We start from the raw sequence: 56,433 nt of genomic DNA, 5'->3' as shown, positions 1-56,433 counted from the left end.
TTCCCATGCCGAACACAGTAGTTAAGCTCTCCAGCGCCGATGGTAGTCGGGTTTACCCCCGTGAGAGTAGGACACCGCTAGGCTGACTCAATTTCATATCGTATAGTTTTACTATACATTACCGCGGGGTAGAGCAGTCTGGTAGCTCGTCGGGCTCATAACCCGGAGGCCGCAGGTTCAAATCCTGCCCCCGCAACCAATTTATTTCAACTAACAACGTCGAATTAACTTATTCGTTAGTTGAAGATGGTAGTGCCTGTGGTGCAACCAATTAATTTCTCTATTACATAAGTTTTGGTCCGGTAGTTCAGTTGGTTAGAATGCCTGCCTGTCACGCAGGAGGTCGCGGGTTCGAGTCCCGTCCGGACCGCCATTTTTCATTTGAATGTTTCAGCCTTAGGAATTTTCCTAAGGCTTTTGTTATGGACTTTTTTAATTTTCATTGCTTATTGATATAATAGGGATATCTATCTTTTTACGGAGGATTCCTCATGGATGAATTTTCTTTTATTAACTCAATCAAGCCATCCACTTATTCACAGTCTTCGTTACTAAAAGGGATCGGGGATGATGCAGCGGTGTTCCGTGCTGATTATCGGGATGTGGTCACCGCCGTGGACACGATGGTGGAGGATGTCCATTTTTCGAAAGCAACAACAGAACCTTATCATATCGGTTACCGTTGTCTTGCGGCTAACATCAGTGATCTTGCTGCGATGGGGGCAACGCCTGCTTACTATATGGTATCCCTAGTCATTCCAGATAGATGGTCTGAAGAAGCGTTACAGCATATTTATAACGGAATGAACCAGTTGGCAAAGTCTTACCGGATGGACTTGATTGGAGGCGATACTGTTTCAGGGGAGCAGTTGATGCTGTCCATTACAGTATTCGGGTATGTCACGCCTGGAAAAAGTCGTATGAGAAGTCATGCGCGACCAGGGGATGTTCTTTTTGCTACTGGGACACTTGGCGATTCACGGGCAGGTCTCGCTTTAATGTTAGAGGAAGCTTCAATAAGTGATCGTGTTGCGTACGACTTTTTTGTCAGACGTCATCAATTGCCTGAGCCTCGTGTAGCTTTTGCCGAGGAGTTGAATGGCCTGGACAGGCTTGCTCTGAATGATATCAGTGATGGAATTGCCAGTGAAGCGAATGAGATTGCAGAGGCTTCACAGTTGAGCTTGCACATAGATATTGAACAGTTACCTGTTCATCCAAGTATGAAGCAATTTAACCATTATCTTGATTGGGTGCTGAATGGTGGAGAAGATTTTGAGCTTCTGGGGGCAGTTGCTGAACAGGACTGGCCTTCTGTAGTCAAAGCTGCAGAAATAACAGGGGTCGATGTAACGAAAGTCGGCCATGTGACGGAACGAATGAAAGAAGCTCAGGTGTTCCTTTATGAGAAGGGAACTCGAAAACGGTTGGATAAGTCAGGATATACACACTTAAAATCGGATCGGTGATCAATGTGAAAATGTATGAAATCATTACAACATCAGCAGAGCAAACGATGCAGCTTGCGTCTGATATAGGGGAAAGGCTTGAACCAGGTGATGTCCTTACATTGGAGGGGGACCTTGGTGCAGGCAAGACCACGTTCACCAAGGGACTTGGCGCAGGACTTGGAGTGAAGCGCACGATCAACAGCCCTACTTTCACGATCATTAAAGAATATTTCGGTCGGATGCCCCTTTATCATATGGACGTCTATCGTCTGGAAGACAGTGATGAAGATATCGGGTTCGATGAGTACTTCTCAGGTGATGGAGTCGTGGTTGTCGAGTGGGCTCAGTTCATTGAGGAATTTTTACCCGAGGAACGGCTTGATATTGAAATTACTTATAAAAATGAAACAGAACGTGTCATCAAATTGACAGCAGGGAACGATCATATGCAAAAGATTTGTGAGGAGCTAGTCAAATGAATGTGTTAGCAATCGATACATCCAATCAAGTACTGGGTGTGGCAGTAACAAAAGAGGGACAACTGGCTGGTGAGCTGGTCACGAATATCAAGAAGAACCATTCAATAAGATTGATGCCGGCAATTGATCAGTTGATGAAAGAAGCAGGAATGAAGCCTGCTGAACTTGACCGGATCGTAGTTGCTAAAGGGCCGGGGTCGTACACTGGTGTGCGCATCGGTTTGACTACGGCGAAAACGATGGCATGGTCACTGGGAATCCCCGTTGTTGGAATTTCCAGTCTTGAGGTTGTTGCACGCCAGGGCCACTTTTTCGATGGATACATCTGTCCTTTTTTTGACGCGCGAAGGGGTTTGGTCTTTACCGGCTTATATGATGCTTCTATGGATATTGTAAAAGAAGAAACCAACATTCCTTTGGATCAGTGGCTGGAGTCATTGAAGGAACTGGATCGAAAGATATTATTCCTAAGTCAGGACATCGATCTGCACAGAGCTTCTATCGAGGAAGCTTTGGGAGAGCAGGCGGTATTCGCAGACCATGCTTCGATGAATTTACCTCGTCCGAGCATGCTCATTGCGGCAGGTGAAGCGAAGCAGCCGGAAGATCTGCACAGCTTTACGCCAAACTACCTGCGTCTGGCTGAAGCAGAAGCGAAATGGATGGAACAGCATGGGAAGAAGTGAAATGGATACCGCTATCGTTCGTAAAATGACTCAAGCTGATTTGGAAGCTGTCATGGAAGTGGAGCATTCATCGTTCACGGTGCCATGGACGAAGGAAACGTTTGTAAACGAAATGGAAATCAATCGATATGCGCATTATTTCGTCATTGAGAAAGACCAGAATGTCGTCGGGTATTGTGGCCTCTGGGTGATCATCGATGAAGCACATATCACAAATATCGCTATTCTCCCTGAATACAGAGGGAAAGAATATGGCTCCTTTCTGCTCGAGCATGTAATTCAGTACGCTCGCGATATGGGTGCGATCCAGATCTCGCTTGAAGTTCGGGTATCCAATATGGCAGCCCAACGGATGTATCGCAGATTCGGGATGGTACCTGGTGGAGTCCGGAAAAATTATTACACGGATGACGGAGAAGATGCTTTAGTTATGTGGGTGAAATTATGATGACAGAAAAACATGAATATATACTGGCAATCGAGACGAGCTGTGATGAAACGGCGGTTGCGATTGTAAAGAATGGCCGTGAAATCGTTACTAATGTTGTGGCTTCACAAATCGAAAGCCATAAGCGTTTTGGTGGCGTGGTGCCGGAGATTGCATCAAGGCACCATATTGAACAAATTACGATCAGCCTTGAGGAAGCACTGGAAGAAGCTTCGTTGTCGATGGAGGATATAGATGCCATTGCTGTTACGGAGGGGCCGGGATTGGTCGGTGCATTGCTGATTGGGGTTAATGCGGCGAAAGCACTTGCTTTTGCACAGGATAAACCGTTGATCGGTGTCCATCATATCGCAGGTCACATTTATGCGAACAGGCTGGAGAAAGAGTTCGAGTTTCCATTGCTGTCGCTAGTCGTTTCAGGTGGGCATACGGAGCTCATTCTGATGGATGAACACGGTTCGTTTGAGGTGATTGGAGAGACCCGTGATGATGCAGCCGGTGAAGCCTATGATAAAGTGGCGAGAACGTTGAAGCTTCCTTATCCAGGTGGACCTCACATCGATCGTCTTGCACATGAAGGGGAAGTCACAATTGATTTTCCACGTGCATGGCTGGAGTCTGGTTCATATGATTTCAGTTTCAGTGGATTGAAGTCGGCAGTTATCAACAAGCTCCACAATGCTAAGCAAAAAAATGAAGAAATTCCGCCTGAGAATGTCGCGGCAAGCTTCCAGGCGAGTGTTGTGGATGTGTTATCCACAAAAACGTACCAGGCTGCAAAAGAATATGGAGTGAAGCAAGTGATCGTCGCAGGAGGCGTAGCTGCAAATAAAGGGTTGCGTGCGTCTTTGGAAGCGAAGTTTGCTGAAGAAGAGATGGATCTGCTCATTCCGCCATTGAAGTTATGCACAGACAATGCAGCAATGATAGCAGCTGCAGGCTCTGTTGCTTATAACCAGGGGCATCGTGCCGGATGGGACTTGAACGCGAACCCATCATTGAGTCTGGAACGTTACGCAGCAAGAAGTAAGAAGTGATGATAAGGCTTTTCCTTTTCTAAAAAGGGGGAGCCTTTTTAATTTTCTGAAGACATGAACAGAAAGGTTATTAACAGGTGCATATTTATTCTGTGGATAATCATTTAATGAAACGTTTACATGGGATTGTTGATGAATCTGTGGATGATGTGGATAAATAAGATTATACATGTGGATATTGTGGGTAAACCTGTGAAAAACCTTAAAAAAGGGAATGGTGTTGTTAATAACTGTGTGGATTGGTGGATAAGGTCTATACAGGACCATGCACAATAAAAATGCGCCCTAAGACAAGGGCGCATCGTTCAGTCGTGCAGGTTCTCCCATTCTTCCATCAATGCTTCCAGTTTGTTATTCAGTGTTTCATTCTCTTCCGTTAATTCTAAAGAGCGTTCGTGGTCCTGATAAATGTCTGGTTCGCATAAGAGCGCATCGTTCTCTTCGATTTTAGCTTCGATTTCCACAATCTCTGCTTCAATCTCTTCGATTCGTCGCTGACGTTTTCGTGCTTCCCGTTTCTCCGCTTTATCTTGCTGGAAGGATGTCTTTGTATCCTGTGGCTTGTCCATTTTCGCCTGCTGATCCGCTTTTTCCAGTTCTGCAAGCTCCTGTTCTTCTTGTTTCTTTTGGACATAATAATCGTAATCGCCAAGGAACATGCGGGATTCGGTCGTATTCATCTCAAACACCTGGGTCGCGATCTTATTAATGAAGTAACGGTCGTGCGATACGAACAGGATCGTTCCCGGGAAGTCGACTAGGGCAGCCTCAAGCACTTCCTTACTGTCGAGATCGAGGTGGTTGGTCGGCTCATCGAGGATGAGCAGGTTCGACTGCTGCATCATCAGCTTAGCAAGGGAGAGTCGCGCTTTTTCCCCACCGCTCAATGATTGGACAGGCTTAAGGACATCTTCGCCGGAAAACAGGAAGTTGCCTAGAACCGTACGGATATCCTTTTCGTTCTTCATCGGGTATTCGTCCCAAAGCTCATTCAGGACGGTTTTGTTGGAAGACAGCTTCGTCTGTTCCTGGTCGTAATAGCCGATTTGTACATTCGTTCCGATTTGGATGGTTCCGCCTGCTTCTTTCAAATCACCGATGATCGTTTTCAAAAGCGTCGTTTTACCAACTCCGTTCGGTCCGACAAGCGCAACACTGCCGCCACGGTTCAGGTCCAGGTTCAGTCCTTGAAAAACAAACGCGTTGCTATCGCCATATTTAAAGGAAAGATCACGTAACCGCAACACGTCATTCCCGCTTTTCCTTGTGATTTGGAAGGAGAATTTGGCGGACTGATCGTCATCCTTTGGTCTATCAATGCGATCGATTTTCTCCAGCTGTTTTCGTCTGCTTTGTGCACGTTTGCTTGTCGTAGCACGGACGATATTTTTCTGGATGAAGTCCTCCATCTTCTTGATCTCGGACTGCTGCTTTTCATAGCGTTTCATTTCAAGTTCATAGTCTTCTTCTTTCTTTTGAAGGTATTTGCTGTAGTTACCGTGATACTTCTTCGAAGATTGGAAGGCGATCTCATAGACGACGTTGACGATTTTATCCAGGAAGTAACGGTCGTGGGATACGATGACGACGGCTCCTTCATATCCTTGGAGGTAACCTTCCAGCCAGCTTAACGTATCGATGTCCAGGTGGTTGGTCGGCTCGTCCAATACAAGGATGTCTGGCTTGGTAAGAAGAAGCTTACCTAGCGCCAGGCGCGTCTTCTGACCACCGCTCAGTGTGTTGATCGGTGTGTTCAAGTCAAATTTTTCAAAGTTTAGCCCGTTCAAGACTGCTTTGATATCGGCTTCATACTGGTAGCCGCCATCAATCTTGAATGCCTGCTGCTTCTTATCATATTCCTGAAGCAATTCCTGATAGCGGGTCTGGTTTTCGATCAGATCGGGATCAGCCATTTGCACTTCCATCTCCCGCAGTTCCTTTTCCATCTGCTGGAGGTGGGAGAAGACGCCTGTCATCTCATCCCAGATCGTTTTATCGGATTCAAGTCCGGTATTCTGGGCAAGGTAACCGAGCGATACGTGCTTCGGTTTGAAAATCTCCCCGCCATCATAGCTCATTTCTCCGGCCATGATTTTGAGCAGGGTGGACTTTCCGGCTCCGTTCCTTCCGACAATCGCGATCCGGTCGTTCGTTTGCACTTCTATTTTTATATTCGATAGAATCAATTCAGCTCCAAAACGCTTTTCCACTTGATTCACTTGCATCAGAATCATGTCTGTTCACCTCAATGCCCTAAGTTTATCCTACTATCAGGAGAGGGGGCAAGGAGCTAGCTGCAAGTTTGTGAAATTGTTAACGACTTCAACCTTAATGTTTGGTAAAATGAAGGAGATGCCGCACAGGAATTCAATGAAGGAGGCATAGCTTATGTCCGAATTCACGCACTTTAACGAACAGGGACGGGCACGCATGGTCGATATTTCTTCCAAAGGGGAGACCGTCCGTACAGCGACGGCGATGACGAGTGTCCGAGTCAATCAGGAGATTTATGAAAAAGTGACGAACCATGAAATAGCAAAAGGGGATGTCCTTTCCGTTGCACAGGTAGCAGGAATCATGGCGGCGAAAAAGACGCCCGACTGGATTCCGATGTGCCACCAGCTGCAGTTGAAGGGAGTCGACATTGGCTTCGAATGGAAGCATGAAGCAGATACGTTCGAACTGCTGATTCAAGCCACTGTCAAAACGAAGGGCAGCACAGGTGTAGAGATGGAAGCACTGACAGCAGCTTCAGCAACCGCATTGACGGTGTATGACATGTGCAAGGCCATTGATAAGGCGATGGTGATTGGCCCGACATACTTAATGGAGAAGACAGGTGGAAAAAGTGGAGACTTCCACCGCACAACGAAGTAGGAGGTCGCACGCATGGAACTGGATAAACACAAAATACCTCAAGCTACAGCAAAACGATTACCATTATATTATAGATTCATCAACAATCTGCACAGCCAGGGAAAACTGCGCGTCTCATCCAAAGAGCTGAGCGAAGCGGTGAAAGTCGATTCCGCAACGATCCGCCGGGACTTTTCCTACTTTGGAGCATTAGGGAAAAAAGGATATGGCTACAATGTCGAATACCTGCTTTCCTTTTTCCGGAAGACGCTCGATCAGGATGAAACGACGAAGGTTGCGCTTATTGGCGTAGGGAACCTCGGAACGGCATTCCTGCATTATAACTTTACGAAAAACAACAATACGAAAATCGAAGTGGCATTCGAAGCGAGTGAAGATAAAGTTGGACAAGAAGTCGGCGGGGTGCCTATCAAGCATATTGACAGCCTTGAAGATGAAATAGACGATATCGCTGTTGCGATTCTAACCGTTCCGTCTTCTGTGGCGCAGGGAATCACGGATCGGCTCGTGGAAGCCGGAATTTCAGGAATCCTGAATTTCACCCCTGCAAGGATTACGGTTCCGGATACCGTCCGTGTCCATCACATCGATCTTGCTGTCGAGCTCCAGGCACTTGTTTATTTCCTGAAGCATTACCCATTGGAAAATGGCGATAATGAAGCGTGAGTCGGTCTTTTGACCGGCTTTTTTGTTTGGATTTAATAACGGGTTGGGAAAAGATAAGAGGAGCATAAGACGATGATTCGACAAAATAGTATGGTATTATGGTGAATAGATGTTTCGGTAGTCGAAATAAAAGGAAGTTCGGAGGCGATGACGATGAGTAGACTTCCTTCAAAATGGCTCGTAGTAGTTTCCGTTCTGTTCGGAACCTTTACGGTCATTTTGAACAATAGTATGTTGAACCCCACCTTACCGAGGTTCATGGAAATATTCGAAGCGGATGCCGTAGCGGTCGGCTGGATGCTCACGATCTTCATGGTGGCGATGGGGATGACGATGCCTGTCACCGGCTACATGGGTGACAGGTTCGGTAAGAAAAAGGTATATGTCACAGGGCTTGCCATCCTGATCATCGGGTCGATCTGCGGGGCGTTATCGCAGACGCTCAGCATGATCATCATCTCACGCGCCATCCAGGGAATTGCCGGCGGGCTGATGATGCCAATAGCGATGGCTTTGATTTTCAACGCTTTCCCAAGGCATGAGCGCGGGATGGCTGTCGGTGTGTATGGTGTTGCGGCGATGGTCGCTCCGGCGATCGGACCAACCGTTGGGGGCGTCATCATCCAGTACTTTGATTGGCAATGGCTATTCTTATTCAATATCCCGTTCGGATTGATCGGACTTATCTTTTCAAGCAAGTACCTGAAGCGGACGGAAACCAATCCGGAAATCAAATTTGATTATATCGGGTTCGCGATTGTCACTTCAGGAATCGGTGCGATATTGTTTGCACTTGGAAGAGGGAACACGCTTGAAGCGCTGACCTCGCCTTCCAACCTAGCGCTGATCATCGGCGGAATAGCCGCACTGGTCGTATTTGTATTCTTTGAGCGGAAGCAGGAGCAGCCGTTATTGGAATTGTCCGTTTTCCGCGTCCCGACGTACACGGTATCAATCCTGGTTACATCGGCGGCTTCAATCGGATTGTTTTCAGGGATTTTTCTATTGCCATTGTTGATTCAGAATGTGTATGGCTTGAGCGAAATCATGACCGGACTGTTGTTTTTACCGGCAGCGGCTGCAAGTGGAATCTTCATGACGATTGGCGGCAGGATCCTTGACCGGAAAGGACCGAAGTACGTGGTGCCGCCGGGTCTTGCCATTATGGGGATCGCGACTCTCGGGTTGAGCTTCCTAAAATTGTCCACACCATACTGGTGGATCATGGTACTGAATACAGTCCGCGGACTTGGCATGGGGATGGGGAACATGCCAGCCACTACCTCCGGGATGAATGCGATTCCGGATGACCTGGTCGCTCAGGGGTCTGCGATGAACAATATCCTTCGTCAGGTGTCATCGTCGTTAGGCATCGTGTTCTTTTCCATCTATTATGAAGTGAGAAGGGCGCAGGTGGCAGCGACGCCGGGAATCGATATGCAGGCAGCTACATTGCAGACGTTGAATGAAGCTTTTCTCGTTTCTGCCGTCATCCTGCTGCTCGTTGTACCGTTTTCTTTCATATTAAAAGGTGTGCCGGATGAAAAGTAAAATGGGTCCGTCCCTAGTGGGGACAGACCCATTTTTTATTTCCACTCATGTTTGAGAAGACCATATAAATGCATGTCATAAGTTTTACCGTCGCGGATGATGAATTCGCGGTGCGCGCCTTCGTGGGTGAAGCCTAACTTTTCATACAGTCGTTTCGCAGGCTCGTTATAATCGAAGACCGTCAGATGGACGCGGTGCAGGTTGCATTCATTGAATGCGAAATCGATCAGTAGGCGCATTGCTTCTGTGCCGTATCCCTGGCTTCGGTAAGCTTCATTTCCGATGGCGATCGATACCCAGCCGTTTCGCTGGCTCCATAGGATTCCATCGAGCTCGACGTAGCCGATTAACTTGTCATTCTGTATGTCTCTAATGGCGAAGGTGAATTGATCAAACGTTTGATCAATTCCTTCCAGCCACTTTTCGAGCTTCGCGATGCTCTTAGGTTGTGATGCCAGTGCATCGAATTTTCTTGAAAAAGTGGTGTCTTCGTACCACTCGGATATGTATGGCAAGTCTTCTTTAGTAATGCTGGAAAGCTTTACACGCTCTCCTCGTAATAAACGCTTCATGAGTATTTCCTCCTTTTAATATGCTTTGTTCCATTACTTTATGAGTGGAGTAGGGGAGGGGAACGACTCGCTTTCCGTGGGCGTACGCTGAGCCTCCTCGGACGTACCGTCCTGTGGGGTCTCACCATGTACTTATCCCCCACTGGAGTCTCGCCGTTTCCCTTCCCCCTCATCTTTAAGAAGTGTTAATGGAACATCAAATTTTAAATGAAATGGTGTACAGTATGTTTTTTAAGTATTTTTACTTTTTGGGCATTGAGGTGCGGGGAATTTACGAGACTCCTGCGGAAAAACGAATGAGTCGAGACCCCGCAGCGAAGCGAGGAGGCTTGACCGTTCGTCCGTGGAAAGCGAGTGAATTCCCGCACATCAATAGAACCGATGCTTTTAAAAAAGAGGCTGACAGCGTGCCAGCCTCTTTTGTTATTTATTGTTGTTCTTCTGGTTTTTGATCCGGAAGTGCAGGTTGAATAGTCGGATCGAGACAGCGAAATCAAAGGTTGCCAGGATCGCCAGGAAAATCGTGATGAAGTTCCAGATGGTCTCCTCGACACTTTGCGCTGCGATATAGGTGAACACGACCCCCATGATGAAATACAGGGAGGCCATGAACAGCGGTGATGCCTTCATAGAAATAAGCCCCCAATGATAGTTTGTAGGTTTTCGTATTGTTGCTGCATCCGTTCGATGTCTTCTTCAGTCAGGTTGTATTGCACGAGCACGACGATTGCGTTCATCGCCATATGTGCGATGATCGGCGTGACGATGCTTTTCGTTTTTACATAAAGGAATGCGAACGTGATTCCCATTGCTGTATAGACGATCATATGTGTGAAATCGATATGGAATGCCGCGAATGCAATGGCGGACACGATGACCGCGATAAAGAAATTCGTCCGTTTGTAGATCTGTCCGAAGATGATCTTACGGAAGATGATCTCTTCCAGAATCGGTGCGAAAAGGACCATTATGGAAATGAAGATCGGTGACATGCGCGCACGTTCCATCAGATCCTGGGTATTTTCAGAGCCTGGTTTGATTCCGAGTAGGAATGTTTCAATCATTCCGGCAATCATTTGTGCGAAGAATGCAATGAAGATACCGAGAAACGACCATAATGCAATTTCGCCGATGGATGAACGGCTCCTCGTTTCCAAAGCCTGACTCATATCTTTCCGTAACATGAATAGGATAATGATGGTTGCGATAAGAAATGCGGTCACAGACCAGTAGGTGATCGCTGTATTTTTTTCAACGCCGAGCACCATCAGAACCGGTACGGCGATGGCAGACGACAGTTGCGCCACTGCTACATAAACCAAGATGATATACCAGTAGTTTTTAGGCAAAACGAACGACTCCTTTAGTTGTCAATAATGCTACTCTCCGTATTTTAACACAGTTTATTTTTAACGAGTAACAATAGCTACGGGAGGAGGAAGAACATCCCAAATTTTTTCGGAAAAATTGACTGTTTCTACTTGCAAAAGATAGGTGAATTGATTATTATAATAACTGTGTTAGCACTCGATGTCGATGAGTGCTAATAAACTGAAACTAACAAATAGGAATCAAATCAAGGAGGGTGTCGGAATTGTTAAAGCCACTAGGTGATCGTATTGTGATCGAGATTGTTGAACAGGAAGAGAAGACTGCAAGCGGAATCGTATTGCCTGATTCTGCGAAAGAAAAGCCGCAGGAAGGTAGAGTCGTTGCAGTTGGTAGTGGTCGTGTGAGTGATAAAGGTGAGAAGATTGCGATGGAAGTATCCCAAGGCGATCATATCATCTACTCTAAATTTGCCGGTACAGAAGTGAAATACGAAGGCAAAGAATACTTAGTGCTTCGCGAAAGCGACGTTTTGGCAGTAGTCCAGTAACCCCTGACATTCCATTTTTGAACGTTTATAAATGAACATTTGATATCACTAAGGAGGGCATTTTTCATGGCTAAAGAAATCAAATTCAGTGAAGACGCTCGTCGCGCTATGCTACGTGGTGTCGATACACTTGCGAATGCTGTAAAAGTGACATTGGGACCAAAAGGACGCAACGTCGTTCTTGAGAAAAAATTCGGTTCTCCACTTATTACAAATGACGGTGTAACGATCGCTAAAGAAATCGAATTGGAAGACCACTTCGAGAACATGGGTGCACAGCTTGTATCTGAAGTTGCATCCAAAACAAACGACGTAGCTGGTGACGGTACAACTACAGCTACAGTCCTTGCACAGGCGATGATCCGTGAAGGTCTGAAAAACGTTGCTTCCGGTGCGAACCCAGTAGGCGTACGCCGCGGAATCGAAAAAGCAGTAGGAGTTGCAATCAACGAATTGAAAGGGATCTCCAAGCCGATCGAAGGCAAAGAGTCCATCGCACAGGTTGCTTCCATCTCTGCAGGTGACAAAGAAGTCGGCCAGCTTATCGCAGAAGCGATGGAGCGAGTTGGTAACGACGGTGTCATCACAATTGAAGAATCCAAAGGCTTCAACACAGAGCTTGAAGTAGTGGAAGGTATGCAGTTCGATCGTGGATATGCATCTCCATACATGGTTACAGATCAGGATAAAATGGAAGCGGTCCTTGAAGATCCTTACATTTTGATCACGGATAAGAAAATCGGTAACATCCAAGAAGTACTTCCTGTACTTGAGCAAGTCGTACAGCAAGGTAAACCACTTCTAATGATCGCTGAAGACGTTGAAGGCGAAGCGCTTGCTACATTAGTAGTAAACAAACTTCGTGGAACTTTCAATGCAGTAGCTGTTAAAGCTCCTGGCTTCGGTGACCGTCGTAAAGCGATGCTTGAAGATATCGCTACATTGACTGGTGCAGAAGTAATCACAGAAGACCTTGGCCTTGACCTGAAGAGCACTGGCATCCAGCAGCTTGGTCGCGCTTCTAAAGTTGTCGTAACGAAAGAAAACACGACAGTCGTTGAAGGTGCTGGAGACGCTGAGCAGATCGCTCACCGCGTATCCCAGATCCGTGCGCAGGCAGAAGAGTCCACTTCTGAATTCGATAAAGAAAAACTACAAGAGCGCCTAGCTAAGCTAGCTGGCGGAGTAGCAGTCATCAAAGTCGGTGCTGCAACTGAAACAGAATTGAAAGAGCGTAAACTACGCATCGAAGACGCATTGAACTCTACTCGAGCAGCGGTAGAAGAAGGAATCGTCGCTGGTGGTGGTACAGCTCTAGTGAACATCTACAACAAAGTAGCTGGTCTTGACCTTACAGGTGACGAAGCGACAGGCGCAAGCATCGTCGTACGTGCACTTGAAGAGCCAGTACGTCAAATCGCTCACAACGCAGGACTTGAAGGATCCATCATCGTCGAGCGCCTTAAAGGCGAAACTGTCGGTGTCGGCTTCAACGCTGCGACTGGCGAGTGGGTAAACATGGTCGAAAGCGGAATCGTCGACCCAACAAAAGTAACACGTTCCGCACTTCAAAACGCAGCTTCCGTAGCAGCTATGTTCCTGACTACAGAAGCAGTAGTCGCTGATCTTCCAGAAGAAGACAATGGCGGCGGCATGCCAGACATGGGTGGCATGGGCGGAATGGGCGGCATGATGTAATATCTGCTCAACCTCTTGATAAATAAGGGTTCATTGCAATTTTGTTAACAAATATAAATTAGGTATATAAAGAGGCTTCTCATTAGTTGAGTACACTATTGAGAAGCCTCTTAATTTATTTCATATGAATTGTTTAATTAGGGAGTCCTTTTACCATTTTATTTATGAATTTATTTGAAAAATCAAATGAAGGAATAATGTATAGCTATTAATATTTTGAAACGCGTATAACTGAATCATTATAAATATAGCTGCATAAAAGAAACGTCATATATTAGCATAACTGTTTAATAAGTTTTCAGAATATATATTCTAATAAGAGAAGAAATATTTCGTTTTTTAAAAATAATGAATTTTGTTATATGAGAAATAAAGGAATTATTGTATTTAATGTAGAATACTGGGGAATGAGATTTACTATTGGGGGGGTACTATGAACACTACAAAATCTTTAAGAGAATTATTTGAGGACAATGAAGTCGGTAAGTTAGTCTTACCAAACTTTCAAAGAGGATACGAATGGAAAGAGTCAGATCAGCAATTACTACTTTCGACAGTATTAGTAAAGTTACCTATTGGTGGACTCTTAGTATTAGAAGGGAGGAAGGGAGATTTTGCTACCAGACAGCTTTGCTATGAAGATGAGGAATTTGATCAGGATGAAAATTGTTTGTATCTTTTAGATGGGCAACAGAGATCGTCTACTTTAAGGGCTGTTTTATCTGATCTTTACGGTACAATTGATCAATGGGAAACAAATTATGATCAACTTTACAAAAAATTACGGTACCGATGGTTTCTTAATGTTACAAAGATTGAAGATGAAGACGTTTTTGGATATGAAAATTTGGCCTTTCATAAACTAGACAATTTAGAGCCAGGGCAAGTAATTGATAATATTGAATATAAAAAAATTATAAAAAGTAATACAAATGAGTGGCATCATCCATCATACAGGGTGAAAAAAGATGGAGCATTGCTTGAAGGGAATGTGTTAAAAAACGAAATAGCAAAACACGCTGCTAACGAGGGAGTTATTCCATTATATGAACTTTATGAGTATTCTGGACATACTAATACTGTGCTTGAATTAACACTAAGTAAGATAGCTAGAGAAAGAGTTGATGAACTAAAGGCACTTGTAAGTGGTGGGGAAAAGTCACTAACGGAACTTCTTGGAACTAAATTGCCTGAGGTGTATGCATATGAACATAAAGAAGAGTACTCAGAAGATGAGGAAAGGGATCTAAATGACGCGTGGTCATCTCTAGCTTCTGATTGGAAAAAAGATATTTTACAGTATTTGGAAGGAGTTATAGATCAAGAGTTACATGTTATTCAATTACCTGCTTCCGAAATTAGTCGAGCAACTTCTATATATGAAAACATTAATAAAGGTGGAAAAGGTTTAGATACTTATGATTTAATCGTGGCTAAAGCAGCTGCTGGTCATAGAACAGAAAGAACGTTAACACAAAGGATTACTTCTATCTTAAATGATGAGATACAAATACCAGATAGCTTAGTTGATCAACTAAGAGGTAGTGTTCAAAGGCAGTGGGCATCCACTCAAATTGGGGTGATGGACGATAAAAAAATCATTAATCCAATTAGAGAACAGTATTTAAATCTCTTGTCAATATTTTCTCATACAGAATATGGGAACTTTGATGATTTTAAAATCGATCTTATTAAGAAAGAAAAACATTTGAAGCTAAATTCTGAACAGATTAACCAAAATACTGAGCTGACTACTCAATCTTTGGTAAGGGCACTTGCGTTTTTGCAATTTAGATGTGGAAAAATAAGTATTAATGATTTAAATTATAAATTAATGATATTACCAATTGCATATATTTTAAGTGATGATGAAAAATGGAATAGTCGTGCTAGTTTAGCAAAAATAGAATATTGGTATTGGTCTTCATTATTTGGAGGTTCCTATAGAGAGAAACAAAACCAAATATGTATTGAAGACATTAGAAAGTTATACGAATGGATAAATGGTGGACAAAATCCTTTTGAATATAGGGGCTCTAAAGTCTTGAAAAGTGAAGGCTACTCTGATCGAACTGTTCTTATGCTAATGTCAGAAGAACGTGAAGGTGTTCCTTTAGCTATTAAGAACGGGGTTTTAGAGTATGTGTTGAGTACTCAACCTAAAGACTTCAACATCTCTAAGGAAGTTCGTTTGAACCCCTGGGATATCTCTAGATCTAAAGAAGTTGAAGTTAGCGATGACGAAGTTCGTCTATTAAGGGTTCATGATCATCATATCTATCCTTTAGGAGCTGATTATTCAATTGAGAGAACTGCAAAAGAATTAAGAGAAGATAAACAGCATATTTTAAACAGTCCTTTAAATCGCACCTATATCTCAGATTATGCAAATGGCCTTATTCGAGATAAGAACCCAAGCAGTTACTTTGAATACCTCTCAGATCTTACTTCTTGGGGGCATTTAATAGGCTTGAGTTGGGATCGGAATGAAGGGGAGGAAAAAGCTGAATTTCATAAAAGGTTGCTAAATGATAGATATGAAAGACTATTGGAAAGTATTACATTAAGGTTAGATAGATTAAAAGACGTACGAGATTTACAACATACTAGATAAATAATATATTAACTTTATTATTAGAAATTTAAATCTCATATATCTTTAACAAACGTTCTTTTAAATGAATTAAATACTTACAAAAATAAAGGAATAAAAAATCACCATTTCCAAGATGATTTTTTATTCTTTTTTTGTTCGTCTGATTTTGCATCAACTATTAAGAGGAGTAACTTTCTTGCTCTTTGATTTACTTAAGTATTACTTCCACTTCAAAATGTAAAAGAAAGAAATTTCATCTATTACTAGTAAAGGAGCACCGAAGATTATATAAGAGTTTCATTTTATATTCTATTGTAGTTAATAAAGTGATCTCGCGACGTGATGTATTACCTGCTAATCCCTTTTGTAATGAGGAGAAGGTAATCTATCACTTTAACCCAGGGGCACCGATATATGGAACAATTTTTGGCTGTTTACACTCTAATAACTTATTGAGTTATCCTACATCAAACTGCATATTTCAAAATATGCTGAATTCAATATTTTTAACTGTGGTTAATATAAATCCATCCTCTTTTTGATAATAATTGACAACTTCACAATCCACATAATCACAGCACTAATATCATAAACGGCTTTAGGTGTTATGTGGTACTACCCTCTCCTTGAAGTATCCCAGTTGCAGCCATACCCCTATGGTTAGGACTTGTTGCCAAGATTCATCTACTCTACCTTCACCAATTGAAGTAATATAATTAACAAGCCTCAATGTCTTCCAAGACTGTAGTAATATTAAATCATGACTTAACAAAACTTTTTTTTCATCCTTTACCTCTATGATTATTCCTTAAGTTTTTTCCATATCAGTCTAATCATCGACTTCTATCATGTACTTTGGAATTCTTTCACCTATTTCCTTGCATTTTTCTCCTTTATTCTTAAGAACAAATTATCGTCCCTCTTCCATTAATATATGATTGGGGAAGGCAAGAAATACTATAAGTAGATTGAATGAGCGGGTTATCATACTTTATCATCCACAGGATATTCCTTGGTTTGTTTTGCGTAAACGAACTCATTAAAATTAGGATGCAAGCGATAGATGACGATTTTTATTATAATAAAAGCTTTTTCAAAAATTCATTATTTCAAGAGAAATATACTTAATTTTCAATATCTCGAACTCTTTAATTTTTTTAAAAAAAGATAACGTAAGGATCGATCCTCGTAGTATTCTATTCATCCCTTAAATGTATATAACATCACTGTTTCTGTATAAAATCACCTTTACACATTCTACATCTGAAAGGTAATTTTAACTATATTGTAAAAATTTCATAATTTACCTTTAATTGATATAATTAAATGGATTTATTTTATTTCTTTGAAAGGGGACGGGTTTATCTTGAGTAAGAAAATCTATAAATACGGAAATGTTTTTATAATTATTAGTTTAGTAGTTATTGGTCTCGGGGCACTTTTAATTGGGCAGATAATTGAAGTGCAATTTTGGCAATCATTTGTGAATAATGTTGGTACAGCTATTCTGATTTCTGGTATTTTTACTGGTATTAATGAATACTATATGAAAGAAAAGCTGGTTAATCTAATTCTCTCAAAGCTGAATTTAAAAGAAGATATAAACCGAACTGGAATTGAGAGTGTGTACCACAACATTGGAGAGATTGACTATGGTTATCATATAAAACAAGCAAAAAGTAGAATAGATATTTTCCATGTATATGGAAGGACTTGGACCAACAATCATTCTGATGAATTAACTGACCGGATTATCAATTCAAATTGTAAAATTAGAGTTGTGTTATTATCTCCAACCTCCCCATATATTACTGCACTAGCTAAAACATATGGTATTACCCCTGATGAATTAAAAGAAAGAGTAACTGAAGTTAGTAAAACATGGGAGAGTATTTATGCTAAGAAGAACAGGAAGGCGAAAAAAGCCACCCAAGGAGACATTGAAGTATTTTATCATGATACAAACCCAGCACACTCTTTATATAGAATAGATAATAGAGTTATAGTGGTTCAAAATAAAATAACACAGGGTAAGTCTAAAAAGTTACCATCTTTCATCTGTAAGGATACTTCTAAGCCACACGATTTATATAACTATTATGTAGCTGAACTTGAGGATCTAGTTAAGAGCTCTAATAAATATGTTTTAAACAAAGGGGAGTAATTATATGTCTGTTACTGTTTATAAAAATGATTTACCACTAGAGGTGAAAAATAAGTTATTAAAGGAAAGAAATATAATCTCAATGGATACTGAAACAAACGGTTTGAATCCAATAGAGAATGATCTCTTAATTATTCAAATTAGGGCGGGCGATAGCTATTACATTATTCAATTCAATAAAGAGTATAGACCAGCAAACTTATTATCAGTTTTAGAGAATGAAAACATAAAAAAAATATTTCATCATGCGGTTTTTGATGTGCGTTTCTTAATGAACCATCTTGTTACAAATAAGGTTAATAATATTATATGTACTAAAATTGCGGCGAAATTATTATTTGGTGAAGAAGGAAAGAATTCTCTAAAAGACTTAATTGAAGAATTTCTCAATATTAAATTAGACAAGGGGGAGAGATTGTCTGATTGGAGTAAAGAAAATTTGTCTGATAAACAAATTGAATATGCAATAAATGACGTGAGGTATTTGAAAGAAATATGGGAGGTCATGGAGGAGAAACTAAAAAAAGAAGATTTATTATTATTGGCAGAAGAATGTTTCAATTTTATTCCTTTTATTTCAAGAGTTGAAAATATGAATATCAAAAATATATTTAAGTACTAACTTCTAATAGGCAATCAACCTGAAAAATGCTTTATAATACATTTGGTTGTCCTAATCCGATTTTATTAAGATAGAAAAACACTTTTGTTTTAAGTGGGGATCTAGCACCTGAAATAAGAGCAATAAATTGTCTTTAGGTGCTGTACTAGGTCCTCAGCACTTACTCTGTAATTATTGGAATAGTAGCTACATTGAAAAAGGTACATAGTCTTTTACAATTTTAGTGTTCTAAAAATGACCGGTACTTTATTGGAGTAAAAAGCTTCCCGCTATAATGTCCTAGCAGGAAGCTCTTTTTGAATTTTTATTGTTGTAATTCATTTGCGGTTACAATCCTATAGCCTTTCTCTGATAAGTGACATTATATCCCTTCATGCGGCTTAACAACTATTTCGCTATCGTCGTACATTGGGGGGGATAGGATGATTGAATCAGCTACTCCCTTAATCTATTGATGGAAGCTTCTGTTTATACATCTACCACATGGATGCGTTTTAACCAAAAGTGTAGTCTTAGGTTCATACGGGAAAAGGAAATAGAAATAGGATAGATAGTAAATTAAGCCGAAGGAGGACGACACACATGGTTGACCACAACTCAGAAAATCAGGAGACCGTCAAGAAAATCAAAGACTTGATTAAAGATGAGAAGGTAGCGATGTTGACTACGATATCTCCGGAGGGCAGGTTGATGTCCCGGCCGATGCAAACGCAGGAAGTGGAAATGGATAATGAAGAGATCTGGTTCATAACCAAAAAAGATACAGAGAAGTATAGGGATATCATACGTAATCCTGCAGTTAATCTTGCATACGCAGGGAGTTCCTATGTCTCGATCAGTGGAAGGGCTGAATTTGTTCAGGATGACGAGAAGAAAAAGCAATACTGGAATAAGATTATCGAAAAAGTGTTGAACGCATCTGCCGACGATCCAGATGTTGTATTGGTCAAAGTGAACCCCGAAATTGCTGAGTTCTGGGAATCCGGTCTTAGCGTCAAGACCGTGAAGGAATTTGTGAAAAAGATGTCCAGCAGTAATTCCATGGAAGAAGGCAATGATTTGAAAGACACTGTGCACTTTGAGGATGGTAAGAAATAAATTTAATCTACCACGCCAAAGATGAAGCCTGAAGAGAAGGCTTCATCTTTTTTTGATAGTGTTCTATGCATTAAATAAAACAATGCTAATACAGTTTAATCATGTATAGTTAAAGTATCTGAAAAGTAAGCGCTTTAATATAACCAAGGGGGAAATCGTATGCGAAGGATTATCTTATCGACCGAGAGCGGTGCCGACTTACCGAGTGATTTGGCTGAAGAGTACGGTGTTCAAGTAGTTCCCATGCACATCATTATGGATGGAAAGGATTATCTGGACGGTTCTTTGCCTGTCGAAGATATTTATGACTATTACGAACGCACGAAGAAAATACCCTCGACTACCGCAACAAATGTTCATGAGTATCAAGAGCTATTTACATCGATAAGAGAAAATGATCCTGATTGCATCATTGTCCATGTTGGTTATACATCTAAGGCGTCCTCATCATTTCAAAATGCAGTTATTGCTGCGGAAGAATTTGAGGACATCTATCTTATTGATGCGTTGAACGTTACTGGTGGATTGGCCGCTATAGTAGTGTATGCTGCTCAAGTACTAAAAAAAGAACCGGACATTGAACCGGAACGCTTAGTTGAAAAAATAGAATCAGTCGTTCCTAAATCAAGGCTGGCTTTCATCCCGGGTAGCCTGGAGTTTCTTAAAGCGGGAGGCCGGGTAAGCAATATGGCTTCACTGATTGGAACGCTGTTGAAGATCAAGCCATGCATCGAGTTGAAGAATGGCAAGCTGATGTCCACGAAGAAGTACCGAGGGAAAATGAGTGGAGCCACTGAAAAGCTCATGAATGATTACTTGAGTGAATTCAACATTGATCGGGAGCAGCTTTATTTCATCTACTCCATCGGACTTGATGAAAGTATCAAGCAACGGATGGATGAGGTAGCTAAGGAAAACGGCTTCGAAAATGTGAGATGGATTCAGGCGGGCGGGATGATATCGACTCATTCAGGTCCTGGTGGTTTCGGGGTAGCGGGGTTGGAGCAATAGTCCTCTTAAGTGTACAGCTTCAGTTTCTCGTATGAAGCTCAAACAGATAATTTTATGTTAGCAACCAGCCGTTTTATAATAACAATTAAACCAATAAGAAAAGGTGGTTTTTTTGTTGAAAACAGAAATGAGACACCAGTTCGATCAGTATATAGAAAAATTCAAAGCATCTGCATCTGAGGATGTTCAAACGAAAATGAAAGATGCAATTGATGAGTTGGAAGCATCTGATGAAGGTAAGGGATTGAAGGAAGGTGCGAAGGCTCCGAACTTCAAGCTGCCGAACGCTAATGGAGAAACAGTTGAGCTATATGAACAGTTAAAGCAAGGCCCTGTTGTACTAACATTTTATCGCGGTGGCTGGTGCCCATATTGCAATATGGAGCTAAGAGCGTATCAGCAAATCGTAGGTGATATCCACAATCAGGGGGCAGAGTTGATCGCAATCAGTCCTGAAACGCCAGACCATTCACTTTCAACCCAGGAAAAAAATAATTTAGAATACATGGTATTAAGTGATGAAGGCAATGAAGTGGCTAACCAATTCAATTTAGTTTATCAACTGCCGGATTATTTAGTAGAGGTATATAAAAATAAAGGCCTTGGTGTAAATAAACATAACGGCGATGAGACTTGGACACTTCCGGTAGCGGCGACGTATATCATAAGCGAAGATGGCACAATCGCTTATGAATATACTAAATCAGATTATAAGGATCGTGCTGAACCATCTGAAGTATTAGAAGAATTAAAGCGCCTCAAGTAATTGAGCTGAGACACAATAGAAGTCTTATTACCCGAATGACTGCCCACGCTTAACAAGGGGGTAGTCATTCGGGTGATTTATCTTTTACAAGGTAAGTAGTAAAGAGAGGGTGGAAAGTGTTTTAAACCATCTTAACTGAGATTTCCTTGGATTCATTCTTGGAACTACGGGAGGCTTTTTAACTTATGACATGAAAAAAGAGAGCACGCAGCTCTCTTTATAAACGACTGAACCCTTCCTGTTCAAGGAAATTGGCCGCTTCTTCATAAGAATTGAATGTTCCTTCCAACTGCTCCTCGGCATACACGTTGTAGCCATCATCTTCCCTCATCAGCACAAGTGCCTGATCATGTTCATTCAGCCATTCTTCCATGATAGGATCCTTCTCAGCAGGGGAGAGGGATAGGGAGTCAATTGCATCTCGAATCAGTTCACGTAATTCATCCGCACTGAAGTCCTTGATGTTTACCATACCTCTATCATCGACAGGGTAGTCCTCGATTTGACCTGCATAGACAAAGCCGTTCCCATTCGGATGCAAGCGATAGACAACGATTTTTTTATCATAAAGGCTTTCTTCATAGTGGAAATTCACTCGTCCAAGAGAAATCTCCTTCTTTTCCAATTCCTCGAACTCTTCAATGATCGCCAGTTTTTCTTCAAACGATAACATAGGATCCTCCTAGTCTTCTTTTCATCGCTTTAGTATATCACAGGTCGGTTTATGTATGAAAAAAATCATTGCTTACAATGTCGCAGATTATTCTTTCATTCCATTACATAGTAAAATGATTTAATAATATTAGCCTGAAAAGAAAGGGGGAGAGCGTATGAACAATCCTGTAGTCATCGTTGGAGCAGGGCTAAGTGGTCTGCGAACGGCATCCCTACTTACTAAACAGGGGATAGCATGCAAGGTTTTAGAAGCCAGAGATAGAATTGGTGGTCGAGTATTGAGCAGCTCTGACCCAAATAAACCTGAACTAGGAAAATTCGATCTCGGTCCGACTTGGTTCTGGCCGCAGTATGAACGCACAATCAGCAATCTTGTAAATGAACTTAATTTAGAAACGTTCGACCAGTACACGGAAGGGGCAATGCTTGCGGAGCGATCCCCCCATACAGCACCTGATCGCTATGTGCTACCTCCGAATTCTGGTGCGAGGTCCATGCGGTTCATCGGAGGTGTGCAGACACTTATTGATGCTGTTGCAGCTAGGATTCCATCAGGGGTAATCGAGTTAAATACTAAAGTAACAGCAATTCGCCAGGAAGAAGCTGGTGTTGTTACGGTGGAAACGCAGTCTCTTGATGGAGAGAAAAAAGAAATTCCAGCACGTGCAGTGATTCTGGCATTGCCGCCTCGAATGGTCGTGCGTCATATTGAATTCAGTCCTTCGCTGCCTTCAGGTTTGATTACTGACCTTGAAAGTAAACCTACTTGGATGGCTGGACATGCTAAGGTGATTGTCGCTTATGATCGTCCGTTCTGGAGGGAAGCGGGGCTCTCTGGATTCGTTACAAGCTGGGCTGGTCCATTGCAGGAAATCCATGATGCTTCGAATGAATCAGGTGCTGGAGCATTATTCGGGTTCTTCGGAATGCCGGCAAAAGAACGCGCAGAGCTTGGTGAAGAAGAACTTATGAAAAAGGTAATGGAGCAACTGGTAAGACTCTTTGGACCAGAGGCTCGAAATGTAAGTGCGGTCCTTTATAAAGATTGGGCCAAAGATGCTAATACTGCAGTTGAGGAGGACAACGATCCTCTGAGAGAATTCCCTCAATATGGTCCATCCCCAAAGGCTGTGGTGTGGGAAAACAAAATTATTTTTGCTGGAACAGAGACAAGTGACCTGTTTGGAGGACATCTTGAAGGAGCGTTACAGTCTGCTGAAAAGGCGGTTTTAGATTTGAAGAAAATAATTGGGTAAGCTTGCTATGCAAAATAAAGGGAGGGGAAAGAGATGAATTTAAAGAGTGCTGCAGAACGATTCTATAACTTTGCTGTTTCGGAATGTAAAGGCTCGAGTGATTTATATAGGGAGCTATCTTTACAGATTTCGGAAGATCGGGATTTATTGCAGCTGAGTTTATCAGCACGAGAAGGACAGCCGATTCCAAATCTGCTTTTAGGGTCCGTCCATTATTTACTGCTCAAGGGCTATGATCACAAGCTCAGGGAATATTACCCAAGCATAACCGACAATGCCCGACAGGATAATCAGCTGTTTGCAGCGTTCAAAAATTTTTGTCAGGAGAATCTAGAGGAACTGACATTTCTTATGAAAAATAAACTAGTACAAACAAATGAAGTCCGGCGCTGTGCGTACTTATATCCTGTATTCTGCTATATCTATAACCAAACCAATAGACCACTCTCACTTGTGGAGATTGGAACCAGCGCAGGGCTCCAGCTGCTGTGGGATCAATATTCTTATTCATATGATAACCAAGACTCATACGGAAATGAAGATTCCTTCGTCCATTTGACGTCCACCGTAAGGGAAGGAAAACTGCCTCACGAATTACTAACGTCAACCCCACCAGTAAATGATCGGCGAGGAATCGATTTACATGTGAGTGACCTTACAAACGAGGAAGAATATTTATGGCTGAAAGCACTCATATGGCCTGAGCATACGGACAGGCTCAACAACCTGGAAGATGCGTCTAAACAACTTAGAGATAATCCTCCCAATCTTATTGAAGGGGATGGTGTGAAGCTCTTATTAAAAGTGATTGAAGGACTCCCTTTACATACTATGCTTTGTATTTTCCATACGCATGTGGCTAATCAATTGCCGGCTGAAGTAAAAGACAACTTAAGGCAACAGATAAGTGATATTAGCAAGAGTAGAGAGGTTTTTCATATTTACAACAATATGGAGGATTGGAAGCTGCATATCGATTACGTTTCAAACGGAAAAGTCGAGCGGAAAACGGTTGGGGAAACTGATGGGCATGGCCGGTGGTTTGATTGGAAGTTATTAGCTGATGTTTTAGTGTAGCTATCGCACGTCGATGTTGGTTATATTTTACATATTAGGGTATTGAATAACAGTTGATGCTTTCGAAAATGGAATATCTTCTGAAAGGGGAGATGTTTATGAAGAAAGTAATATTTTCACTGTTTGGGGACCCTTCTAACGAAAGTAAAGTTTTTCATTATTTTTATTGGGCTACGGTAATATTTTGGGCTTTATTCATCGTTGTGTCATTCATAGAAATTTTTAATACTGGTAAATGGGCTGAGTTGATTGGAGTCCTGATCTTTGCTATTCTAGCTGCTTTATTGTTCAGGGTATTATTAAGTATAATTTCAAAATTGAAGAGAAATGCTTCATAATATCTGAGGGATTTTCTTATGTAATAAAAAGAGAGAAAAGCGCGTTTGGCTTTTCTCTCTTTTCTATAATATTATTTCGAAACAGTAAAACCCTTCTCTTCGTCCACACCACCATACTCTTCCTCGAACTTATCGAGCGCTGCACGAACTTCATCGGTCGAATTGGTGTTCATCAATTCGTTCCTCAACTCACTTGCTCCGCGGAAACCTCGAACATAAATCTTGAAGAAGCGGCGAAGCGGTGGGAACAGGCGTGGTTCGAGCTCTTCCGAATATTTATCGTGAAGATCGAGCTGCAGGCGAAGGAGATCGAGTAGTTCTTCGCTTGTAGGATCTTTCTTCTCTTCGGCAAAGGCGTACGGGTTGTGGAAGATTCCACGTCCGATCATGACGCCATCCACTCCGTATTTTTCAACGAGTTCAAGCCCTTTTTGACGGTCAGGAATATCTCCATTGATCGTCAGAAGTGTGTGTGGTGCCACTTCATCACGAAGCTGCTTGATCTCAGGGATCAGCTCCCAGTGTGCTGGGACTTTACTCATTTCTTTTTTCGTACGAAGGTGGATGGACAGGTTGACGATGTCCTGTTCAAGCAGGTGCTTGAGCCAGTCGCGCCATTCATCAACTTCGGTGTACCCGAGACGGGTCTTCACGCTGACGGGAAGTCCGCCGGCTTTGGCTGCCTGAATGATGTCTGCTGCGACGTCCGGACGGCGGATCAGTCCGCAGCCTTTCCCTTTCGTTGCCACATTCTGTGCAGGACAGCCCATGTTGATATCAATTCCTCGATATCCCATTTCCGCCATCCCGATACTCATTTCGCGGAAGTATTCGGGCTTGTCTCCCCAGATGTGGGCGACGATCGGCTGCTCATCCTCTGTGAACGTCAGGCGTCCACGCAGGCTGTGCTTCCCTTTAGGATGGCAGTAGCTCTCTGTATTCGTAAACTCTGTAAAAAACACGTCAGGTCTTGCTGCTTCACTTACGACATGACGAAACACCACATCCGTCACTGCTTCCATCGGCGCAAGAACAAAAAACGGTCGCGGCAATTCATGCCAGAAGTTATCTTTCATATCTATCTGAACCTTTCCTTAAAGGACGCTGCGGTCCCAAAATTTAAAGTATAAACCTTCTGCTTACTTATCTATATCCACTTAGGATAGATTTCAACCAGTATATACTTTAATGGTATTAGCCGAAAAGTGCAAGGGGGAGGCAGTTGGCATCACTGGAAAAGAGTGGGGAGCCGACTCAGCCTCCGACTTTTTTTTAGGCCTGTTTGACACTAAGGACAGTCACCGTACCCAGAATCACTACCATTCCTAATAGCTGCATCGTTCCCAGTTTATCTCCAAGGAGAAGAACGCCGAATAACGAAGCGGTCACTGGCTCGATCATCGCTACCATCGCAGCGGTCGACGGAGCCGTCCTCCGTATCCCGATCACATACAGGATAAAGGAAATACCGGCACCCAAAATTCCCATCAGTACAAACCAGCCAAGGTCACTGGATGTCACCACACTAGCTACTTCTCCTTTATCAGCAAAGAGAAGCAGGATGATGCTGAACGATAGAAATGCAGTGGTTAAAAGGGTCTGTGGCGTTCCGTTCTCACAGGCATTTTTAAATCCGAAGATGAACAGTGCGTAGGAAAGGGCAGAAGCCAGTCCCGCAGCCATCCCTAAAAAGCTCACGGAAATATCATCGGGATCGTATGCACCAGTAAGCAATGCGATCCCTGCAAGGACACTTGCAATGGCGCCCCATTTAAACCAAGTCGAGCGTTCGATTCCGAATAAAAACGAAAACAACAGGACGAAGATAGGGGCGGTGTACATTAACGTAGCAGCAACCGCAATGCTTGCGGATTGGATGCTTAGAAAATAAAAAGTGAAATTCCCGGCAACACCAATCCCTGCTATCATTGACCAGAAATGTAAACGTGGGGACTTTGTGAAGCTTTTTCTAAAGCTGATTAAAAGCCATATGAAAGCACTTATGAATCCAACACCCCCTCGGTAAAGTGATATCACAATAGGATCCCACCCCTTATCCATCAAAATGTTCGCAATTCCACCGGTAATTCCCCAAAATATCGCAGCCAGTACAACTAAGATAATACCTGTAAATCTCATTGTCTCCCTCCTAAAGAAATTTAACGTTATATACATTCCTGAATCTTAGGTTCGAATTAAAATTACTATTTTAAGATAGGTTTTATCGCAATTCCTGAAATTTCTTTTTCCTAAACGTGAAAAAAGGTTACTTCTGGGAAAAAGTAATAAACTCATTCAAAATAACTAGAAGTTGAACATAAATCGTTCTCCTTGAGTTATAAGCCGCCTTTTTAATAGAATGAGAGGAATTCATACAATAAGGAGAGTTTCCAACATGTCTGAAACATTCAACGCTTTAGTAGTAAATAAAGAGGAGCAGGACTTTCATGTAAATATAGAAAAACTGTCGTTCGACGACTTGCCAGAAGGTGATGTGACGATCCGTGTCCATTACTCAAGTGTGAACTATAAGGATGGACTGGCTTCGATCCCGGATGGGAAAATTGTTCAATCCTATCCGTTCGTACCTGGGATTGACCTTGCAGGTACCATCGTCACTTCCAATGATTCCCGCTATTCTGAAGGAGATCCCGTCATTGTGACCAGCTATGAATTGGGCGTTTCACATTATGGTGGTTACAGTGAATATGCAAGAGTTCCAGGAGACTGGGTCGTCCCATTGCCAGAAGGATTATCCTTCAAAGAAGCGATGGTATTTGGTACTGCTGGATTCACCGCAGCACTTTCTGTACATCAGTTGGAACAAAACGGAACAACCCCGGAGGATGGAGATATTCTAGTTACAGGGGCAACAGGCGGAGTAGGCAGTATGGCGATCGCGATGCTAGCAAAACGAAATTATCGTGTAGTCGCGAGTACAGGAAAAGCATCTGAAGTCGATTACTTGAAGAAATTAGGAGCGGCGGAAGTCATTTCGAGAGAAGAGGTAACCCCAGAGAAACTTCGTCCGCTAGGCAAACAACGTTGGGCAGGTGCCGTCGATCCCGTTGGAGGAAAGACATTAGCAGCCATTCTGAGTAACATCAATTATGGTGGTACAGTGGCTGTCAGTGGATTGACAGGTGGAGTGGAAGTGCCGACTACTGTATTTCCTTTTATTCTTAGAAACGTACATTTAGCTGGTGTGGACTCCGTATATTGCCCGAAAGAGTTAAGAGAGCAGATTTGGAAGCGGCTGGCTGATGGCTTGAAGCCTGACAATCTGGAAGAGATGGAAACCGAGGTAACTCTGCAGGAATTGCCTGAGACATTGCAGGAAATTTTGAAAGGGAAAATAAGAGGGAGAACGGTGGTCAAGATCCTCGACTGAAGGCAATCAGCAATGGTTTAAAACCCTAATGTGACGGACGTAAAAAACTTCATCTTCCATGAAAATAATTGTATCCTTTTTCTGTAAGTCTCGATTATAATTATTCTGTAATTATCAAAACGTAGAGGAAGATGGAAGTTGAAAAAGTTGCTGTTGCTGGGTTTCGCTGTTGTGTTGATGTTAAGTAGTTTTCCAGTTACTAGTTTTGCAGCAATCGATCAAGGAGAATTGGATGCTTATCTTACAGAGCTCCAATGGACAGAGGAAGAGTTGGATACCTATTTATGGGAGAATTACGATTTACAGCTTAATGATTTCGAATCAATGGCCGAGTTGGAAGATTTTCTTGGACCGATCATCACAGATGAGAGTTTGCAAGAATTATTGGATACTTACGGCCTCACCCGTCAGGAGCTGGATGATATTCTAGCTGAATATGGGGAAGCGGTTGAGGATTACACGTTTATAGATGATATTGAATTTTACTTGATTGAAGAGATGGTTGATATTGATTATGAAGATTTGTTCAGTGAGTTCGGACTGACAGAGGAAGAGTTGGAGCGCGTATTCCTTCACCTGGAAAGTCTGGATATCACAGCGATGGAAGCTGAGCTGGATGGCCTTTATGAGCGCCTGATGGCATTCGAGGAATTCGAATCAGCAACAGAGCTGACAGCTGAACAAATTGCTGAATTATTGTCCATCATGCAGCGATTGCTTGCCCTGTTTGAAATGGATGCGGAGTTCTTTTTGGTGAAAGACGGTGGAGAAGAGGCAATCTCCCTTGCGGATCTGCTGAAGATGACAGAGGTGGAAGGCTTCGACCTCAAGGTTGTCCTATACAACCTTCAAGGAGAATTTTTAGCTGATTTCATTTTGACTGGTGAAATGTTCGGCTCGGATTTAATCAAAGAAACAGCCGAGGATCTTCCTGTCGTTGAAAAGGTAGCGGAAACGAAACAAGCTGCAGATAAGCCTGCTGCAGTTGCGAAGACAGTCAAAGGTGGAAAGCTACCGGATACAAATGGAGGATACCTGGCTAACATGCTGCTCGGTTTGGGTGCGATGGGATTCGGTTTCTTGGCGTTCCGTCACTTCCGCAGACAGGGTGCGTAAAAGATGAGGTCAAGGAAACAACGTAAAAGGGGTAAGAAAAGGCTCGTGTTACTATTCGTGAGTATGGGACTGTTGGCTTTCGGGTTATGGTTCACAAGTACGAATGCCTATCCTTTTCTGAAAGGGTACTATCTCTATAAAACCAGTGCGGAACCATCGCTTGAGGCAGAAGAAAAGGAAGTGAGCCTGGCTGTGAAAAAGGCAGCCAGCCGCTCCGAAGATGCTTTGTATACCTCGGCCCCAGAAATAGGAGAGCATATGGGAGAGCTGATCATCCCTAATCTGGATGAAAGTCTACAGATCTACCATGGTACAGATGAAGACGAATTGGAAAAAGGTGTTGGGCATTTCGCAGACAGCGTGATGCCGGGAGAGCAGGATAACACGGTGCTATCCGGCCATCGGGATACTGTGTTCCGGCGGCTTGGTGAGGTCGGAGTAGGGGATGAATTGACCGTCAAAACAGAAGCTGGCAAGTTCACGTACCGGGTAAGGAAAGTGAGGATCGTCGACCAGGATGATCGCACCGTCATTGTTCCTAAACCTAAGGCGACGTTGACGGTGTCTACTTGTTATCCGTTCGATTTCATCGGTTCTGCGCCAGATAGATATATTTTGATAGCGGATTTAATAGAGAGTGAACGTTAAAAACGGCGTGTCCTATGCTGATGCTGGGACCGCCGTTTTTCTGTGGTGATAGATTTGAGAGAATTATTTACTATTACTATATTTAAATAAAGCTTGATTACTTAACAGAAATAAGGTATAAATAAATTATACAAAAGTTATACAATTATTTTAGGGAGACTGATCGAATGTACAGAATCATTAGAGGTTTTAATGACTCAGTCGAAACGCTTAAAGATAGTATTGATCGCAGAGAAAAGATTTTCATGCAATCGAATGACGCTGAACAGGCGGCCGACAAATTAAATAGCATCCTTTTAGAGGGTGAACTTACTTGGAGAGTGGAGAAGTGTGTTTCGTAATCACAATTAACGCTCTCTGATGTACACTGATTAGGATCATCCATTAGGAGTTCGAGCCCGTGCTTGAGTTCTTTTTTTATTTGTTCGATACCTTTTGCACTTAACTTTCTATGTTAAAATGAGTGGTATCTTTACATAGATTCCTGTGATTGATTACCTTAAAGAATTAGCCGTGCTAGCCGCCATCCTGTACATACTCGTAAAGCTGAAAATCGTAAGGCTGAATTCCTTTACCGGGAAGAGTGTGAAGACGACTACGAAACTATCTACTAGTTTTAAAAAAATCAACGGGATCCAATACAATGATTTCCTATTGAAAAAGGACCATAATTACGTGCTGCACTATGACGTGGAGCTTGAAGAAGGTTCACTCGATCTGCTCCTAAGGGGAAAAGGAAAGACGTCATGTTCCAGCAACCGGTGACAGGTCAGATATCGGATTCGTTTTCGTTCACCACCTATAAACGACTGCACCAATTAGAACTTCACGGCGATCATGCCCGGGAAAATGTGAAATCAGATTCGAAAAAATATAATATAAGAAAAAGAGGCATCTCAAATTTTGGGATGCCTCTTTTTCTAGAATTTAAATGATTATATAGCCAACGACAATCAGGTACGTAACCACGGCTACTGCTGAAGGGAGACTATAGGTGAACGTATTCCTCGTCCGGTCTCTTTTCGTAATAAGCATCACTAAGGCAGTCAGGATGAAACCGACAATGGACATATACATTAAGTCGCTGCTGGTGTCCTGCCAAATATCCCCCTTGAGGTAAAACACATCCCCGATGGCAATCACCAATATGTTGAAGACGTTACTTCCAAGAATCGTCCCGATGGCCAGATTGACGTTGGACAGCCTCAACGCTGTATAGACACCCATGGCATCCGGAATGGATGTAGCCAACGCAACCAGTATGCTGCCTACTGTCGACGTACTCATTCCTGTATTTTTCGCGATCGCATCTCCAGTCAGTGAGAGGGCGCTTCCGAACACAAAGATGACGAAAGCAAAAAGAATGAATTTCTTCACAGTCTGCCGAACCGTTGAATCGGTGGTGAGCAATGTGTCAGCCTCTTCTGTAGCCTCTGGTTTCTCTGTTTTGGAAAGGAACCACATACCTCCTATATAAATGAAGGCAATGATAAAACTTATAAGGCCGATGTTCAGTGCAGAAATAGAAAGGTTGGCGGCGAGACCGATTCCCGTGACTGTACAAAGCAGGAGAGCAACCACGCCAGTATAGATGTGCGTATGTGAGACACGAAGAAACAAGCGCTTGTTTCGGAAGTGAAGGTCTAATAGAAATAAAAAGAAGATGTTGAATAATACACTTCCAAGTCCATTACCAACTGCAATGTCGGCGCTCCCGATCAGGCTGGCCGGGATGGTTGCAGTCAGTTCGGGTAAGGACGTGGCTACAGCTAGGAAGATGGTACCGATCAGTACTCCCCCAAGCTTCGTTTGTTTACTGATGGTATCTGCATGCTTGGAAAGTTGAACAGCAGCGAAGGCAGATACAATGGCTGAGACGATAAAAATCATTATATAGATCCAGGTCATATTGGTTATGGACTCCTTAATATGAATTTGCAGATGATAAGTTGAACATATTGAAGAACGTACCCAATACGAGTTGGTTTCACACTTACATAATCCGCCATTAGGAAGAACATTAATGGAAGGGGCTCATAATCTGTAATTTTTTCTGCAACAAAAAAAGCTTTGGCACGCGCCAAAGCTTTTTTATTTTCATCAATTGAATTTATCCGGAAACTGTTTGATCACTCCATCTGCTATAACATCGGACATAAGAATGATATGGGTCATTCCTTCATCAATCGCCGCGATTCTTGCTTCCCAATCTTTCTGCAGGCTTGCAGTCAGGTCATCCGAAACCAATTCAAGATGCATGTATAAAAGTTTTTTCAGTTCGTCTTTTGCCAAATGTGGGTTAGCCTGGCTCAGGAAGACTGCTATGTCATCGGCATTCTTCACCCATTCTTCGTTGAGTTGATCCACCTTGGATTGATCTCCAACTTTAGCTGCATCTACGATTTTGCCGGCAATGACGATATGCTCCTTGAGCAATTCAGTGAGTTCGTTCCCCGCGTCTTCACCGTACACGGGCTTGATTGCATTCCCGATATCCTCCTGATTTTTCAGAAGCCGCTCCAACACCTGCTGTTGATCCTCTGCTCCGGCTGTAGTGGCACTTGTAATATAATTGCTTGTCCACAACACATGGTCGACCCAGAGTCTGCGTAAATCATTGGCAAACTTCACTTCAGCTTCAGTAAGGCTCTGTTTCTCTGTCTCCGCTGCAACATTATTTGGTTCAGTAACCACACCTAGAGAAAGTAATAAAGCTAAACCTAATACAAATACTTTCTTCATAACACCAATCCTTTCCATAGAAATTCCTTCTTATTATGAAAAAGACAGGTCTTTTTATTCCTCTACTATTGAAGGGGAAGGCTCTAGAGGGGTTTCACTGAAGCTCTAAAACTTTTCAACCTGTCGAAAAATCATAAAAAATAGAGAGTCAGCGGTTTACAAAAAAAATTCACCATGGTATATTTAAAACTGTTAAAAACGTTAAATAAAAATTTAACGAAATTAACGAACCGGAAAATAAGTGGCAGATAAGTGTGGTAGCAGCCACTTTCTGGCATTGCTTTTTGTGAGTAAGATCCGGTTTGTTAAGACAATCGTTAGATCAAGTCCTTATTGGAACTAATCATTTTTCATATATCAAATGAATGCTTTTCTAACTTTCATTCATGCATTCAATTCATTACATCATAGGAGGTCATAACATGAGTGAACAATTCGATTATGTCATTATTGGCGGAGGTAGTGCGGGATCCGTAATGGGTGACCGTCTAAGCGCAGATGGGAAGAAGAGTGTCCTTGTATTGGAAGCGGGACGCAGTGACTATGCATGGGATCTATTGATCCAGATGCCGGCAGCATTGCCATTCCCAGCTGGAAAGAGCTTGTACGACTGGAAGTATGAATCTGATCCAGAACCACATATGGGTGGACGTAAAATCAAGCATGCCCGCGGTAAGCTGCTTGGAGGTTCAAGCTCCATCAACGGGATGATCTATCAGCGTGGTAACCCGATGGACTACGAACGTTGGGGAGCAGACGAAGGAATGGAGAACTGGGACTTCGCCCACTGTCTTCCATACTTCAAACGCCTGGAAAATTCATTGGCTGCCGACTCTGATGATGAGTATCGTGGCCATGATGGTCCAATCAAATTGGAACGTGGCCCTGCGAAGAACCCTCTATTCGAAGCGTTCTTCAACTCAGCTGTAGAGGCTGGTTACTCACGTACTCCTGACGTGAACGGTTTTAGACAGGAAGGTTTCGGTCCTTTCGATAAGCACGTGTATAAAGGTAGAAGAATGTCCGCTTCCCGTGCGTACTTGCACCCGGCTATGAAGCGTTCAAATCTTACTGTAAGAACGCGTGCATTCGTTAAGAAAATTGAATTCGATGGTAGAAAAGCAACAGGTGTAGCCTATCACCGAAATGGGAAAGATCATACTGTAACAGCTGGTGAAGTCATCCTTGCCGGCGGTGCGATCAACACGCCACAGATGCTTCAATTGTCTGGTGTTGGTGACGCGAAGCACTTGCGTTCACTAGGTATCGAACCAGTAGTAGATCTTCCTGGTGTAGGGGAAAACCTTCAGGACCACCTGGAAGCATATATCCAATATGGTTGCCCGCAGCCTGTTTCCCAGCAGCCGAACTTGAACAAAGCTCGTATGCCTTGGATCGGCCTGCAGTGGCTTCTTGGACGTAAAGGTCCAGCTGCGACGAACCACTTCGAAGGTGGCGGATTCGTACGTTCCAACGAAGATGTGAAATATCCGAATTTGATGTTCCACTTCCTTCCACTAGCGGTACGTTACGATGGTCAAAAAGCGGAAACGAAACACGGATTCCAGGTACACGTCGGACCTATGTACTCCGATGCACGTGGATCACTGAAAATCCGTTCTACAAACCCTAAAGAACACCCAAGCATGGTGTACAACTATCTATCAACAGAACAGGACAAGCGTGAGTGGATTGAAGCGGTACGTGTAACTAGAAACATCATGAACCAGCCTTCCATGGCGCCGTACAATTCTGGTGAAATCTCTCCTGGTCCTGATGTCCAGACAGATGATGAAATCCTTGAATGGGTTGCGGAAGATGCGGAAACTGCACTACACCCAAGCTGTACAGCGAAAATGGGACCAGAATCTGATCCAATGGCAGTCGTAGATCCGAACTCCATGAAGGTCCACGGCCTTGAGAACGTCAGAGTCGTTGATGCTTCTGCAATGCCTTATGTTACAAACGGAAACATCCATGCACCAGTATTGATGCTTGCAGAAAAAGCAGCCGACCTGATCCTAGGACGTAAACCACTGGACCCGCTTAACCTGGACTTCTATCGTCATGGTGAGCATCCAGCAGATGCAGGTACTGTAAAAGGGTAAAGAATAAGTGGCCTTCCTCTGAAGGCCACTATCCCTGTTTATATAAATCCACACTAAAAAATGGGAGTGAGAGACTTGAATCTGAAACTTAAACAATACATTGATGGTCAATGGGTAGACGCAATCTCTGGTAAGACACGAGACATCATCAATCCTTACAACCAGGAAGTCATTGCAACCGTTCCAGAAGGTGACGAATCCGAGACGAAAAAAGCAATCGCAGCAGCAAGAACCGCGTTTGATAACGGAGAATGGTCTGCTACTCCTGCTACAGAACGTGGAGCGATTGTACGTAAAATTGCTGAACTGATTGAACGAGATAAAGAAGAACTCGCAGAGCTTGAATCTTTGGACACTGGTAAAACAGTAGAAGAAAGCCGCGGAGACATGGACGATATTGCCGGAGTTTTCCGTTACTATGGAGAAATTGCTGATAAAGATGGCGGGGAGCTGATCGATTCTCCAATTCCGAATTCTGTAAGTAAAGTTGTCCGTGAACCTGTCGGTGTCTGCGGTCAGATTACACCGTGGAACTACCCTTTGCTACAGGCATCCTGGAAGCTGGCTCCAGCATTAGCAACAGGTAACACACTGATCATGAAGCCTAGTGAAATTACACCACTAACAACGATCAAAGTATTCGAATTGATGGAAGAAGCAGGCGTTCCTGCTGGTGTCGTCAACCTTGTACTTGGTTCAGGAAGCACGGTTGGTGCAGAACTGTCCACAAGCGAAGATGTCGACCTGATTTCCTTCACAGGCGGAATCGCTACTGGTAAGAAAATCATGCAGGCAGCAAGCTCCAACGTGAAAAAATTGGCGCTTGAGCTTGGCGGGAAAAACCCTAACGTCATTTTTGCAGATGCTGATTTCGACCTTGCCGTCGATCAGGCATTGAACGGCGTATTTTTCCACGCTGGACAGATCTGTTCTGCAGGTACACGAGTGATCGTTGAAGAAAGCATTCACGATGACTTCGTCAAAGCACTTGTCGAGCGCGTGAAGAAATTCAAGCTGGGCAGCGGTTTTGATGAGGATACCCAAATGGGACCACTGATCTCAGCTGAACACCTTGAAAAAGTTGAAAAGTATGTACAGGCTGGTATTGAAGAAGGTGCCGTAGTGGAAGTTGGCGGCAGCCGTCCGGAAGATCCGGAACTGCAAAAAGGATTCTTCTTCCTGCCGACGATCTTCTCAGGCTGTACGACTGACATGACAGTCGTTCAGGAAGAAGGCTTTGGACCTGTCATCACTGTTGAAAAATTCAGCACCGAAGAAGAAGCAGTGAAGCTTGCGAACGACTCCATCTACGGCCTTGCTGGCGGCGTCTTTACGAACGATATCGTAAAAGCAGAACGTTGTGCAGCTAAGATGCGTATGGGAACCGTTTGGATCAATGAATTCAACCTGTACTTCCCACATGCACCATGGGGTGGATTCAAACAGTCCGGTATCGGTCGTGAGCTAGGTAAGCTTGGTATCGAAGAATATACAGAAACAAAGCACATCTTCCAAAACTTGAAACCAGAACAGATCAACTGGTTCTAAAATAGATGAAGTCTAAGATGGCGGGCAAATGCTCGCCATCTTTTTTTGAAGCGAGGGGACGGTTCTCGCGCTTCCATTAGTAGAAGCATCGGAACCGTTCCCTTGCATCTCAAGAATTTTACTACAGACAGCGGGTAGTTTATAATTGGGTGTCAAAGAAGAACTAAAGTAGGGACGTGCCTATGAATAAACGAAAAAATAACAAAAATAGAAATCAAGGAAAGAAGCGGAACCGGACGGACAAGCCATACGGAAAACAGCCTGCTGCGAAAGGCAAGCCGAAAGGAAAGCGACCTTCGAATAAAGGAAGCCAGCAGACGGTAACAACGACTTGTTCAGGATTTACAAGTGACGGTAAAGGTATTGTACAGCTGGATGGTCAAGAGGTCGCAGTAGAGCATTTGCTTCCTGGTGAAAAAGCGGAAATCCTTGTATCCAAAAGCGGGAAATTCGTAAATGCCAAGCTGAAGCGCGTGATCGATGCATCCAAAGACCGCGTCGAGCCACCGTGCGTATATTATTATGCATGTGGCGGCTGTCAGCTGCAGCATATGAGCAATGACAAACAAGAAGACTTCAAGCAGAATGTCGTGGACGAGCTGATGAAGCCTTTCGTGAAGCCTGAACCGATTATGACGATGGAGCATCCGTATGATTACCGCAACAAGAGTCATACGACGTTTGGGTTGAATCAGAAGCGACAGGTGATCGGTGGCCTGTATGCGCAGCATTCGCATGAAATCATTCCAATCGATAAATGTCTTATTCATGACCCGAAATCGGATGAAATCGCCAATACGATCAAAGGAATTCTAAAGTCGTCTAAGATGCAGCCATATAATGAAGATACAGGGCAGGGATTTCTGCGCCACGTACTGATCAAGGTCGGGAAAGTGAGCGGCGAGATCATGGTCGTGCTTGTAGCTGCTTCCCCTGAGTTCAAAGGGAAGAAGAAGTTTGTCCAAACGCTCAGGAACGCCCACCCGGAAATCACGACGATCCTTCTGAATGTAAACACGCGGAGCGACAGTATGGTGCTTGGCGATCAGGAAAAGGTGCTGTTCGGCAAGGGAACAATTACCGATACCTTGTGCGGCCTGAAATTCGAGATTTCAGCCAAGTCCTTCTACCAGATCAATCCGGTCCAGACGGAAAAGCTATACGGTAAGGCGATTGAAATGGCAGAGCTGACCGGCAAGGAAACCGTAGTGGACGCATACTGCGGCATCGGGACGATCGGTTTGATCGCCAGTCGGAGAGCGGGGAAAGTCATCGGGGTAGAGCTGAACAAAGACGCTGTTAAAGATGCCATCCGTAACTCCAAACGTAACGATGTAACCAATGCGAGATTTTATCAAGGTGATGCCGGTGAGTTTATGGTGCAGATGGCAAACCGCGGCGAAAAAGCCGATGTAGTGATTCTCGATCCGCCGAGAAGCGGCAGTGACGAAGCATTTTTATCAAGCGTCGCAAAGCTGAAGCCGAAGCGGGTCGTCTATGTATCCTGTAACCCGGAAACGCAGGCACGGGATATGAAGTATTTGGAGAAAAACGGCTATAAGGTGGAAGAAATCCAGCCGGTCGATATGTTTCCACAGACTTTTCATGTGGAATCAGTCGCAAAATTAGTACGCAAATAGGGAGCGGGCAACCGGTAAACGGTGCCTGCTTTATTTTTGTGTAAACAGATTTTCCCTGCCATTCACTTAGCACGTGTAGTATAATGGGAGATGGGAATGTATGTTCTTTCATTCCTGCACTAGTAATCCTCCATTCAACCCTCTTTTTTTATCCTCTATTTAATTTTCCATCAACCCGTCGAAAGGAGTACGAACACATGGCGAATGTAGTCATCTTAGCGGAAAAGCCCTCGCAGGCAAAAGCATACGCAGAGGCATTCAAGGTCCAGGAAAAGACGAAAACCCATATCAGGCTCCAGCCCGATGATACGTTCCCGGATGGTGCGACCATCACTTGGGGTGTCGGGCATCTGGTAGAACTGAAGGAGCCCCACGATTACAAGCCTGAGTGGAAGAAGTGGAAGCTTGAGCAGCTGCCGATTGTACCGGAACGATTTCTAGAAAAAGTGGCAAAAGGCAAGTGGGAGCAATTCCAGGCAGTCAAAAAGCTGTTTCAACAGGCGGATGTCATCGTCAATGGAGCCGATGTCGATCGCGAAGGCTCGAATATTTTTTACAGTATCCTTCAATTAACTGGTGTAAAAGGTAAGCCGGTTCAGCGTCTTTGGATCAATTCGCTTGAAAAGGATGAAGTGCGGAAAGGCTTCAAAGCGTTGCAGAATAACAAGAAGGATTTGTTGCTGTTTGATGAAGCGAAAGCCAGGCAGATCAGTGACTGGATGGTAGGAATCAATGCCAGCCGGCTGTTTACTTTGCATCTGCAGAAAAAAGGGTATGGAAGCTACCTCACGATTGGACGGGTGCAGTCACCGACGGTTTACTTGATCTATCAACGGCATAAAGAGATTGAAAACTTCAAGCCGGAACCGTTTTATCAAATTGAGGGACTTTTCAACTCACAGGCTGGTACATACAAAGGGCTTGCGGAGATTAAGGAGAAGGATAAAGCGAAGGTGCAGGCCGTACTGGACAAGCATCAGCTGAAAGAGAAGGAAGCTTACACAGGGAGCGTCGATCGGATCGATAAAAAAACGAAGCGGCAGAAGTCTCCGAAGCTGCACTCCCTTTCCACGTTGCAAAGTGTCGCGAACCGGCGTTGGAAATACTCACCGTCACACGTGCTGAAAACGATGCAGAAGCTTTACGAAAAGCGCCTGGTCAGCTATCCGCGTACGGATTGTAATTTTATCACTAACAGTGAGTTTTCCTATTTGGTTAATAATCTCGAAAAGTACAAGCAAGCGATGAATGTGTCATTTACTCCTGCTTCCTTGAAGCCCAATAAACGCTATGTGAACGGCAGTAAAGTACAGGAACACTATGCCATCATTCCTACGAAGTCCGTTCCTACGCAAAAGAAGCTGGAAGGACTTAGTCGTGATGAACGCAATATTTACGAAGAAGTCATGGCGACGACACTTGCGATGTTCCACAAGGATTACGTATATGAGGAAACAACGATTTTCACTCACGTCCATGACCTGCCTTTCAAGTCGACCGGAAAACGAGATGTGGATAGAGGGTGGAAAGAGCTGTTTCCAAAACCGAAGAAGGAGAAAGAGACCGATCTTCCAGGGGTTCAAAAAGGGGAACAGGTTGGTGCCAAGCTTCACATCAAAGAAAGCATGACCCAACCGCCGAAGCCTTACACCGAAGGTCAGCTGATCAACATGATGAAGACATGCGGGAAGCTGGTGGATGACGAAGCCGACGTCGAAATATTGAAGGAAGTCGAAGGGCTTGGAACTGAAGCCACCCGTTCAAGCATCATTGAAACGATCAAGAAACAGAAGTATATCGAAGTGAAAAAGAATACGGTCTCGATTACAGCGAAAGGGATCATGCTTTGTGAAACGATTGAAGGAACACTGTTGTCAAGTCCTGCGATGACTGCGAAGTGGGAATCCTATTTGAAGAAAATCGGAAGTGGTGATGGTTCGAAGCAGCTGTTCATTAAGCAGACCCGACAGTTTATTGAAAAATTGATTCAGGAAGCGCCCGAAGCGATCCAACAGGTCAATGTGAAGACCACCGGAGAAGGTCCAAAGAAGAAGTGGAACGAACCCGTAGCCAAATGTCCAGCCTGCAGCAATGGTTCGATTATCGATCGCTATAAATTCTACGCATGCTCGGGATATAAAGAGGGTTGCAAAGTAACCTTCCCGAAGAGGCTGGCAGGGAAGTCGTTGACACCGAATATGATCAAGACTTTATGCGAGAAGAAACGGACGAAGGTGCTTAAAGGATTCAAAGGAAAGAAGCCGTTCAGCACTGCATTGACACTGGATGAAGAATATAAGATCACCTTTGATTTTGCTAAGAAATCGTAGGTCTGGAAAGCAGTTCATGGTGCATTTGTAAAGTGCAATGAACTGCTTTTTATATTGGAGTAGTCCATTTCAGCTATCATTTGTGAACAATTTTGAAAATTAAAGCAAAAACAGTAAAAAGGTGGTAATCTATTTCTAATACCCTGTCACGTTAAGGGTAGGCGTTGTTATGTTTTAGTTTAAATGGAAGAGGTTGATGAAAAAGGTGACAATGCTAGCGAAAGAAGCTTCAATTTTTGACCACACGGGGAACAGGATCCATACGGACGACCGTGATGTATCCATTATCGCCAGAATGGAAGATCCGATGATTGCTATCCTGGGAAATGTCGTTAGTAATGAGGAATGCGAGGCGCTGATCCGTCTGTCTGAGACGCGGATGAAACGCTCGAAAATCGGTGCAGGCCACCAGGTGAACGAAATGAGAACGAGCAGCAGTACGTTTCTTGATGAAGATGAAATTACGAGCCGCATCGAAAAGCGGATTGCGCAGATCATGAATGTTCCTGTAACGCATGGAGAAGGACTGCACATTCTGAACTATAAACCAGGTCAGGAATATAAAGCACATTTTGATTACTTCAAATCAAAGTCTACTACAATGAATAATCCACGTATCAGTACATTGGTCATCTATTTGAATGACGTGGAAAGTGGTGGAGAAACGTATTTTCCGCATATGAATCTTGCTGTTTCACCGCAAAGAGGCATGGGTGTCTACTTTGAATATTTTTACTCGGACCCATTGGTTAATGAGCGGACGCTCCACGGAGGTTCCCCGGTCATTGAAGGGGAGAAGTGGGCAGCGACGATGTGGGTCAGACGAAAACAGTATCGCTAAGTACACAATACAAATAAAGTGCCAGCTTCCATCATAGAGGTGGAGCTGGCACTTTTTCTTATAGCCGACCTTTTATTAACTTACTGTCCAGTTCGCGTACTTGATCGAATGACTCTCTCAGCTCTTCCGGAACGAGCATCCGCCCGTAATTCCACGCATTCGTCTCGATTTCGTGTTTCAGCTGAGCCACTTCTTCATCCTCGCCATACATCAGTGTCCTCAAATCATGCTTGTGCTTTTTGAATGTCAGGTAGTAGCCGATCTCGTGATAGAGCATGATTTTGATCATATTCTCCGCTGTTTCATTCAGACGGATTTTGTTGAGGTACCCGTTCACTTCAATGTAGTTGAAGCGGATCGTATTGGTCGAAACGTTATAGCTCATCGGAGCAGGAAGGTCGTTTTTGCTTTCAAAATTAATCGATAATTCATTTTCCTCAAGTGTTTGCTGTATGATTTTTTCGATATGCCATATGTATAACATGCGGTTTCATTCATATCCTTTCTTTAGTTTGCGATTATAGTTACTTGAAACTATACCTTCCCTTTCCCTCATTGAAAAGGGGACAAAAGTATAAAAGGTAAAAAGCCTCATAATAGAGGCTTTTAAGGGCGTGGGCAGCGAGGAAATCCATTGATGTCCTGGATCGTATAGACATCATACTGCTTCAAGGCGAATTGCGCCTGGTAAAGGTATTCCATGACAAGTAATTTTCCTTCTGAAATCCCACATAGAACACCTGTTGTTCCCGTCCCATTGACGAATGATACTCCTATAGGCTGACCAAGCAAAAAAGTGACCTTCTGTTGCCAAGGCATGCGCTGACACTCCTTCCGCTTCATTATATCCGCTGAGGCGTAGTGAGGTGCCTGGCAAGGAACATTTGCCCATTCGGTCGCATACGTTATCGCAACAGAAACGTGATGTGGGGGATATGTATGTATCGCAATGGCTATGGAATCGTTGCATTTGCAAGGGGCGATGTGAATGGGGATCTCATACCCGATAATGTTTTCGTAACCGGGTTCAGAGAGTCAGGGGCTGCCATCATTAGAAATATGACACTCGTAATCCAGGATGGTCTTACAGGCGCGTTGTTCCCGATTCCGCTGAATGAAAATATCGGGTATGATCCGTCGATATTTTTAGGGGATTTTACTGGCGACGGCATCAACGATATTTTCCTTTCGATTCAATCGGGTGGAAGTGGAGCGACTACGTACGACTATGTGTATTCTTTTGTCCAGAATACACCGCAGCTGCTGTTCGATTCAGATGTGTATAACGACTTGTTCAAGTATGAAGTGACTTATCTGGACAATTACAAAGTAGAGATAGTAAGCGACAGGAATAAGATGAAGTATCTCATCGATCTTTCACTGAGGGATTCGGAATATCTGAACGAAATTTATGACGCGAACGGTAAGCTGAAAGAGCCGATCAGCGGGTGGGTGGATCCGGTTAGCGGGCTGTATCCTTTCGATTTCAGTGGTGACAATGTCTATGGGCTTTGGGCGTTTCAACAGATTGCCGGAAGATACCACGCCGATTCATTAGGGTATATCCAAAATCGCTTGAAATGGGATGGTACCTCATTTGCACTCGATTATCAGGATTTAGCTATTTTCGGTTCGCAATTTTAGTGAAAAATTGAAGTAGATAAAGCACATGAATTTCATCCTTCTACCCATATTAACGGTAGGAGGATTCGTTTATGAAACTTGCCATCGTAACGTTAAGCTTGCTTTTGACACAGGCCTTTATTCCAGAAGGCGATGTAACCTTGATTCATAAGGGGGAAGAAATAGAGAGGTTCAAACGGAGTGATTTCGAATTGGCCCCACTAGGGGAGCCGTTCCTTGACCCATCAAAAATTCAGCTGCTGATGAAGGAAGTCGATGAAGAAATCACCAAGCATCCGGTCAATGCAAAAATCGCGAAGTCAGGGGAAATCATTCCTGGTTCCGACGGGTACAAACTGTATAAAAAGAAATTCGAAGAAAAATTTTACCGCTCCCTATTTAGTGGGGGAACGGAAAAGGTGAAAGTGCCGAAGCTTCCTGTAGCTCCTAGAGTGGACAGCGAACTGCTTGCAAATATCCGCACCAAGCAAATCGGCCACTACATCACCTATTTCAATTCTAATAATAAGGAACGCACCCACAACATTCAGCTTGCTTCCGATGCGATCGATGGTCATGTTGTGTTTCCAGGTGAAGTTTTTTCCTTTAATAAAGTAGTCGGGAAGCGGACGAAACAGAAGGGGTACAAGAACGCGCCAGTCATTGTCAGGGGAGAAGTGACGGAAGGGATAGGTGGGGGGATTTGTCAGGTTTCCTCTACTTTGTTCAACTCCATCGATAATGCTGGGATCACGATTCTGGAAAGGTATTCTCACAGTAAGCGGGTACCATATGTTCCACCTGGCCGGGATGCGACTGTAAGCTGGTATGGTCCCGATTTCACCTTCAAAAACCAGTACAACCAGCCACTCCTGATCCGCTCGAATGTTTACGGGGGACAGCTCAGCATCACGATTTTTTCTTCTGATGTGATCAATTACGATTCAAAAAACATCCCTGATGCGAGCGATGACTTACCGGAGGAGAAGGAGTTGGAAGAGAACTGATCTTTTGTACGACAAACATTTCCTCTCTTGATGCATAGGATATTCCTATAAATAGGGAGGGATTGAGTTGATGAACCATAATCCTTATATGTATCCATACGGTCATGGAGTAAATAATTATTGGGTAAATCCGTATGCCGGCTATACTAATGCGGGGGTACCCGCCAATCATGGTGCCCCATTTTATCCTGGGTATCACTATGCAAGGACCACAGATTACGGACCGAATCCATATGTGGTGGATATCAATCAAGCGACGATTGATAACAACACCTATCGGACCGCAGTGTGGACGGGAGATCATCTCCAGGTAACTCTGATGAGTATCAATCCTGGAGATGACATCGGTCTTGAAGTACATCCACATGTGGACCAATTTTTACGTATTGAACAGGGGCAGGGAGTAGCCCAAATGGGGCCGACTAAAGATAATTTGAATTTTGAAAGAGAAGTGATGGATGACTCTGCCATCATGATACCTGCTGGAACGTGGCACAATGTCACCAATACTGGTGATACACCATTGAAGCTTTACTCCATTTACGCGCCTCCGAATCATCCATTCGGAACTGTTCATAATACTAAAGCAGATGCGGAAGCAGCTGAGGGGAGCCAGACAGCGGGTCCTGTCGTTTCAGGAAAGACACCGGATGAATGGGTCCGTTACACTGAATTTCTCGTAAATGAAGGGCTGGAAGATGTGAAGCGAGGCATCAATGCGTTGCACATTCTTCAGGAATTCGTCCTGATGGGAGTACTTGTAGGTAAAGGGTATTCACCGGAGGATGCATACGAAACTGTAGAAGAGTGGGAGCGGACTGGAGCGTCTCAGCTTCTTCAGCAAAGTAAAAACTTGTAGGATGTAATAGGTAGAGAATGCAAAGCACCAATTGAAGTAACCACTTTAAAAACGCTTGGATACTATTATCCAAGCGTCCTCTTTTCATATTCTATTTTCTATACAGAATCATTCACGGTAGAAGGAACTAATCCATTTTAATTATATATGTAGTTATATCCTTGATGGTGTTTTTCCCTGCACTTTTAAAAGTATAAACGTTACAAAAAGAGTAGTTGGTGTTATCTTCTGATTGAATCGTACCATTTACAGCTGCTGTCTTACCATGAGTGATCATATTCAGGATATCAACTTCCTTTATTTTTTTAGTGATCCTTTTATCTAACACCGCAGTCACCTCTTTAGTGCCTTGGACAGTAAAATCATTCACAATAGTCCAGCTGATATCTTCGGTGCTATTTTTAATAATAGTAGTGTAATCTTTTGTTGCAAAGGCAGTTATAAACTCCTTAAGAATCTTTTTCTTGGGTGCATTATCACAATCAACAGGACTTGATATTTTAATACCTTTTTCCTCAGAATTTGCTCCCATCCCAATTCCACCCCTTTAACTTGCTAATAACATTATAAATCTTTCCTTCCGGACCTCTTTTGATACAATGATCAGGTGCTTGAAAAGGCTTTGTGGAGAAATGTTTTCTACTTTATTATTGCAGAAACTTCGATTTCATCAGCAGATATAGTATGGAAAGCGTAAAAAAAACGACTATCGTCAAATACCTTCATCATTCTTTCAGTACCATCTCCTGAAAGTTTCATTTGTTGTATGGAAGGATCAAAAGCTTTCCCAATTAAAACTGAAAATGGTGGCCCCGATTCCATCTCGATATCAAAAGCAGAAGTGGAAAAATCCAGTTTCCCTGTTGTCTCAAAATCATAATAAGGTTGGCTTCGTTTCCAACCATAACCTCTTTCGCTTTCAGCAATGTGCGCTATACCCAATCCACCCCTATATTCGTAAAACACAATTGTCTCACCTTCAAAAGCTTCGATGGATATGACAGATCCAGGTTCTGCCTGTTCTTGTTTCAATCCGTATTCAACGGCTGCTTCTTTTGAAATGTGCCACTCTATTGCTGATTCTTGTTGACAGCCAGCAGTAAGAACCATCAGAAGAACAGTGTAAATTATATAAATAGCTTTACCCAAAACTCATCCAACCCCCTGGACAGAACTTAAGTTTTTAGATTCGGTGCAAGTGATTTAATTGACACCATACTCCTCCTTGTTTTCAGAATGGTTACCTGATTGCTTTAAGAAATAATAACCGATACCTGAAGACAACAGTAACAGACATCCGGAAAGTATATATACAAGACGAACCCCAATCATATCTGTTAAAATCCCGATACCAAGGATGGAAATGATAAAGATAAGCTGGATCAAAGTGGACTTCGCTGCCAGGATTCTTGTAAGTGTATGCTGATCCGTGCTGTTCTGATAGATAGTTTCTTGTGCTAGATCCCTCATTTGATAAGAAGGTCCCATCAATACGACCAACAAAAGCGCAAGAAGTGGGGAGGATACAAACCCGTACAGAAAGGTCAATGCACCAAAAACAGTAGAACCAATCAGCATATAGGTAGTCAACTTTCCTTCCATCACCTTCGAAAGCCTGAAAATAAAAATGCCTCCCACGATCGTGCCCAGGTAATATCCTCCATTGATGTAACCCCACCATACTTCTCCTTTTCCTAATGCTTCCTTTGCGAAGGTCAAGGTGACAGCTCCGATCCATATCGTACCTACCCATGCTTCAAGCAGATCCATGATTACTAAAATTCGGAGCTGTCGGTGTTTAAATAAGTATTTCCATCCTGTAGTCAAGCGTTCGAAGAAGCCTTGGTTCAAGTGGATTTCTTGGGCGGAAGTGACTTTAATTAGAAACAGACAGATGGTGGACAACAGTATTAATCCGAATGTAATGATTAAGGAAGGCTGCTTCCCCAGAAAAGCTAAAAGCATCCCCCCGAACGTCCAACCAGCGAATAAAAAGGTCTGATCGACGGTAGCAAGTACGCTGTTTGCTCTTACTCTATGTTCTAGTGGAACAATATTTTTTACGAGCGTGCTCTTGATTGGTGTGAACACCCCGCTGAAAAAAGCCATCAGTGATAGGATGACGAATATACTTGTAAGCGTTCCGGGTGACATAGACAGCCCTAATAGGTAAAACAGAACGAGGAGCAGTAATAATTGACTCGCCTGTGCTACTTTTAAAATGGTGGTCAACTTAAGTTTCTCCGAGACAACTGGGAGAAAAATCGTGCTGACCATCCTGGAAAGAATGCTCACGAGCGTGACCGTGGCAGATAAAGTGGTAGACCCCGTTTCCTGATATAAATGCAAGACAACAATCATTGTATATAAAGCAAATCCTAAATTTGTTGCTGTCTGACTGATTAATAGAGTAATAAACGATCGATTCAATATTCTCCATCCTTACATCGAATAATGATTGGAACATACTACCACCTTACCATAAATCATCCAGTGTGAGAGCAGGCATGAAAAAACCTCCTGTTCGCATATGGACAGGAGGCTTAATCATTCAATTACCATATGGTTTATAATCCACTTCCACCTTATCTCTAATCTGAAAAGGACTTAGCATGAAAGCTCCCTTAAAATCGACAGTTCCCTTATTGATCAAATAATGCACCTGCATCGGTTCTACATGGATGAAATCACCCTTTTTGCAATGGAAGATTTGCTCATCAAGATGGATCTCCAGTTCGCCTTCCAGGACATAAAAGTTCTCTTCCATTATTTCATGATAATGGGCCGTGAAATCCTCTCCGGGTTTCAATACCACTACACCGAAATTCATCCTGGGTCCTTTCAATAAGTACTTCGGTCCGCTATCCCCAAACCGATACTCGCGTTCTGATTCATTGATCACACTCATTCACTACACCCCTTCTATTCATAGCTTCTTCAGTCCTGGAGCGATCCACATATGATCGGTCAACCCTTCATCCGCCAACTTCATTTGATTGGCGTACACTTTTTCCCATTTAGAAAAAAGTTCATCATAGATTGGTTGATGTGCTTTGTTTGGTGTGTAACTTTTTTCAAAGGTAACTACTTGGGAGATGGCATCTTCAAAGTCTTCGTAAACTCCTGCACCAACACCAGCACACATTGCCGCACCCAGCGCGGTGGATTCTTTTACTGTAGGAACGTTTACTGGAAGCTGAAGGACATCAGCAAGGATCTGGCACCATAGATCACTTTTCGAAGCTCCACCCGCAAACGTGATAGAGGTTGGCGAAGTGTCCGTAATATTACTGACTAATTCGATATTCCCTCTTGTAATGAATGCGGCATTCTCCATGAGTGCTCGGTAGAATGTGACTTTATTGAAGGCTTCCGAATCAAGCTTGAAATTCAGGAAGCCAGGGGCGGCATGTTTCCAAGAGATATAGTTCATCTTGTCTGAAAAGGTGCTGATCATCCCGTGGCATCCAGGAGGTACACGTTGGGCTCGCTTTTCCAGTTGTGCGTAAATGGATTCCCCGGTTTCCTTTTCCAAATAACGCTCCAGCTCACAAAAGCTGTCCCTGAACCACCGCATAACAAGTCCAGGAAAGAAGGCGATCGCTTCATACTGCCAAGTGTCAGGGACGCTATGACAATTGATTCTTACACGGCATTGGTCATCCATCTGAACATGCTTCGTTGTGTATTCGTACTGCCAGAAGCTTCCCCCCAATACTGCCGCATCACCTTCATTGATGACACCCATACCGATGCATCCCAGCTGTGCGTCACCACCACCTGCAACGACAATTGTTTCTTGATCCAGACCTGTCATCTCAGCCATTTCTTTTGTGACGTGACCAACCACTGTGCCGCTTTCGAAAACGAGAGGATAAATATCATTTCGCAGACAGGTTTTTTCTGCGATGGCAGGGCTCCATACCCTTTTTTTAATATCAAACATCCCTGTCGTACAGCCGTTGGATGGTTCTACCGAAAGAATTCCGGATAAGCGATAGGTGATCCAATCGTTCAACATGGTCACATAGGATATCTTTTCATAAACTTCAGGCATGTGGTCTTTTACCCACAGGATTCTCGGGATTGCTCCAAGAGAAAAGGTCTGCCCGGATTCTAGATAGATATCTTTTTCCAATGTATCGCTAATGTCATGAAGCTTTGAAACCTCATTGGCCGAACGGGAATCGACATTGGCGCATGCCCATAACTCTTTACCTTTCTCATCATAGAGAACGATGGCTTCCCTCATGCTTGTGGTTGAGATCGCAAGGATGTCCCTGGCATTGATTTCGCTCTCCTTGAGTGACTTTTGGATGAGATCTGTAATAAGACGGATGTTCGTTTCTACATCAAAATCCATCGAACCTGGATAGCGTTTGTCTTCCTTATGGGTCCATTCTGCCTGGGCTACGTAATGTTCTTTCCCAGTAGTATCAAAAAGAATGACCCTCACACTGCCGGTGCCTGCATCAATCGCCATTAAATAGTTTTCGTTCATGCTTCATTCGCCCCCTAACATATATCAGACCAAGCTTTCGGCCACTTGTTCATCTGTGATCAGCACATCGATGTAGCCACCGTGAAGTGCACCTGCAATCGCTTCTTTCTTTTCAAGCCCTCCTGCTACCGCGACAACATGCTCGAGTGATTTAAGCAGCTGGATTTCTGTGCTGATCAATTGTTTATGTAGGCTTAAATCAAGCACATTCCCTTCTGAATCATAAAATTGGCTCAATAGATCCCCAATCGCCCCTTTTGATTTCAAGATTTCCATATCATTCAGACTTAAGAGGCCTTCTTTGAATAAGGTGGCCTTTTCACTCAGCGCTCCGATTCCGATCAACGTCATCGTTGAATAAGGAATCATTTTTGATATCGTCTGGATCGTATTCTCCTGGCGTATCTGCTCTGCTAACGAAGCAGATGAAACCATGAGCGGGGAAGGCATGATGTAGTGCGTGTAATTTGGATTTGTATAGTAGTCGGAAGCTGTATCGATTGCTGTAGGCATATAGAATTTCACGCCGCCGGATAAGGAAACGAACGTAACTTTGTATTTAGTTGATACACTCAGCTGTGCCAGCGTTTTAGACACAGCTTCTCCGTAGCCGATATTGATCATCGTATCGCTGGTGACTCGATCTTCTATATATTGGGCGGCTGCCTTCGTAATGCTTTCCACTGTATTTCCGCTATTGGATGGAACGAAATAGACATCCTTGATGCCGTACTTTTCTTTGAGTTTATTTTGCAATTCCAGGTTGGCCATTTTTTCTAAATTGATTTTGAACTGGATGACGTTGGTTGATTTCGCTTTTTCCAGATACTTGATGACTTTCATCCGGGATAATCCAAGTTGCTTTCCAATTTCAGATTGAGTCTGCCCCTGGTTGTAGTACTTCCAGGCAATCTTTACGATCAGGTCGTTTTCGTATGTCATTTGCACCACTCTTTTCTGGAAAGTAGATAAATGATTTACCTTGAAACTTATGTTGGATGTCAGGGCCACATTTCTCATGAAATGGACAGCTGTGAAATTAGTGGGATATTTTTTCGAATTACTTAATAAAATGCAGTAAAGACCGAAAAAATGAGTGTTTTTTTCAAATCAAAATGATTTCAGGAAACAGAGCACAAACGTTTTTCTGAAGGGATAAATGATAGGTCCCCGATAAAATGTTCAACAGGGAAAACAACAACTGCAATTGGAGGAGGGGAGGATGGTAATGGGAACTTCCAACAACTTGGTGAAGCTTCAAGCGATCAAGAAGTCCTTTAACCGGAATGCTGTTTTAAAAGGTGTGTCATTGGAATTGAACGAGGGGGAAGTTGTTTCGATCATTGGAGGCAACGGGGCAGGGAAAAGTACCTTGATGAAGATTCTTACCGGCGTCTATAAAGCGGATGCTGGAACGATTGAAGTGAACGGAGAGCGATTGGATAAATACAACCCATCCTCCGCTCATGAAAAAGGAATCTACCTAGTTCCACAGGAACCTTTGTTGTTTCCGAATATGACAGTCGAGCAGAACCTGACAATCGGAGTGAGCCAGAGCAGGCAAGAGGTCAAAGACAAGACGCGGAAGCTGATGGAAGAGCTGGGGTGGTCACTGGATCTGAATCGTCTGGCAATCTCTTTGACTATCGCGGAGCAGCAACAGCTTGAAATCATCAAAGGACTTCTGCGGGAAGCGAAAGTGCTGATTCTCGATGAGCCTACCTCCGCCTTAACTTTTTCTGAGACAGAGTCCTTATTCAAAGTGATCGAGAAATTGAAAGCAGCTAAAGTAGGAATCTTCTATATTACCCACAGGTTGGATGAAATCTTTCGAATAGCCACTCACGCAGTGATTCTGCGTGATGGGAAAATCACACTCGAAGGTAATGTGACCGAATTCACTAAAGACATGCTGATCCAAGGGTTACTGCCAGAAGGAAATAAAGCTTACAAAGATACTTTCACTAAGAAATTATTGAAGTACGAAGAAGAAAATCCGCTTCTCAAAGTGCGGAACCTGAGCGGTGACGGATTTGAAAACATCAGCTTTGATGTGTATAGAGGAGAGGTTGTCGGACTGGTTGGGCTTGTTGGGGCAGGCAGGACCGAGATTGCAGAAGCTATCTATGGAATCAACCATACGAAGAGCGGTCAGATTTTCTTTGATGATGAAGAGATTACTAATCACTCGATTGATGACTGTGTGAAAAAGGGGATTGCCTATATTCCTGAGGACCGATTTCTACATGGGATCTTCTCGATCAGTTCTGTAAGGAATAACATTACAGCGCAAGTCATTAAGCGTAAAGGCTTCTTCACTAACAAGAAGGAGGAAGATCAGATTGCTACTGCTTATATCGAAAAACTGAGTATAAAGATTAGTAGTCTCACAGAAGAGATCAAATCATTGTCTGGTGGGAATCAACAGAAATCAGTTATCGCCAGGGTGCTTTCTACAAATCCTCAACTGATCATCATGGATGAGCCGACAAGGGGGATCGATGCTGCTGCAAGAAGCGATATTTATTCGATCATTACCGTATTGAAGGAGCAAGGATATTCGATTCTGCTCATCTCCTCTGACTTGGAGGAAATCGAAAGAATCAGTGATCGGATGTACGGCATCTATCGAGGCACATGCAATGCTTATCTTAGTAATGATGAGGTCAACTCTGCAAATGTGATGAAAGTGGCTTTTGGAACATACGAAGGAAGTGATCCTTATGCCAAAAGTTAAGAATATCATCGGGAAGCGGGAATTCAGGACCCTCTTATTTTTGATCATCTTCTTTGTTCTGATTGGAGCTGTAAATGTAGATTTCCTCTCCTTAGGCAACATACATAGCTCCTTGAAAAGCAGTCTGCTCTATATCGTCTTGGCAATCGGGATGACGTTCGTTCTGTTGACTGGAAATATCGATATTTCAATCGGAGGAATCTTAGGGCTCAGTGCAGCAGTTAGCGGCACGATTCTCCGGGATGGAGGCAGTGTGATTACTGCTGTTATCGTTGCCATTCTGATTGGTGCACTGATTGGATTGATCAATGGATTCGGAGTGACGAAGCTGAACATTTCTTCGTTCATCATGACTTTGGGGATGCTCGGGATCACCAGGGTGGTCCAAGTCATTTATACAGATGGACAATGGGTGGAAAACCTGCCTATTTCGTTCAAACGCATTTCCCAAGTTGATTTCCTTGGGGTCAACCTCCTCGTATTAATTGTCATTGCAGGTTTGATCTGTACGCACCTTTACCTTGCTTACAGTAGGAAAGGGAGGTACTTTGCAGCGATTGGTGACAATGAGGAAGGAGCGATCTTTCTCGGGATTCCGGTTACAAGATATAAGAACTACGCTTTCATCATCTCAGGCGTGTGTGCTTCGTTAGCAGGGTTGATTTTTGTAAGTCAGATTGGTTTCATTTCTACGAATGCTGGTGCCGGTATCGAAATGACGGTCATTGCAGCTGCGGTACTTGGAGGCGTTTCATTGAGTGGCGGAGTAGGTTCTGTGATTGGTGCTTCAATTGGAGCGATCATTATGACATCAATCAACTCAGCGCTTGTGTACGTGAAAGTACCTGCATTTTGGAACGATGCTATATCGGGATCTCTGCTGATCATCATCGTAGTAAGTGATGCGCTGCTTACAAGAAGAGCGGAACGTAGGGCTAAAAAGGAACGGCTGAATGCCAGGGTGCTTCGAAAGGAGGTTCCAGACAATGCAGTTTTTAAGTAAATTTCCAAAGTGGAATCTCGCTTTAGTGGTGGTACTCACCTGTGAAATAGTCATTTTCGGACTTCTTAACCCAAGGTTTTGGGATGTTGGAATCCTGTTGAACAGTTTCAATGATTTTGTTGGGGTAGCGATCATCGGCTTTTTTGTCACCTTGGTCATGATCACAGGTGGCATCGATATTTCTGGTGGGGCGATCGTGGGACTGACTTCTGTCGTTTGCGGACTACTGGCACAAGTGATGGGACTTCATATAGGTTTGGCACTTCTGCTGGCTATTTTGGTAGGGGGACTCTGCGGGCTGCTCAATGGCGTGCTCATTGCCTATGGGCATGTGCAGGCGATGGTCATTACACTTGGTGGAATGCTGCTGTATAGTGGTGTCGCCATTGTGCTTGTCGGAGTATCTGGTGTAAGCGCTTACGAAGGGATCGGCGGATTTCCTGAAGCTTTCAGCTGGATAGCCTATGGAAGCATAGTAGGCATTCCGCATTCCGTGATCTTATTCCTCCTGATGTTCATCATTGCATATATTCTTCTTCATCGAACGACTTATGGCAGGTTCATCTACTTGACCGGGATCAACCCGAATGCTGCCCGGTACGCAGGAATCAATACGAAAAGAATCATTGCAAGCACCTATGTTCTATCTGGACTTAGTGCTGGAGTTGCTGGAGTGATGGTCACCTCTTATCTTGGAAGTTCAAGAGCTGACTTCGGGACCGAATATCTGATGCCGATCCTGACTGTTGTCGTATTGGGAGGGACGTTGATAACCGGAGGTAAAGGAGGTGTGGTAGGTACTGCCTTAGCAAGTGTGATCGTAGGCTTCCTGCAGATCGGGTTGCAAATGGCAGGCGTTTCGACTCAATATATCGGCTTAGCGACTGGTTTATTATTGATTTTATCTGTGGCTTTCCTGGGGATATCTTCTGAATTCAAGGCGAACCTCAAACGGTATGTAAGCACGATTAAAATTTCAGGGGGGTAAAGAGGATGAGAAAGTTCAAATTTATGACTTTAGTGTTAAGTATGATGCTTCTATTGGCAATGCTGGCTGCTTGTAATTCTGAGGAAGAGGCTTCCGGCTCAAAGGATGCTGAAGATGTAGAGGTTGTATTCATTCCGAAAATGACTGGAAATGCATTCTTTGAATCAGGGAATGACGGCGCGCAGGAAATGGCGGAAGAGCATGGATTCAAAGTGAAGTATGATGGTGCACCTGAAGGTACCGTTGCAAACCAGGTACAGATCATCAATAGTGCCATCAACAGTGGAGCCGACGCCATTGCAATTTCTTCAGTCACCTCTGATGGGTTGAATCAGGCTTTGAAAAAAGCGAGGGATGCAGGAATTGAAGTGGTTACATGGGACTCTGATGTCGATCCGGACCACCGCTCTCTGTACATTAACCAAGGAACACCTGAAATTTTAGGAAAGATGCTTGTTGATATGGCTGCTGAACAAATGGATGATCCTCAAGCAGAGCAGCAAGTGGCCTGGTTCTACTCAAGTCCAACCGTACCTGACCAGAACTCCTGGGTGGATTACGCGACAACCTACATTGAAGAGAATTACCCTAGCTGGGAGATTGTAACGAAGCAGTTTGGTGAAGGGAATGAACAAAAGTCGCTGCAAATAGCTGAAAGTATTTTGCAGACATATCCTGACATCGATGCAATCATTTGCCCGGACTCGACAGCACTTCCAGCGATGGCTCAGGCAGCTCAAAGTAATAACCTGACTGCGGAAGACGTCATCATCACCGGTTTCGCTTCTCCTAACTCGATGCGGCAGTATTTGGAGAATGGAACAATTCAGAATCATGGCCTTTGGGATGTGAAAACGCAAGGAGCACTTGCAGTGTATGTGGCATCTCATTTAGCTCAAGGTAACGAACTGAAAGTAGGAGACACCTTGGATGTTCCAGGAATCGGTGAAGTGAAAGTCGAGCCGAATACTATTCAAGGATATGACTACGAAGCGGAAGATTCCGGAATCATTGTACTGCCGGAACGGATCGTATTTACGAAAGAAAATACGAACGATTACAACTTTTAATAGTCCAAGGGAGTGGATCTATATTGGCTGACGTTGTTGGAAACAAGGACGCTAAAGATTTTGCGGTATCGACCCCATTTGCAAACAATGGAGAATTCCATGTGAAGGGGGCTTCCAATTTGGATTGGGGGATGAAGGATCGGTTATCTCGGATCTTCAATCCGAGTTCCGGAAAAACAGTGATGCTGGCTTTTGATCATGGTTACTTTATGGGGCCGACCTCCGGGTTGGAGCGATTGGATTTGCTGATCCCAAGACTCGCGCCCCATGCTGACTGCCTGATGGGGACCAGGGGTGCTATCCGATCAAGTGTACCAGCAACGTACAATAAGGCAATTGCGCTACGAGCTTCCTCCGGGTCCAGTATTTTAGAAGATGACCTCAGTCATGAATCAATGGTGGTAGGGATGGAAGATGCCATCAAAATGAATGCAAGCGCCATCGCTATTCAAACATTCATAGGTGCTGATGGTCAGAAGGAAACGATAGAAGCATTGAACAAGGCTGTGAATCTTGGATTCAGATACTCTGTACCGACAATGGGAGTCGTTGCAGTCGGGAAGGAAATGGAACGCACAACCAAATTCTTCTTGCTCGCTACTCGAATGCTTGCAGAATTCGGAGTGCAAATCGTGAAAACCTACTACTGCGAGAATTTCGAAAAGGTCGCAGCTGCCTGCCCTGTACCATTAGTCGTGGCAGGAGGTAAGAAGGTTCCGGAAAAGGATGCCCTTACCCTTGCCTACAACTCGATTCAAGGTGGAGCCGCGGGTGTAGATATGGGAAGGAACATCTTCCAATCCGAACATCCGGAGGCTATGATCCAGGCGGTATCGAAGGTGGTTCATGAAGGGTTCACCGATGAAGATGGATATGAATACTACTTAGACTTGGTGAATGCATAAGGGAATTAAGTGTAATAGATTTGAAGAAGCTTCTACGAATGCGTAGGGGCTTCCTTCATGTAGGAAGGGGAGGAGAAAAGAGTATGGCTTTGGTTTCATTATCAAAGATATTGACGAAAGCATTAAATGGTAGGTATGGGATTGGACACTTTGATGTTCACAACCTGGAATGGATGCAGGCGGTTCTTAATGCGGCAAAAGAAGAGCGTTCTCCGGTAATACTGGGGGTTACAGAAGATGCAGTCAGTTACTTTGGAGGATTTTCCGTTCCTGTAAAACTGGCAGAAGCATTGATAAAGGAAATGAAGCTAGGCGTTCCGGTTGTTGTGCATTTGGACCATGGCTCAAGTGTGGAAAATTGCATAAAAGCAATTGATGCAGGATTTACATCTGTCATGATTGATGCCTCTCATCACCCGCTTGATGAGA

The 56,433-nt window shown here is 43.5% G+C and carries 56 protein-coding genes, 2 tRNA genes and 1 rRNA gene (1 of these 59 cut by a window edge); 42 read left to right on the top strand and 17 right to left on the bottom strand.

The features are described from left to right. The 8 genes from rrf to tsaD all read left to right on the top strand — a co-directional run. Positions 1–83, top strand: a 5S ribosomal RNA gene (rrf, locus tag ACFQ2J_RS18805); the annotation flags it as partial. Positions 84–122: 39 nt separating this feature from the next. Then, positions 123–199, top strand: a tRNA-Met gene (locus tag ACFQ2J_RS18140). A 97-nt stretch (positions 200–296) separates the two neighbouring features. Further along, a tRNA-Asp gene (locus tag ACFQ2J_RS18135) sits at positions 297–373 on the top strand. A 118-nt stretch (positions 374–491) separates the two neighbouring features. Further along, entirely contained in the window at positions 492–1,469 is a 978-nt protein-coding gene (gene thiL, locus ACFQ2J_RS18130; protein WP_386063986.1) for a thiamine-phosphate kinase, read from the top strand. A gap of 5 nt (positions 1,470–1,474) precedes the next feature. Further along, positions 1,475–1,930, top strand: a complete 456-nt coding sequence (gene tsaE, locus ACFQ2J_RS18125; RefSeq protein ID WP_386063983.1) for a tRNA (adenosine(37)-N6)-threonylcarbamoyltransferase complex ATPase subunit type 1 TsaE — start codon at positions 1,475–1,477, stop codon at positions 1,928–1,930. Continuing rightward, on the top strand, positions 1,927–2,616 hold the full coding sequence (tsaB, locus tag ACFQ2J_RS18120) for a tRNA (adenosine(37)-N6)-threonylcarbamoyltransferase complex dimerization subunit type 1 TsaB (protein ID WP_386063981.1): 690 nt from the start codon (positions 1,927–1,929) through the stop codon (positions 2,614–2,616). The genes tsaE and tsaB overlap by 4 nt, the downstream gene beginning before the upstream one ends. After that, positions 2,603–3,064 (top strand): ribosomal protein S18-alanine N-acetyltransferase, encoded by a 462-nt coding sequence (gene rimI / locus ACFQ2J_RS18115; protein ID WP_386063978.1) that lies wholly within the window; start codon positions 2,603–2,605, stop codon positions 3,062–3,064. The genes tsaB and rimI overlap by 14 nt, the downstream gene beginning before the upstream one ends. Further along, a complete protein-coding gene (gene tsaD, locus ACFQ2J_RS18110) occupies positions 3,064–4,101 on the top strand; it encodes a tRNA (adenosine(37)-N6)-threonylcarbamoyltransferase complex transferase subunit TsaD (RefSeq protein ID WP_386063975.1) in 1,038 nt (345 codons plus the stop codon). Before rimI ends, tsaD begins: the two co-directional genes overlap by 1 nt. Before the next feature lie 305 nt (positions 4,102–4,406). On the opposite strand, the gene ACFQ2J_RS18105 is transcribed toward tsaD, so the two are convergent. Further along, positions 4,407–6,335: an ABC-F family ATP-binding cassette domain-containing protein gene (locus ACFQ2J_RS18105; protein ID WP_386063972.1), complete on the bottom strand. Its 1,929-nt coding sequence runs from the start codon at positions 6,333–6,335 to the stop codon at positions 4,407–4,409. A gap of 154 nt (positions 6,336–6,489) precedes the next feature. Between ACFQ2J_RS18105 and moaC the strand changes: the two genes are divergently transcribed. The 3 genes from moaC to ACFQ2J_RS18090 all read left to right on the top strand — a co-directional run bounded on the left by moaC (position 6,490) and on the right by ACFQ2J_RS18090 (position 9,195). Then, the gene (gene moaC, locus ACFQ2J_RS18100) at positions 6,490–6,978 is read left to right on the top strand and encodes a cyclic pyranopterin monophosphate synthase MoaC (RefSeq protein WP_386063969.1); all 489 of its coding nucleotides are present in this window, start codon (positions 6,490–6,492) and stop codon (positions 6,976–6,978) included. A 12-nt stretch (positions 6,979–6,990) separates the two neighbouring features. Continuing rightward, on the top strand, positions 6,991–7,644 hold the full coding sequence (locus ACFQ2J_RS18095; protein WP_386063967.1) for a redox-sensing transcriptional repressor Rex: 654 nt from the start codon (positions 6,991–6,993) through the stop codon (positions 7,642–7,644). Positions 7,645–7,797: 153 nt separating this feature from the next. After that, the gene (locus ACFQ2J_RS18090) at positions 7,798–9,195 is read left to right on the top strand and encodes an MDR family MFS transporter (protein WP_386063964.1); all 1,398 of its coding nucleotides are present in this window, start codon (positions 7,798–7,800) and stop codon (positions 9,193–9,195) included. A 35-nt stretch (positions 9,196–9,230) separates the two neighbouring features. On the opposite strand, the gene ACFQ2J_RS18085 is transcribed toward ACFQ2J_RS18090, so the two are convergent. Further along, positions 9,231–9,767 carry a GNAT family N-acetyltransferase gene (locus ACFQ2J_RS18085; RefSeq protein WP_386063961.1) on the bottom strand — a complete coding sequence of 179 codons (537 nt, stop codon included), beginning with the start codon at positions 9,765–9,767 and terminating at the stop codon, positions 9,231–9,233. 188 nt (positions 9,768–9,955) lie between these two features. Between ACFQ2J_RS18085 and ACFQ2J_RS18080 the strand changes: the two genes are divergently transcribed. Further along, entirely contained in the window at positions 9,956–10,219 is a 264-nt protein-coding gene (locus tag ACFQ2J_RS18080) for a hypothetical protein (RefSeq protein WP_386063958.1), read from the top strand. Here the strand turns inward: ACFQ2J_RS18080 and ACFQ2J_RS18075 are convergent. Continuing rightward, positions 10,191–10,397, bottom strand: a complete 207-nt coding sequence (locus ACFQ2J_RS18075) for a YdiK family protein (RefSeq protein WP_386063955.1) — start codon at positions 10,395–10,397, stop codon at positions 10,191–10,193. The two genes, ACFQ2J_RS18080 and ACFQ2J_RS18075, sit on opposite strands and share 29 nt — an antisense overlap. Next, on the bottom strand, positions 10,394–11,116 hold the full coding sequence (locus tag ACFQ2J_RS18070; protein ID WP_386063952.1) for a CPBP family intramembrane glutamic endopeptidase: 723 nt from the start codon (positions 11,114–11,116) through the stop codon (positions 10,394–10,396). The genes ACFQ2J_RS18075 and ACFQ2J_RS18070 overlap by 4 nt, the downstream gene beginning before the upstream one ends. A gap of 245 nt (positions 11,117–11,361) precedes the next feature. Here ACFQ2J_RS18070 and groES point away from each other — a divergent pair, with 245 nt between their 5' ends. From groES to ACFQ2J_RS18030, 8 genes are all read left to right on the top strand, one after another. Next, the gene (gene groES, locus ACFQ2J_RS18065; protein WP_386063950.1) at positions 11,362–11,646 is read left to right on the top strand and encodes a co-chaperone GroES; all 285 of its coding nucleotides are present in this window, start codon (positions 11,362–11,364) and stop codon (positions 11,644–11,646) included. Between the two features lie 66 nt (positions 11,647–11,712). After that, complete coding sequence (gene groL / locus ACFQ2J_RS18060; RefSeq protein WP_386063947.1) at positions 11,713–13,344, top strand: chaperonin GroEL; 1,632 nt, start codon at positions 11,713–11,715, stop codon at positions 13,342–13,344. 433 nt (positions 13,345–13,777) lie between these two features. Continuing rightward, positions 13,778–15,958, top strand: a complete 2,181-nt coding sequence (locus tag ACFQ2J_RS18055) for a DUF262 domain-containing protein (protein ID WP_386063944.1) — start codon at positions 13,778–13,780, stop codon at positions 15,956–15,958. Positions 15,959–17,306: 1,348 nt separating this feature from the next. Beyond that, a complete protein-coding gene (locus ACFQ2J_RS18050; protein ID WP_386063941.1) occupies positions 17,307–18,104 on the top strand; it encodes a hypothetical protein in 798 nt (265 codons plus the stop codon). Between the two features lie 4 nt (positions 18,105–18,108). After that, positions 18,109–18,726 (top strand): ribonuclease D, encoded by a 618-nt coding sequence (locus tag ACFQ2J_RS18045; RefSeq protein ID WP_386063938.1) that lies wholly within the window; start codon positions 18,109–18,111, stop codon positions 18,724–18,726. A gap of 582 nt (positions 18,727–19,308) precedes the next feature. After that, a complete protein-coding gene (locus ACFQ2J_RS18040; protein ID WP_386063935.1) occupies positions 19,309–19,824 on the top strand; it encodes a pyridoxamine 5'-phosphate oxidase family protein in 516 nt (171 codons plus the stop codon). A gap of 159 nt (positions 19,825–19,983) precedes the next feature. Further along, a complete protein-coding gene (locus ACFQ2J_RS18035) occupies positions 19,984–20,835 on the top strand; it encodes a DegV family protein (RefSeq protein WP_386063932.1) in 852 nt (283 codons plus the stop codon). A 115-nt stretch (positions 20,836–20,950) separates the two neighbouring features. After that, positions 20,951–21,601 (top strand): peroxiredoxin-like family protein, encoded by a 651-nt coding sequence (locus ACFQ2J_RS18030; RefSeq protein ID WP_386063929.1) that lies wholly within the window; start codon positions 20,951–20,953, stop codon positions 21,599–21,601. Between the two features lie 217 nt (positions 21,602–21,818). On the opposite strand, the gene ACFQ2J_RS18025 is transcribed toward ACFQ2J_RS18030, so the two are convergent. Beyond that, on the bottom strand, positions 21,819–22,274 hold the full coding sequence (locus ACFQ2J_RS18025) for a hypothetical protein (protein WP_386063926.1): 456 nt from the start codon (positions 22,272–22,274) through the stop codon (positions 21,819–21,821). Between the two features lie 157 nt (positions 22,275–22,431). Between ACFQ2J_RS18025 and ACFQ2J_RS18020 the strand changes: the two genes are divergently transcribed. From ACFQ2J_RS18020 to ACFQ2J_RS18010, 3 genes are all read left to right on the top strand, one after another. Further along, positions 22,432–23,532 (top strand): flavin monoamine oxidase family protein, encoded by a 1,101-nt coding sequence (locus tag ACFQ2J_RS18020; protein WP_386063923.1) that lies wholly within the window; start codon positions 22,432–22,434, stop codon positions 23,530–23,532. 33 nt (positions 23,533–23,565) lie between these two features. Continuing rightward, complete coding sequence (locus ACFQ2J_RS18015) at positions 23,566–24,609, top strand: DUF2332 domain-containing protein (RefSeq protein WP_386063920.1); 1,044 nt, start codon at positions 23,566–23,568, stop codon at positions 24,607–24,609. Between the two features lie 98 nt (positions 24,610–24,707). Beyond that, positions 24,708–24,947: a hypothetical protein gene (locus tag ACFQ2J_RS18010; protein WP_386063917.1), complete on the top strand. Its 240-nt coding sequence runs from the start codon at positions 24,708–24,710 to the stop codon at positions 24,945–24,947. Positions 24,948–25,018: 71 nt separating this feature from the next. On the opposite strand, the gene ACFQ2J_RS18005 is transcribed toward ACFQ2J_RS18010, so the two are convergent. Continuing rightward, positions 25,019–26,023: a tRNA dihydrouridine synthase gene (locus ACFQ2J_RS18005; protein WP_386063914.1), complete on the bottom strand. Its 1,005-nt coding sequence runs from the start codon at positions 26,021–26,023 to the stop codon at positions 25,019–25,021. Between the two features lie 196 nt (positions 26,024–26,219). Beyond that, positions 26,220–27,086 (bottom strand): DMT family transporter, encoded by an 867-nt coding sequence (locus ACFQ2J_RS18000; protein WP_386063911.1) that lies wholly within the window; start codon positions 27,084–27,086, stop codon positions 26,220–26,222. 256 nt (positions 27,087–27,342) lie between these two features. Here ACFQ2J_RS18000 and ACFQ2J_RS17995 point away from each other — a divergent pair, with 256 nt between their 5' ends. From ACFQ2J_RS17995 to ACFQ2J_RS17975, 5 genes are all read left to right on the top strand, one after another. After that, positions 27,343–28,338, top strand: coding sequence for an NADPH:quinone oxidoreductase family protein (locus tag ACFQ2J_RS17995; protein WP_386063908.1), 996 nt, complete (start codon positions 27,343–27,345; stop codon positions 28,336–28,338). A 138-nt stretch (positions 28,339–28,476) separates the two neighbouring features. Beyond that, on the top strand, positions 28,477–29,454 hold the full coding sequence (locus tag ACFQ2J_RS17990; RefSeq protein WP_386063905.1) for a processed acidic surface protein: 978 nt from the start codon (positions 28,477–28,479) through the stop codon (positions 29,452–29,454). Positions 29,455–29,457: 3 nt separating this feature from the next. Further along, on the top strand, positions 29,458–30,102 hold the full coding sequence (locus ACFQ2J_RS17985) for a class D sortase (protein ID WP_386063903.1): 645 nt from the start codon (positions 29,458–29,460) through the stop codon (positions 30,100–30,102). Between the two features lie 167 nt (positions 30,103–30,269). Beyond that, positions 30,270–30,443, top strand: coding sequence for a hypothetical protein (locus tag ACFQ2J_RS17980; protein WP_386063901.1), 174 nt, complete (start codon positions 30,270–30,272; stop codon positions 30,441–30,443). Positions 30,444–30,615: 172 nt separating this feature from the next. Next, the gene (locus ACFQ2J_RS17975) at positions 30,616–30,867 is read left to right on the top strand and encodes a hypothetical protein (protein ID WP_386063898.1); all 252 of its coding nucleotides are present in this window, start codon (positions 30,616–30,618) and stop codon (positions 30,865–30,867) included. Between the two features lie 162 nt (positions 30,868–31,029). Here ACFQ2J_RS17975 and ACFQ2J_RS17970 read toward each other — a convergent pair whose 3' ends face one another. Next, on the bottom strand, positions 31,030–32,010 hold the full coding sequence (locus tag ACFQ2J_RS17970) for a sodium:calcium antiporter (protein WP_386063895.1): 981 nt from the start codon (positions 32,008–32,010) through the stop codon (positions 31,030–31,032). Positions 32,011–32,202: 192 nt separating this feature from the next. Beyond that, complete coding sequence (locus ACFQ2J_RS17965) at positions 32,203–32,844, bottom strand: glycosyltransferase (RefSeq protein WP_386063892.1); 642 nt, start codon at positions 32,842–32,844, stop codon at positions 32,203–32,205. 422 nt (positions 32,845–33,266) lie between these two features. Here ACFQ2J_RS17965 and betA point away from each other — a divergent pair, with 422 nt between their 5' ends. The 5 genes from betA (at position 33,267) to ACFQ2J_RS17940 (ending at position 41,311) form a co-directional block, all read left to right on the top strand. Further along, positions 33,267–34,952, top strand: a complete 1,686-nt coding sequence (betA, locus tag ACFQ2J_RS17960; protein ID WP_386063889.1) for a choline dehydrogenase — start codon at positions 33,267–33,269, stop codon at positions 34,950–34,952. A 75-nt stretch (positions 34,953–35,027) separates the two neighbouring features. Beyond that, on the top strand, positions 35,028–36,500 hold the full coding sequence (betB, locus tag ACFQ2J_RS17955) for a betaine-aldehyde dehydrogenase (protein ID WP_386063886.1): 1,473 nt from the start codon (positions 35,028–35,030) through the stop codon (positions 36,498–36,500). A gap of 182 nt (positions 36,501–36,682) precedes the next feature. After that, the gene (rlmD, locus tag ACFQ2J_RS17950) at positions 36,683–38,140 is read left to right on the top strand and encodes a 23S rRNA (uracil(1939)-C(5))-methyltransferase RlmD (RefSeq protein ID WP_386063883.1); all 1,458 of its coding nucleotides are present in this window, start codon (positions 36,683–36,685) and stop codon (positions 38,138–38,140) included. Positions 38,141–38,337: 197 nt separating this feature from the next. Then, positions 38,338–40,470: a type IA DNA topoisomerase gene (locus tag ACFQ2J_RS17945; protein WP_386063880.1), complete on the top strand. Its 2,133-nt coding sequence runs from the start codon at positions 38,338–38,340 to the stop codon at positions 40,468–40,470. Positions 40,471–40,666: 196 nt separating this feature from the next. Then, positions 40,667–41,311, top strand: a complete 645-nt coding sequence (locus ACFQ2J_RS17940; RefSeq protein ID WP_386063877.1) for a 2OG-Fe(II) oxygenase — start codon at positions 40,667–40,669, stop codon at positions 41,309–41,311. A gap of 58 nt (positions 41,312–41,369) precedes the next feature. Here the strand turns inward: ACFQ2J_RS17940 and ACFQ2J_RS17935 are convergent, their stop codons facing one another. Together ACFQ2J_RS17935 and ACFQ2J_RS17930 are read right to left on the bottom strand one after the other, a co-directional pair. Next, entirely contained in the window at positions 41,370–41,795 is a 426-nt protein-coding gene (locus tag ACFQ2J_RS17935; RefSeq protein WP_386063874.1) for a hypothetical protein, read from the bottom strand. A gap of 122 nt (positions 41,796–41,917) precedes the next feature. Further along, positions 41,918–42,130 carry a hypothetical protein gene (locus tag ACFQ2J_RS17930; protein WP_386063872.1) on the bottom strand — a complete coding sequence of 71 codons (213 nt, stop codon included), beginning with the start codon at positions 42,128–42,130 and terminating at the stop codon, positions 41,918–41,920. A 120-nt stretch (positions 42,131–42,250) separates the two neighbouring features. Between ACFQ2J_RS17930 and ACFQ2J_RS17925 the strand changes: the two genes are divergently transcribed. The 3 genes from ACFQ2J_RS17925 (at position 42,251) to ACFQ2J_RS17915 (ending at position 44,800) form a co-directional block, all read left to right on the top strand. Next, the gene (locus tag ACFQ2J_RS17925) at positions 42,251–42,955 is read left to right on the top strand and encodes a VCBS repeat-containing protein (RefSeq protein WP_386063869.1); all 705 of its coding nucleotides are present in this window, start codon (positions 42,251–42,253) and stop codon (positions 42,953–42,955) included. Between the two features lie 71 nt (positions 42,956–43,026). Beyond that, positions 43,027–43,941: a VanW family protein gene (locus ACFQ2J_RS17920; protein ID WP_386063866.1), complete on the top strand. Its 915-nt coding sequence runs from the start codon at positions 43,027–43,029 to the stop codon at positions 43,939–43,941. A gap of 70 nt (positions 43,942–44,011) precedes the next feature. Beyond that, complete coding sequence (locus ACFQ2J_RS17915; protein WP_386063863.1) at positions 44,012–44,800, top strand: cupin domain-containing protein; 789 nt, start codon at positions 44,012–44,014, stop codon at positions 44,798–44,800. Positions 44,801–44,927: 127 nt separating this feature from the next. Here ACFQ2J_RS17915 and ACFQ2J_RS17910 read toward each other — a convergent pair whose 3' ends face one another. The 6 genes from ACFQ2J_RS17910 to ACFQ2J_RS17885 all read right to left on the bottom strand — a co-directional run bounded on the left by ACFQ2J_RS17910 (position 44,928) and on the right by ACFQ2J_RS17885 (position 50,243). Further along, positions 44,928–45,332: a nuclear transport factor 2 family protein gene (locus ACFQ2J_RS17910; RefSeq protein ID WP_386063860.1), complete on the bottom strand. Its 405-nt coding sequence runs from the start codon at positions 45,330–45,332 to the stop codon at positions 44,928–44,930. Between the two features lie 107 nt (positions 45,333–45,439). Beyond that, entirely contained in the window at positions 45,440–45,949 is a 510-nt protein-coding gene (locus tag ACFQ2J_RS17905; protein ID WP_386063858.1) for a hypothetical protein, read from the bottom strand. Positions 45,950–46,003: 54 nt separating this feature from the next. Then, a complete protein-coding gene (locus tag ACFQ2J_RS17900) occupies positions 46,004–47,230 on the bottom strand; it encodes an MFS transporter (protein WP_386063855.1) in 1,227 nt (408 codons plus the stop codon). 121 nt (positions 47,231–47,351) lie between these two features. Beyond that, positions 47,352–47,708, bottom strand: coding sequence for a cupin domain-containing protein (locus ACFQ2J_RS17895; RefSeq protein WP_386063852.1), 357 nt, complete (start codon positions 47,706–47,708; stop codon positions 47,352–47,354). A gap of 18 nt (positions 47,709–47,726) precedes the next feature. Then, a complete protein-coding gene (lsrK, locus tag ACFQ2J_RS17890) occupies positions 47,727–49,301 on the bottom strand; it encodes an autoinducer-2 kinase (protein ID WP_386063849.1) in 1,575 nt (524 codons plus the stop codon). Between the two features lie 24 nt (positions 49,302–49,325). Then, positions 49,326–50,243: a sugar-binding transcriptional regulator gene (locus ACFQ2J_RS17885; protein WP_386063846.1), complete on the bottom strand. Its 918-nt coding sequence runs from the start codon at positions 50,241–50,243 to the stop codon at positions 49,326–49,328. Positions 50,244–50,523: 280 nt separating this feature from the next. On the opposite strand from ACFQ2J_RS17885, the gene ACFQ2J_RS17880 reads away from it, so the two are divergent. The 6 genes from ACFQ2J_RS17880 to fba form a co-directional block, all read left to right on the top strand. Beyond that, positions 50,524–52,038, top strand: a complete 1,515-nt coding sequence (locus ACFQ2J_RS17880) for a sugar ABC transporter ATP-binding protein (protein WP_386063843.1) — start codon at positions 50,524–50,526, stop codon at positions 52,036–52,038. Continuing rightward, the gene (locus tag ACFQ2J_RS17875) at positions 52,025–53,041 is read left to right on the top strand and encodes an ABC transporter permease (RefSeq protein WP_386063840.1); all 1,017 of its coding nucleotides are present in this window, start codon (positions 52,025–52,027) and stop codon (positions 53,039–53,041) included. Before ACFQ2J_RS17880 ends, ACFQ2J_RS17875 begins: the two co-directional genes overlap by 14 nt. Next, on the top strand, positions 53,025–54,029 hold the full coding sequence (locus tag ACFQ2J_RS17870; protein ID WP_386063838.1) for an ABC transporter permease: 1,005 nt from the start codon (positions 53,025–53,027) through the stop codon (positions 54,027–54,029). The genes ACFQ2J_RS17875 and ACFQ2J_RS17870 overlap by 17 nt, the downstream gene beginning before the upstream one ends. A 5-nt stretch (positions 54,030–54,034) precedes the next feature. Continuing rightward, positions 54,035–55,099 (top strand): autoinducer 2 ABC transporter substrate-binding protein LsrB, encoded by a 1,065-nt coding sequence (lsrB, locus tag ACFQ2J_RS17865; protein ID WP_386063835.1) that lies wholly within the window; start codon positions 54,035–54,037, stop codon positions 55,097–55,099. 23 nt (positions 55,100–55,122) lie between these two features. Next, on the top strand, positions 55,123–56,004 hold the full coding sequence (lsrF, locus tag ACFQ2J_RS17860; protein ID WP_386063833.1) for a 3-hydroxy-5-phosphonooxypentane-2,4-dione thiolase: 882 nt from the start codon (positions 55,123–55,125) through the stop codon (positions 56,002–56,004). An 83-nt stretch (positions 56,005–56,087) separates the two neighbouring features. Continuing rightward, positions 56,088–56,433, top strand: the 5' portion of a protein-coding gene (gene fba / locus ACFQ2J_RS17855) for a class II fructose-1,6-bisphosphate aldolase (RefSeq protein ID WP_386063830.1). The gene runs 518 nt beyond the window's last position; 346 of the gene's 864 nt are visible here — the first part of the coding sequence; it begins with the start codon at positions 56,088–56,090; its stop codon lies off the right edge, out of view.

It is taken from the genome of Thalassobacillus hwangdonensis (assembly GCF_042675915.1).
Taxonomy (GTDB): Bacteria; Bacillota; Bacilli; order Bacillales; family Halobacillaceae; genus Thalassobacillus_A; species Thalassobacillus_A hwangdonensis.
This window is presented reverse-complemented; position numbering and strand designations above follow the sequence as displayed.

Excerpts from the sequence above, each read along its gene's own strand:
- thiL (WP_386063986.1), top strand. The coding sequence starts at position 492 with ATGGATGAATTTTCTTTTATTAACTCAATCAAGCCATCCACTTATTCA.
- tsaB (WP_386063981.1), top strand. The coding sequence starts at position 1,927 with ATGAATGTGTTAGCAATCGATACATCCAATCAAGTACTGGGTGTGGCA.
- rimI (WP_386063978.1), top strand. The coding sequence starts at position 2,603 with ATGGGAAGAAGTGAAATGGATACCGCTATCGTTCGTAAAATGACTCAA.
- tsaD (WP_386063975.1), top strand. The coding sequence starts at position 3,064 with ATGACAGAAAAACATGAATATATACTGGCAATCGAGACGAGCTGTGAT.
- ACFQ2J_RS18105 (WP_386063972.1), bottom strand. The coding sequence starts at position 6,335 with ATGATTCTGATGCAAGTGAATCAAGTGGAAAAGCGTTTTGGAGCTGAA.
- moaC (WP_386063969.1), top strand. The coding sequence starts at position 6,490 with ATGTCCGAATTCACGCACTTTAACGAACAGGGACGGGCACGCATGGTC.
- ACFQ2J_RS18095 (WP_386063967.1), top strand. The coding sequence starts at position 6,991 with ATGGAACTGGATAAACACAAAATACCTCAAGCTACAGCAAAACGATTA.
- ACFQ2J_RS18090 (WP_386063964.1), top strand. The coding sequence starts at position 7,798 with ATGAGTAGACTTCCTTCAAAATGGCTCGTAGTAGTTTCCGTTCTGTTC.
- ACFQ2J_RS18085 (WP_386063961.1), bottom strand. The coding sequence starts at position 9,767 with ATGAAGCGTTTATTACGAGGAGAGCGTGTAAAGCTTTCCAGCATTACT.
- ACFQ2J_RS18080 (WP_386063958.1), top strand. The coding sequence starts at position 9,956 with ATGGAACATCAAATTTTAAATGAAATGGTGTACAGTATGTTTTTTAAG.
- ACFQ2J_RS18075 (WP_386063955.1), bottom strand. The coding sequence starts at position 10,397 with ATGAAGGCATCACCGCTGTTCATGGCCTCCCTGTATTTCATCATGGGG.
- groL (WP_386063947.1), top strand. The coding sequence starts at position 11,713 with ATGGCTAAAGAAATCAAATTCAGTGAAGACGCTCGTCGCGCTATGCTA.
- ACFQ2J_RS18055 (WP_386063944.1), top strand. The coding sequence starts at position 13,778 with ATGAACACTACAAAATCTTTAAGAGAATTATTTGAGGACAATGAAGTC.
- ACFQ2J_RS18045 (WP_386063938.1), top strand. The coding sequence starts at position 18,109 with ATGTCTGTTACTGTTTATAAAAATGATTTACCACTAGAGGTGAAAAAT.
- ACFQ2J_RS18040 (WP_386063935.1), top strand. The coding sequence starts at position 19,309 with ATGGTTGACCACAACTCAGAAAATCAGGAGACCGTCAAGAAAATCAAA.
- ACFQ2J_RS18035 (WP_386063932.1), top strand. The coding sequence starts at position 19,984 with ATGCGAAGGATTATCTTATCGACCGAGAGCGGTGCCGACTTACCGAGT.
- ACFQ2J_RS18025 (WP_386063926.1), bottom strand. The coding sequence starts at position 22,274 with ATGTTATCGTTTGAAGAAAAACTGGCGATCATTGAAGAGTTCGAGGAA.
- ACFQ2J_RS18020 (WP_386063923.1), top strand. The coding sequence starts at position 22,432 with ATGAACAATCCTGTAGTCATCGTTGGAGCAGGGCTAAGTGGTCTGCGA.
- ACFQ2J_RS18015 (WP_386063920.1), top strand. The coding sequence starts at position 23,566 with ATGAATTTAAAGAGTGCTGCAGAACGATTCTATAACTTTGCTGTTTCG.
- ACFQ2J_RS18010 (WP_386063917.1), top strand. The coding sequence starts at position 24,708 with ATGAAGAAAGTAATATTTTCACTGTTTGGGGACCCTTCTAACGAAAGT.
- ACFQ2J_RS18005 (WP_386063914.1), bottom strand. The coding sequence starts at position 26,023 with ATGAAAGATAACTTCTGGCATGAATTGCCGCGACCGTTTTTTGTTCTT.
- ACFQ2J_RS18000 (WP_386063911.1), bottom strand. The coding sequence starts at position 27,086 with ATGAGATTTACAGGTATTATCTTAGTTGTACTGGCTGCGATATTTTGG.
- ACFQ2J_RS17995 (WP_386063908.1), top strand. The coding sequence starts at position 27,343 with ATGTCTGAAACATTCAACGCTTTAGTAGTAAATAAAGAGGAGCAGGAC.
- ACFQ2J_RS17985 (WP_386063903.1), top strand. The coding sequence starts at position 29,458 with ATGAGGTCAAGGAAACAACGTAAAAGGGGTAAGAAAAGGCTCGTGTTA.
- ACFQ2J_RS17980 (WP_386063901.1), top strand. The coding sequence starts at position 30,270 with ATGTACAGAATCATTAGAGGTTTTAATGACTCAGTCGAAACGCTTAAA.
- ACFQ2J_RS17970 (WP_386063895.1), bottom strand. The coding sequence starts at position 32,010 with ATGACCTGGATCTATATAATGATTTTTATCGTCTCAGCCATTGTATCT.
- ACFQ2J_RS17965 (WP_386063892.1), bottom strand. The coding sequence starts at position 32,844 with ATGAAGAAAGTATTTGTATTAGGTTTAGCTTTATTACTTTCTCTAGGT.
- betA (WP_386063889.1), top strand. The coding sequence starts at position 33,267 with ATGAGTGAACAATTCGATTATGTCATTATTGGCGGAGGTAGTGCGGGA.
- rlmD (WP_386063883.1), top strand. The coding sequence starts at position 36,683 with ATGAATAAACGAAAAAATAACAAAAATAGAAATCAAGGAAAGAAGCGG.
- ACFQ2J_RS17945 (WP_386063880.1), top strand. The coding sequence starts at position 38,338 with ATGGCGAATGTAGTCATCTTAGCGGAAAAGCCCTCGCAGGCAAAAGCA.
- ACFQ2J_RS17940 (WP_386063877.1), top strand. The coding sequence starts at position 40,667 with ATGAAAAAGGTGACAATGCTAGCGAAAGAAGCTTCAATTTTTGACCAC.
- ACFQ2J_RS17935 (WP_386063874.1), bottom strand. The coding sequence starts at position 41,795 with ATGTTATACATATGGCATATCGAAAAAATCATACAGCAAACACTTGAG.
- ACFQ2J_RS17930 (WP_386063872.1), bottom strand. The coding sequence starts at position 42,130 with ATGCCTTGGCAACAGAAGGTCACTTTTTTGCTTGGTCAGCCTATAGGA.
- ACFQ2J_RS17925 (WP_386063869.1), top strand. The coding sequence starts at position 42,251 with ATGTATCGCAATGGCTATGGAATCGTTGCATTTGCAAGGGGCGATGTG.
- ACFQ2J_RS17920 (WP_386063866.1), top strand. The coding sequence starts at position 43,027 with ATGAAACTTGCCATCGTAACGTTAAGCTTGCTTTTGACACAGGCCTTT.
- ACFQ2J_RS17915 (WP_386063863.1), top strand. The coding sequence starts at position 44,012 with ATGAACCATAATCCTTATATGTATCCATACGGTCATGGAGTAAATAAT.
- ACFQ2J_RS17910 (WP_386063860.1), bottom strand. The coding sequence starts at position 45,332 with ATGGGAGCAAATTCTGAGGAAAAAGGTATTAAAATATCAAGTCCTGTT.
- ACFQ2J_RS17895 (WP_386063852.1), bottom strand. The coding sequence starts at position 47,708 with ATGAGTGTGATCAATGAATCAGAACGCGAGTATCGGTTTGGGGATAGC.
- lsrK (WP_386063849.1), bottom strand. The coding sequence starts at position 49,301 with ATGAACGAAAACTATTTAATGGCGATTGATGCAGGCACCGGCAGTGTG.
- ACFQ2J_RS17885 (WP_386063846.1), bottom strand. The coding sequence starts at position 50,243 with ATGACATACGAAAACGACCTGATCGTAAAGATTGCCTGGAAGTACTAC.
- ACFQ2J_RS17880 (WP_386063843.1), top strand. The coding sequence starts at position 50,524 with ATGGTAATGGGAACTTCCAACAACTTGGTGAAGCTTCAAGCGATCAAG.
- ACFQ2J_RS17875 (WP_386063840.1), top strand. The coding sequence starts at position 52,025 with ATGCCAAAAGTTAAGAATATCATCGGGAAGCGGGAATTCAGGACCCTC.
- ACFQ2J_RS17870 (WP_386063838.1), top strand. The coding sequence starts at position 53,025 with ATGCAGTTTTTAAGTAAATTTCCAAAGTGGAATCTCGCTTTAGTGGTG.
- lsrB (WP_386063835.1), top strand. The coding sequence starts at position 54,035 with ATGAGAAAGTTCAAATTTATGACTTTAGTGTTAAGTATGATGCTTCTA.